At 68.5% G+C, this 57,671-nt stretch carries 46 protein-coding genes, 1 tRNA gene and 2 pseudogenes (1 of these 49 running past the window's edge); 29 read left to right on the top strand and 20 right to left on the bottom strand.

Annotation, left to right across the window (positions count from 1 at the left end; genetic code table 11):
• The 3 genes and pseudogenes from folE2 to EDC25_RS04920 form a co-directional block, all read left to right on the top strand.
• Nucleotides 1–702, top strand: partial view of a GTP cyclohydrolase FolE2 gene (folE2, locus tag EDC25_RS04930; protein WP_123521605.1) — the 3' portion only. Its footprint begins 246 nt before the window's first position; only the last 702 of its 948 coding nucleotides appear in the window; the start codon falls outside the window, past its left edge; its stop codon occupies nt 700–702.
• Between the two features lie 125 nt (nt 703–827).
• Nucleotides 828–1,232, top strand: a pseudogene (locus tag EDC25_RS04925) (MerC domain-containing protein); the annotation flags it as partial.
• Nucleotides 1,233–1,405: 173 nt separating this feature from the next.
• Nucleotides 1,406–2,110, top strand: coding sequence for an SDR family NAD(P)-dependent oxidoreductase (locus EDC25_RS04920; protein WP_123521606.1), 705 nt, complete (start codon nt 1,406–1,408; stop codon nt 2,108–2,110).
• Nucleotides 2,111–2,160: 50 nt separating this feature from the next.
• Here EDC25_RS04920 and EDC25_RS04915 read toward each other — a convergent pair whose 3' ends face one another.
• Nucleotides 2,161–4,821 carry a S8 family serine peptidase gene (locus tag EDC25_RS04915; protein WP_164483989.1) on the bottom strand — a complete coding sequence of 887 codons (2,661 nt, stop codon included), beginning with the start codon at nt 4,819–4,821 and terminating at the stop codon, nt 2,161–2,163.
• Between the two features lie 147 nt (nt 4,822–4,968).
• On the opposite strand from EDC25_RS04915, the gene EDC25_RS04910 reads away from it, so the two are divergent.
• From EDC25_RS04910 to EDC25_RS04895, 4 genes are all read left to right on the top strand, one after another.
• The gene (locus EDC25_RS04910) at nt 4,969–6,861 is read left to right on the top strand and encodes an ATP-binding cassette domain-containing protein (protein ID WP_123521608.1); all 1,893 of its coding nucleotides are present in this window, start codon (nt 4,969–4,971) and stop codon (nt 6,859–6,861) included.
• 44 nt (nt 6,862–6,905) lie between these two features.
• Nucleotides 6,906–7,205, top strand: a complete 300-nt coding sequence (locus tag EDC25_RS04905; protein ID WP_123521609.1) for a 7(1) septoil knot domain-containing protein — start codon at nt 6,906–6,908, stop codon at nt 7,203–7,205.
• A gap of 61 nt (nt 7,206–7,266) precedes the next feature.
• Nucleotides 7,267–7,833, top strand: coding sequence for an ECF-type sigma factor (locus EDC25_RS04900; RefSeq protein WP_123521610.1), 567 nt, complete (start codon nt 7,267–7,269; stop codon nt 7,831–7,833).
• Between the two features lie 36 nt (nt 7,834–7,869).
• On the top strand, nt 7,870–10,407 hold the full coding sequence (locus EDC25_RS04895; RefSeq protein WP_132577276.1) for a serine/threonine-protein kinase: 2,538 nt from the start codon (nt 7,870–7,872) through the stop codon (nt 10,405–10,407).
• Nucleotides 10,408–10,416: 9 nt separating this feature from the next.
• Here EDC25_RS04895 and mfd read toward each other — a convergent pair whose 3' ends face one another.
• The gene (gene mfd / locus EDC25_RS04890) at nt 10,417–13,899 is read right to left on the bottom strand and encodes a transcription-repair coupling factor (RefSeq protein WP_123521613.1); all 3,483 of its coding nucleotides are present in this window, start codon (nt 13,897–13,899) and stop codon (nt 10,417–10,419) included.
• 207 nt (nt 13,900–14,106) lie between these two features.
• Nucleotides 14,107–14,183: transfer RNA gene (locus EDC25_RS04885), tRNA-Pro, on the bottom strand.
• Nucleotides 14,184–14,308: 125 nt separating this feature from the next.
• Between EDC25_RS04885 and hisS the strand changes: the two genes are divergently transcribed.
• From hisS to EDC25_RS04870, 3 genes are all read left to right on the top strand, one after another.
• Nucleotides 14,309–15,694, top strand: a complete 1,386-nt coding sequence (hisS, locus tag EDC25_RS04880; RefSeq protein WP_123521650.1) for a histidine--tRNA ligase — start codon at nt 14,309–14,311, stop codon at nt 15,692–15,694.
• Nucleotides 15,691–17,583 carry an HAL/PAL/TAL family ammonia-lyase gene (locus tag EDC25_RS04875; RefSeq protein ID WP_123521614.1) on the top strand — a complete coding sequence of 631 codons (1,893 nt, stop codon included), beginning with the start codon at nt 15,691–15,693 and terminating at the stop codon, nt 17,581–17,583. Before hisS ends, EDC25_RS04875 begins: the two co-directional genes overlap by 4 nt.
• A gap of 198 nt (nt 17,584–17,781) precedes the next feature.
• Nucleotides 17,782–19,044: a DUF1444 domain-containing protein gene (locus EDC25_RS04870; RefSeq protein ID WP_132577275.1), complete on the top strand. Its 1,263-nt coding sequence runs from the start codon at nt 17,782–17,784 to the stop codon at nt 19,042–19,044.
• Between the two features lie 36 nt (nt 19,045–19,080).
• On the opposite strand, the gene thiD is transcribed toward EDC25_RS04870, so the two are convergent.
• Complete coding sequence (thiD, locus tag EDC25_RS04865) at nt 19,081–19,887, bottom strand: bifunctional hydroxymethylpyrimidine kinase/phosphomethylpyrimidine kinase (RefSeq protein WP_123521651.1); 807 nt, start codon at nt 19,885–19,887, stop codon at nt 19,081–19,083.
• A gap of 182 nt (nt 19,888–20,069) precedes the next feature.
• Between thiD and EDC25_RS04860 the strand changes: the two genes are divergently transcribed.
• Nucleotides 20,070–21,203 carry a hypothetical protein gene (locus EDC25_RS04860; protein ID WP_132577274.1) on the top strand — a complete coding sequence of 378 codons (1,134 nt, stop codon included), beginning with the start codon at nt 20,070–20,072 and terminating at the stop codon, nt 21,201–21,203.
• A gap of 223 nt (nt 21,204–21,426) precedes the next feature.
• Nucleotides 21,427–22,485 carry an amidohydrolase family protein gene (locus EDC25_RS04855; RefSeq protein WP_205984923.1) on the top strand — a complete coding sequence of 353 codons (1,059 nt, stop codon included), beginning with the start codon at nt 21,427–21,429 and terminating at the stop codon, nt 22,483–22,485.
• 97 nt (nt 22,486–22,582) lie between these two features.
• Here EDC25_RS04855 and aceA read toward each other — a convergent pair whose 3' ends face one another.
• A complete protein-coding gene (gene aceA, locus EDC25_RS04850; RefSeq protein WP_123521617.1) occupies nt 22,583–23,878 on the bottom strand; it encodes an isocitrate lyase in 1,296 nt (431 codons plus the stop codon).
• A gap of 51 nt (nt 23,879–23,929) precedes the next feature.
• Entirely contained in the window at nt 23,930–25,534 is a 1,605-nt protein-coding gene (gene aceB, locus EDC25_RS04845; RefSeq protein ID WP_123521618.1) for a malate synthase A, read from the bottom strand.
• Nucleotides 25,535–25,680: 146 nt separating this feature from the next.
• On the opposite strand from aceB, the gene EDC25_RS04840 reads away from it, so the two are divergent.
• A complete protein-coding gene (locus EDC25_RS04840; RefSeq protein ID WP_123521619.1) occupies nt 25,681–26,637 on the top strand; it encodes a LysR family transcriptional regulator in 957 nt (318 codons plus the stop codon).
• Nucleotides 26,638–26,761: 124 nt separating this feature from the next.
• Entirely contained in the window at nt 26,762–28,006 is a 1,245-nt protein-coding gene (locus EDC25_RS04835; protein WP_123521620.1) for a DUF819 family protein, read from the top strand.
• Between the two features lie 46 nt (nt 28,007–28,052).
• Here EDC25_RS04835 and EDC25_RS04830 read toward each other — a convergent pair whose 3' ends face one another.
• From EDC25_RS04830 to EDC25_RS04805, 6 genes are all read right to left on the bottom strand, one after another.
• Complete coding sequence (locus tag EDC25_RS04830) at nt 28,053–29,078, bottom strand: DUF11 domain-containing protein (protein ID WP_132577273.1); 1,026 nt, start codon at nt 29,076–29,078, stop codon at nt 28,053–28,055.
• A 110-nt stretch (nt 29,079–29,188) separates the two neighbouring features.
• Nucleotides 29,189–30,070: a polyprenyl synthetase family protein gene (locus tag EDC25_RS04825; protein WP_240639632.1), complete on the bottom strand. Its 882-nt coding sequence runs from the start codon at nt 30,068–30,070 to the stop codon at nt 29,189–29,191.
• A gap of 16 nt (nt 30,071–30,086) precedes the next feature.
• Nucleotides 30,087–30,350 (bottom strand): exodeoxyribonuclease VII small subunit, encoded by a 264-nt coding sequence (locus EDC25_RS04820; protein ID WP_123521623.1) that lies wholly within the window; start codon nt 30,348–30,350, stop codon nt 30,087–30,089.
• Nucleotides 30,351–30,382: 32 nt separating this feature from the next.
• The gene (gene tilS, locus EDC25_RS04815; RefSeq protein ID WP_123521624.1) at nt 30,383–31,690 is read right to left on the bottom strand and encodes a tRNA lysidine(34) synthetase TilS; all 1,308 of its coding nucleotides are present in this window, start codon (nt 31,688–31,690) and stop codon (nt 30,383–30,385) included.
• A gap of 31 nt (nt 31,691–31,721) precedes the next feature.
• Nucleotides 31,722–32,681 (bottom strand): acetyl-CoA carboxylase carboxyltransferase subunit alpha, encoded by a 960-nt coding sequence (locus EDC25_RS04810; protein WP_123521625.1) that lies wholly within the window; start codon nt 32,679–32,681, stop codon nt 31,722–31,724.
• A 147-nt stretch (nt 32,682–32,828) separates the two neighbouring features.
• Nucleotides 32,829–33,254, bottom strand: coding sequence for a ketosteroid isomerase-related protein (locus EDC25_RS04805; protein WP_123521626.1), 426 nt, complete (start codon nt 33,252–33,254; stop codon nt 32,829–32,831).
• A gap of 127 nt (nt 33,255–33,381) precedes the next feature.
• Between EDC25_RS04805 and EDC25_RS04800 the strand changes: the two genes are divergently transcribed.
• The 4 genes from EDC25_RS04800 (at nt 33,382) to zipA (ending at nt 39,224) form a co-directional block, all read left to right on the top strand.
• Nucleotides 33,382–33,681: a YciI family protein gene (locus EDC25_RS04800; protein ID WP_123521627.1), complete on the top strand. Its 300-nt coding sequence runs from the start codon at nt 33,382–33,384 to the stop codon at nt 33,679–33,681.
• Between the two features lie 91 nt (nt 33,682–33,772).
• A complete protein-coding gene (locus EDC25_RS04795) occupies nt 33,773–34,615 on the top strand; it encodes a peptidylprolyl isomerase (protein ID WP_123521628.1) in 843 nt (280 codons plus the stop codon).
• A 228-nt stretch (nt 34,616–34,843) separates the two neighbouring features.
• Entirely contained in the window at nt 34,844–38,344 is a 3,501-nt protein-coding gene (smc, locus tag EDC25_RS04790; RefSeq protein WP_123521629.1) for a chromosome segregation protein SMC, read from the top strand.
• An 82-nt stretch (nt 38,345–38,426) separates the two neighbouring features.
• The gene (gene zipA / locus EDC25_RS04785; RefSeq protein ID WP_123521630.1) at nt 38,427–39,224 is read left to right on the top strand and encodes a cell division protein ZipA; all 798 of its coding nucleotides are present in this window, start codon (nt 38,427–38,429) and stop codon (nt 39,222–39,224) included.
• Between the two features lie 56 nt (nt 39,225–39,280).
• Here zipA and EDC25_RS04780 read toward each other — a convergent pair whose 3' ends face one another.
• Nucleotides 39,281–39,985 (bottom strand): 2OG-Fe(II) oxygenase, encoded by a 705-nt coding sequence (locus tag EDC25_RS04780; protein ID WP_123521631.1) that lies wholly within the window; start codon nt 39,983–39,985, stop codon nt 39,281–39,283.
• Between the two features lie 14 nt (nt 39,986–39,999).
• A complete protein-coding gene (locus EDC25_RS04775; protein WP_123521632.1) occupies nt 40,000–40,803 on the bottom strand; it encodes an inositol monophosphatase family protein in 804 nt (267 codons plus the stop codon).
• A gap of 108 nt (nt 40,804–40,911) precedes the next feature.
• On the opposite strand from EDC25_RS04775, the gene EDC25_RS04770 reads away from it, so the two are divergent.
• Nucleotides 40,912–41,667, top strand: a complete 756-nt coding sequence (locus EDC25_RS04770) for an RNA methyltransferase (protein WP_123521633.1) — start codon at nt 40,912–40,914, stop codon at nt 41,665–41,667.
• Between the two features lie 4 nt (nt 41,668–41,671).
• Here EDC25_RS04770 and EDC25_RS04765 read toward each other — a convergent pair whose 3' ends face one another.
• Nucleotides 41,672–42,901, bottom strand: a complete 1,230-nt coding sequence (locus EDC25_RS04765) for a cation:proton antiporter (RefSeq protein ID WP_123521634.1) — start codon at nt 42,899–42,901, stop codon at nt 41,672–41,674.
• 178 nt (nt 42,902–43,079) lie between these two features.
• Here EDC25_RS04765 and EDC25_RS04760 point away from each other — a divergent pair, with 178 nt between their 5' ends.
• Nucleotides 43,080–44,672, top strand: a complete 1,593-nt coding sequence (locus EDC25_RS04760; protein ID WP_123521635.1) for a right-handed parallel beta-helix repeat-containing protein — start codon at nt 43,080–43,082, stop codon at nt 44,670–44,672.
• 19 nt (nt 44,673–44,691) lie between these two features.
• Here the strand turns inward: EDC25_RS04760 and EDC25_RS04755 are convergent, their stop codons facing one another.
• Genes EDC25_RS04755 through wrbA form a run of 3 tightly spaced genes read right to left on the bottom strand, consistent with a single transcriptional unit; the run spans nt 44,692 to nt 46,156 of the window.
• Nucleotides 44,692–45,177, bottom strand: a complete 486-nt coding sequence (locus EDC25_RS04755) for an asparaginase domain-containing protein (RefSeq protein WP_123521636.1) — start codon at nt 45,175–45,177, stop codon at nt 44,692–44,694.
• A gap of 26 nt (nt 45,178–45,203) precedes the next feature.
• Complete coding sequence (locus EDC25_RS04750; RefSeq protein WP_123521637.1) at nt 45,204–45,563, bottom strand: DUF2069 domain-containing protein; 360 nt, start codon at nt 45,561–45,563, stop codon at nt 45,204–45,206.
• Nucleotides 45,557–46,156, bottom strand: coding sequence for an NAD(P)H:quinone oxidoreductase (wrbA, locus tag EDC25_RS04745; protein WP_123521638.1), 600 nt, complete (start codon nt 46,154–46,156; stop codon nt 45,557–45,559). The genes EDC25_RS04750 and wrbA overlap by 7 nt, the downstream gene beginning before the upstream one ends.
• A gap of 77 nt (nt 46,157–46,233) precedes the next feature.
• Here wrbA and EDC25_RS04740 point away from each other — a divergent pair, with 77 nt between their 5' ends.
• Genes EDC25_RS04740 through EDC25_RS04725 form a run of 4 tightly spaced genes read left to right on the top strand, consistent with a single transcriptional unit; the run spans nt 46,234 to nt 48,972 of the window.
• Nucleotides 46,234–47,493: a virulence factor BrkB family protein gene (locus tag EDC25_RS04740; RefSeq protein WP_164483990.1), complete on the top strand. Its 1,260-nt coding sequence runs from the start codon at nt 46,234–46,236 to the stop codon at nt 47,491–47,493.
• The gene (locus tag EDC25_RS04735) at nt 47,490–48,017 is read left to right on the top strand and encodes a TlpA family protein disulfide reductase (RefSeq protein WP_123521640.1); all 528 of its coding nucleotides are present in this window, start codon (nt 47,490–47,492) and stop codon (nt 48,015–48,017) included. Before EDC25_RS04740 ends, EDC25_RS04735 begins: the two co-directional genes overlap by 4 nt.
• On the top strand, nt 48,014–48,295 hold the full coding sequence (locus tag EDC25_RS04730; protein WP_123521641.1) for an acylphosphatase: 282 nt from the start codon (nt 48,014–48,016) through the stop codon (nt 48,293–48,295). Before EDC25_RS04735 ends, EDC25_RS04730 begins: the two co-directional genes overlap by 4 nt.
• Before the next feature lie 11 nt (nt 48,296–48,306).
• Nucleotides 48,307–48,972: an HAD family hydrolase gene (locus EDC25_RS04725; RefSeq protein WP_123521642.1), complete on the top strand. Its 666-nt coding sequence runs from the start codon at nt 48,307–48,309 to the stop codon at nt 48,970–48,972.
• 349 nt (nt 48,973–49,321) lie between these two features.
• On the opposite strand, the gene moaB is transcribed toward EDC25_RS04725, so the two are convergent.
• A complete protein-coding gene (gene moaB / locus EDC25_RS04720; protein WP_123521643.1) occupies nt 49,322–49,843 on the bottom strand; it encodes a molybdenum cofactor biosynthesis protein B in 522 nt (173 codons plus the stop codon).
• Between the two features lie 22 nt (nt 49,844–49,865).
• Nucleotides 49,866–50,306: a group III truncated hemoglobin gene (locus tag EDC25_RS04715; RefSeq protein ID WP_205984924.1), complete on the bottom strand. Its 441-nt coding sequence runs from the start codon at nt 50,304–50,306 to the stop codon at nt 49,866–49,868.
• A gap of 132 nt (nt 50,307–50,438) precedes the next feature.
• Here EDC25_RS04715 and EDC25_RS04710 point away from each other — a divergent pair, with 132 nt between their 5' ends.
• The 5 genes and pseudogenes from EDC25_RS04710 to EDC25_RS14895 form a co-directional block, all read left to right on the top strand.
• Nucleotides 50,439–53,171, top strand: a complete 2,733-nt coding sequence (locus tag EDC25_RS04710) for a serine/threonine-protein kinase (RefSeq protein ID WP_123521644.1) — start codon at nt 50,439–50,441, stop codon at nt 53,169–53,171.
• A gap of 114 nt (nt 53,172–53,285) precedes the next feature.
• Nucleotides 53,286–54,662 carry an ATP-dependent RNA helicase DbpA gene (gene dbpA, locus EDC25_RS04705; RefSeq protein WP_123521645.1) on the top strand — a complete coding sequence of 459 codons (1,377 nt, stop codon included), beginning with the start codon at nt 53,286–53,288 and terminating at the stop codon, nt 54,660–54,662.
• Between the two features lie 180 nt (nt 54,663–54,842).
• The gene (locus EDC25_RS04700) at nt 54,843–55,553 is read left to right on the top strand and encodes a pseudouridine synthase (protein ID WP_123521646.1); all 711 of its coding nucleotides are present in this window, start codon (nt 54,843–54,845) and stop codon (nt 55,551–55,553) included.
• 408 nt (nt 55,554–55,961) lie between these two features.
• Complete coding sequence (locus EDC25_RS04695; protein WP_132577272.1) at nt 55,962–57,452, top strand: choice-of-anchor Q domain-containing protein; 1,491 nt, start codon at nt 55,962–55,964, stop codon at nt 57,450–57,452.
• A 102-nt stretch (nt 57,453–57,554) separates the two neighbouring features.
• Nucleotides 57,555–57,671: pseudogene (locus EDC25_RS14895) on the top strand (IS630 family transposase); the annotation flags it as partial.

Here is a 57,671-nt window from a genome sequence, read left to right as displayed (position 1 = left end):
GTCAAGCCGGCGCTGCTGCGCACGCTGCTCGACGGTTTCCTCGCCTCGCACCGCGACCTGTCCAGCCGGGCGCTGCTGCGCATCCGCTTCGATTACCTCGTTCGTCGCCGTGCGCTGGTGTCCGACAACGCCGGCTGGAAGTCGTATCCGGTCGTGCTGACCGCGAAGCTGGAAGGTGGCCGCTTCGATCTCGAACTGGGGCTGGAAGTCCTGTACTCCAGCACCTGCCCGGCATCCGCCGCGCTGGCACGGCAGCTCATCCAGCAGCGTTTCCGCGCCGATTTTTCCACCCAGGACCTGCTCGCGCGCGAACAGGTCGCCGAATGGCTGGGCAGCGAGCAGGGCATCTGCGCCACGCCGCACAGCCAGCGCTCCAGCGCCGAGGTGAAGGTGCGGCTGCGCGAAGACGTGGAAAGCCTGCCGTTCGTCGACCTCATCGATTGCATCGAATCGGCGCTGCAGACGCCGGTCCAGACCGCCGTGAAGCGCGAGGACGAGCAGGCCTTCGCCGGCCTCAACGGCGGCAACCTGATGTTCTGCGAGGACGCGGCGCGACGCATGCAGTCCGCCCTCGATCGCGACGCACGCATTACCGACTTCTGGCTGCGCGCCAGCCACTTCGAAAGCCTGCATCCGCACAACGCCGTCGCTGTCGCCAGCAAGGGCGTGCCCGGCGGTTATCTTGGCGGCTCCACGGTCTGAAGCCAGGACGCGGTCCAGGTCTTCATCGCCAGCGACCGGGTCGTCGGCTCCGCGCCATGGCCGGGACCCCGCCGCGGGCCGGTCAGTTTTGTTATAAACTAACGCCCTGTTTCGAGCGGATGCACATGGCCCTTTCTTCTTCGGTGTGGCAGCGCGGTGTGGATCGCCTGGGCGTCGGTGCCGCCTGGCTGTGTGCTGTGCATTGCGCGGCATGGCCGCTGCTGCTGGCATTGTTGCCCGCCCTGGGTGCATGGAGCCTCGCCGGCCTGGAAGAGGGTTTCGTGGTGTTCGCGGCCATTCTCGGCCTGGGCAGCCTGATCACCGGCTATCGCCGGCACCGTACGTTCCGCGCGTTCTGGTTCCTGATCCCCGGGCTGGTTCTGCTGGCCATCGGCGCCTTCAGCGAGCTGCACGACGACGTGGTCTGGCATGCGGTATTCATGACCGCAGGTGGCGTGCTGGTGGGCGCCGCGCATCTGGTCAACCTGCGCCTCAGCCACGGCCATGTCCACGACGCGTCGTGTGGACACCTGCCGGCGGCGCATTCGCTGGCGCCCCCCGGTGTGATGCCGATGCGCGCCGTCGAGCCGGAGCGCCGCGCCCTCTGACGCGGGCGCGGCCTGCACCGCAGGCGGGCGGATTGGGCAACGGCGGGCGGTCGCGCTATCGTCCCGCTCCTGTGCGATTTGAACCTGGTGAAGCCATGACATCCCGTTCCGTAATGATTACTGGCGCCGCGGGCGCGCTCGGACGTGCCGCCGTCGCCACCTTCCGCGCGGAAGGCGCACATCTGCTGCTCGTCGATCGCGAGCTGGCGTTGCTGTACGACGCTTTTCCCGACCTGGTCGGTGATGACCACCATGTCCTCAGCGCCGGCGACGTCACCGACATCGCGTCGATGCAGTCCGCGGCCATGTCCGCCGTCGACGCCTTCGGCCGCGTCGACGCGCTGGTGCATATCGCCGGCGGCTTCGAGATGGGCGAGAGCGTGCACCAGCTCAGCCGCGAATCCTGGCAGCGCATGATGGACCTCAACGCCTGGTCGTTCGCCGCCTGCACGCATGCGGTGGTGCCGCACATGCTGGCCGCGGGCCGCGGGGCCATCGTCGCGGTGTCTGCGCGTTCGGCGGCGCAGGGCGTCGCGCAGATGGGCGCCTATGTGGCGTCGAAGAGCGCGCTGCAGCGACTGGTCGAGACACTGTCGGCGGAAGTGCGCGAAAAGGGCATCGCGGTGAACAGTGTCGCGCCCAGCATCATCGATACTGCGGCCAATCGTGCCGCGATGCCCGGCGCCGATTCGGCGCGCTGGGTGTCACCGCATACGCTGGCGGAGTCACTGCGTTTCCTGTGTTCGGAAGCGGCGTCGGCCATCCATGGCCAGCATCTGGTGGTATCTGGCCTCTCCTGACGCCGACGGCAAGCCGGGGCCACCTTGCGGCAGGCCCGGCTTGCGTTTCCTCAGCAGCCGGGTCTGCCGGCGGCGCACTCGAAACCGTCCCTGAAGAGGATGTCGCCGCTGGGCAACACCTCCGTGGTTTCGCTGCGACTGTTGTTGCCGCCGTACGGATCGGGCGTGTCGCTCGATGCCGTTGCGGTGGCCTCGATCGGTCCCTCGGCGGTGACGGCGATCATCGCCTCCACGCTGAGCAGCGGGGCGATGACACCGGCGGGCAGATCGCCGTCGAGCTGGCATTCGACGTCGCTGCCGGATGCGGCGCAGGACCAGTCCAGCCCCGACGGACCCGGATCGACGTAGCGCGTGCTGTACACGGCTTCCGGCGGCAAGGCGAGCTGCACCCGGGTGTTGGTCGCCGCACCGGGTCCCATGTTGCTGACGCCGATCACCCAGGTGAGCGCGGTGCCGGCGGTGACCGGATCGGGAACGTCGGTGAGCACCAGGGCCAGGTCGGCACCAGCGGCCGGCATGACGCAGTTGTAGCAGGCCAGCGCGAAGTCCTGTGCATTGTCGGCACCCGCGTTCGGCAGTGCGTTGCCGGCGATGTTCGCAGCCAGCACCTCGATGTCGATATGCCCCTGGTGCTGGTCGGCGCGCAGGAAGGCGCCTTCGCTGTTGTTGCGCGTATCGGGCGTGCCGCCGGTGGCCGACCAGCCGGCGTTGAACACATTGCCCAGGTAAAGGCTGTCGTCCGCGGCGGTCACGCGCAGGTCGAGGTCGTTCACCCAGCCCGGCGTGGCGCCGCCAAGTCCGGGGCCAGGCGCATCCGTCCAGACCAGCATCACCTGCATCGGTGCATCCGGGTCGGCGGCGGCCAGGCGGACCTGCCAGGTTTCACCGCTTTCGGCGAAGACATGGGTCTGGTCGATGTGGACGACAGGGTGGTCCGGCGCCAGCACCTTGTGCGGTTGCATGCGTCCCCATCCCTGCGTACTGGCCGGACGCGGCGCGATCACGTTGCCGTCGGCGTCATTGTTGCCGGTGAGGTCACGCGTGATGGCGAGGAACGAGGCCTTCACCATGGCCGGGCTGGGATCGCTGCCATAAAGCTTGCGGTAGTACTGGAAAAACAGGCCGCTGGCGCCGGCGACATGCGGAGCGGCCTGGCTGGTGCCGCCCTGCATGGCGTAGCCGCTGGTCCCCGCGGATGATTCCGTATAGCGGCTGTTGGCGATCATGAAGGGTATGAAGCGCCCGTCCAGTGCCGGGCCATGCGCACTGTTCTCGGAAATGTCGTTGTTGCGCAGGTCCTGCGTTTCCGCGCTGACCTGCGCCCAGGCGGAACCGATGGTGAAGATGTTCTTCGCCTCGTCGGGCACACCCTGCGAGCTGGTGCCGCCATAGCCGTTGTCGATGGCAAGCACGTACAGCAAGGGCTGGTCGCCCGGCGCATCGGCATCGGCGTCGCGACTGCCGATATCGACCTGGCGTGCCGTGCTTTCGTATCCGGCGGGGCCACCACCACCCCAGCTGTTGTTGGAAAGCACCGCGTTGTTGCGTACCGAGTCGCGCATGCGATTGAGGTACTGCGGCGCCGTAATCGCGTTCGTGTAGCGCTGTTCGACCAGTCGGGCACCGGGCGCCATGCCCAGGCCGCGCAGGAAACCGCCGGTGTTGAGGGTGCCGGACGAGCCGTCCGCGACCATGATGCCGGCGACGTGGGTTCCGTGCGCACCCGACTGGGCGCCGGTGCCGCAGCTGGGGGCGCCATTGCAGGGCAACATGCGGTTGACCAGGTCCGGATGGTCCGCCTGGGTGCCGCTATCCACGCAGGCGAGGATCACGCCGCTGCCGTCGACGCCGATGTCGTCGAGGTAATCGCGATAACCGGGAAACGCGGCTCCACTGCCGTCGACATTGCCGCTGTTGATCTGCACGCTCATCTCGCTGCGGTTCTGCGGTACGGCGACCGGCTGCACGCTGTAGATGCCGGGCAGGGTGGCGATATCTTCCAGCTCGCCCGCATCGACGATGATCTCGATCACCTCGAAGTGACGATCCATGTGGCCGCGACTGATCACCTCGACGTTGCGCGCGGACAGCGCGTCGTCGATCGACGGCAGTCCCGGCCGTGCCAGCAGCTCGACGGTGACCGGGCCGGCGGCGCGCCCGCGGAAAGGTGGTGCATAGCGGTAGTCCGGCAGGAACTCGCCGACCCAGCGAACGCCTTCCAGTTGCGCGGCGCGGCGGCTGCTTTCCGCATCGGCCCAGACTACGTAGGTGTAGGGATGGATGTACTGCACCGGCTCCATGCCGGCTTCGGCCAGGCCCTTCAGCCAGGCGCTGCGCAGGGGACCCGTGAACTGGACCAGCCGCCAGTCGTCGCCCGGCTGCGGGGACCAGCTGCGCCGGATGCCCGGCGGCGGCGCGCCGTCGCGCAGCGGATCGAAGCGCACCCCACCGAGCGCCAGCTCGAAGGCGTCGTCGGCGGCATGCACCTCGATGCCCGCCGCTCGCAGCGCCGCCGCGTCGTCGGCGGGCAGTGCCAGCCAGCGGAAGTGCGAATAGTCCTCGCCGCCACGGAAGTGCGCTGCCGCGGCGGCGTCCGGACCTGCATGGACACGCCACCAGCTGCTTTCAGTGGCGCCGGCGTGGGCGCTGCCTGCGCCTGCCAGAGCTGCGGGGATGGCCAGCCGAAGCAGGTAGGTCGGAGTATTCCGCATCGTTTCGTCTCCCGTTTTTCGAGGCCGTCGCGGCCTGATGGGGCGCGAGGCAGTCGCCCGCGCCGGATGTCGCTCCCTGAACATGAATGTGGAGCGGACGCCGGAAACACGACATTGGCAGCGCCCGGCCGGCATTACAATGCCGCCATGGCCCTTCTGAACATGCACGGCGTTGACTTCAGCGTCGGCGGTCCCCTGTTGCTTGAACACGTCGACCTGGCGATCGAACCCGGCGAGCGCATCGCGCTGGTCGGGCGCAATGGCGCCGGCAAGTCCACGCTGCTGAAACTGCTGTCGGGCGAACTGAAACCGGACGACGGCGACATGCGCGTGCAGGGCGGCGTCCGCATCGCCCGCCTCGAACAGGAAGTGCCGGCAGGACAGGGTGGGGATGTCTTCGACGTCGTCGCCGGCGGCCTGGGCGAACTTGGCGACTGGCTGGCCCGCTACCACCATCTGCTCGACGCCGAAGACCTCGACACCGAGGCGCTGGCGCAGGTGCAGGCGCGCATCGAGGCCGCCCAGGGCTGGACGCTGGACAATCGCGTCACCGAAACACTGACGCGCCTGGGCCTGGACGGCCGCGCGCGGTTCGATGGCCTGTCCGGCGGCATGAAGCGCCGCGTCCTGCTGGCGCGGGCGCTGGCGTCGGCACCGGACATCCTGCTGCTCGACGAGCCAACCAACCACCTGGACATCGAGTCGATCGACTGGCTGGAAGGTTTCCTCAAGGGCTTCGCCGGCGCACTGGTGTTCGTCAGCCATGACCGCCGCTTCGTCCGCGCGCTGGCGACGCGCATCGTCGAGATCGACCGTGGCCAGGTCACCAGCTGGCCGGGCGACTGGGACAACTACCTGCGGCGTCGCGACGAACGCCTGCACGCGCAGGCGCTGGAGAACGCCCGCTTCGACAAGATGCTGGCGCAGGAGGAAGCGTGGATCCGGCAGGGCATCAAGGCGCGCCGGACCCGTGACGAAGGCCGTGTCCGACGGCTGAAGGCGATGCGCGCCGAGCGCGCGCAGCGCCGTGAGCTGCAGGGCAACGTCAGCCTCGGACTGGCGGAAGCCGGGCGGTCCGGGCGAAAGGTGGTCCAGGCACGGGGCCTGCACTTCGCCTACGGCGACCGCGTGCTGGTGCGCGATTTCGACACCACCATCCTGCGCGGTGACCGCATCGGCCTGATCGGCGCCAACGGCAGCGGCAAGACCACGCTGCTGCGCCTGCTGCTCGGCGAACTGAAGGCGCAGCGGGGCGAAGTGGAGCTGGGCACGCAGCTGCAGATCGCCTATTTCGACCAGCACCGTGCCAGCCTGCGCGAGGACTGGAACGCGCTGGACAACGTCAGCCAGGGCCAGGAATACGTCGAGGTGGGTGGCGTCCGCAAGCACGTGATGGGCTATCTGCAGGACTTCCTGTTCACGCCGGACCGCGCACGGGCGCCGATTACCCGCCTGTCCGGCGGCGAACGCAACCGCCTGCTGCTGGCGCGCCTGTTCGCGCAGCCGGCGAACCTGCTGGTGATGGACGAACCGACCAACGACCTGGATGTCGAGACGCTGGAGCTGCTCGAGGAACTGCTCGGCGAGTACCCGGGCACGCTGCTGCTGGTCAGCCATGATCGCGACTTCCTCGACAACGTCGTCACCTCGACGCTGGTGATGGAAGGCGATGGTCGCGTCGGCGAATACGTCGGCGGCTACAGCGACTGGTTGCGCCAGCGGCCGGCGCCGGCGGAACCCGCTTCGACGGCACCCCGGCAGGCAGCCGGCAGTGGCGCGCGCGAGCCCGGAAGCAACGCCGGACCTGCTGCGGGCGCGCCGGCGCGGCGCAAGCTCAGCTACAAGGATGCGCGCGAACTCGAACAGCTCCCCGGCCGCATCGAAGCACTGGAAAGCACCATCGCCGCGCTCACCGCGGAGATGACGGATCCGGCCTTCTACCGTCGCGACAGCGCCGCGATCATGGAACACAACGCGCGCCTCGGACAGCTGCAGGCCGAGCTGGAAGCGGCCTATGCGCGCTGGGCGGAACTGGAATAGAGTTGTTCACCGGTGCCGGCGGGTCCGGCCATGGAGGAGCTGCGATGAAGCGCGCACTGTTCTGGATGGTGTTGCCGGCCGTGGTCGGCATGCCGGTCCATGCCGCCGAGGTCGATCTCTCGCGTCTGTACGGCAAGGTCAGGATCGTCGAGCACTTCGCCGACTACAAGGTGAAGATCGTCGATCATTTCGCCGACCTGCACGTGCAATGGGTTGACCATTTCCCCGATTCGGCAGGGAAATGGAAGCGGGTGGACAACTTCCCGGATTTCACCATCCAGATCGTCGACCATTTCCCCGATTTCACGATCAAGCTCGTCGACCACTTCCCCGGCGTGCCCTGACGTCGTCGCCCACCAGGCCGCGGCGCTTTACCTGCGGCATCGGTGCCGCTACTTTCCGGCCATGGCTACGGCTTCCGACGGCGAGGTCACGCAACTGCTGCATCGCTGGCGCGACGGCGACCGGAGCGCGCTCGAGCGGCTGCTGCCGATGGTCTATGCCGAGCTGCGGAGGCTGGCCGCCGGCCAGCTGCGTGGCCACGCCGGCCACACCACGATGCAGGCTACGGCGCTGGTCCACGACGTGCTGCTAAAGCTGCTGGACCGGCCGGCAGCCGATTTCCACAACACCGCGCACCTGATCAATGCCGCCGCGCTGATGATGCGTCAGACCCTGGTCAGCCGCGCTCGGGCGGCGGCGACCGGCAAGCGCGGAGGCGGCTGGCGCCGCGATGCCTTCACGGCCGCACTCGACCTGCCGATTCCCGATGGCACCGATCTGGCCGAACTGGACCAGGCGCTGACGGTGCTGGAATCGATCGACGCCCGCATGAGCAAGGTCGTCGAACTGCATTACTTCGTCGGCCTGGACATGCAGCAGGTCGCCGACACGCTCGGCGTCGCGCGACGCACCGTACATCGCGACTGGGCGACCGCGCAGGCATGGTTGCGCTCGAGGCTGTCCACCTGAGCCGGGTCGATCCGGCTCCCCTCGTCGCCAACGATCATGGACCTCGACGATCCGCGTCTGCTGAAGCTGGTTCGCGCCGCGCTGGAACGGCAGCCCGGTGACCGCGGCGATTTCGTTTCCGCCCAGTGCGCTGGCGACGCGGCATTGCTTTCCGCCGCCGAAGCGCTGCTGCGCGACGCCGAAGCGATTGAAAGCGGCACCGCGACATGGGTGCATGGCGACGACGACCGCCCCCGTGGCGCCGCCACGGACGCCATGCTCGGCCAGCGCCTGGGGCCGTTCCGCATCCGGGAGCGCATCGGCCGCGGTGGCATGGGTGTTGTCTACCGCGGAGAACGCGAGGAGGGCGGCTTCGCGCAGACGGTGGCGATCAAGTTGATCCGCCGCGGTTTCGACTACGACGATGTGCAGCAGCGCTTCCTGCGCGAGCGCCGCATCCTCGCGCGGCTCAGCCATCCCAACCTGGCGCGACTGGTCGACGGCGGCGTCACCGCCGACCAGCGGCCCTGGTTCGCCATGGAGCTGGTGCAGGGGGAGTCCATCCGCAGCTGGTGCGACCAACGGCGGCTGGACGTGCGCGCCCGCGTGCGGCTGTTTCTCGATGTCTGCGCGGCCGTGCAGTACGCACACACGCAGCTGGTGGTCCACCGCGACCTGAAGCCCGGCAACGTGATGGTGGACGAGCAGGGCGTGGTGCGTCTGCTCGACTTCGGCATTTCGCGGTTGCTGCACGATGAAGCCGAAGCCGAGTTGACGATGACGGCGGCGGGACCGTTGATGGCATTCACACCGGAATACGCCGCGCCCGAACAGCTGGCGGGCGAGCCGGCCGGCGTCGCCGCCGATGTATATGCCCTGGGCGTGATCCTCTACGAACTGGTCAGCGGCGCGCTCCCGCATGACGTCGACCGGCATGACCTGCTGGCCGCGCAGCATCGCATGCGTACCCGGCCGGTGCCTTCGCTGGGCACGGCGATCCTTCGCGGCGCCGATGCCGGCGGCGGCGACGAAGACGAAACGGTGACGCAGCGCCTGGCGCGTCGCGGCCAGGCCATGCGCAGCTACCTGTCCGCCGTGCGCGGCGATCTCAACCGCATTCTCGGCAAGGCGCTGGCGGTCGAGGTGCCGCAGCGCTACGCCACGGTCGACGCCTTCGCCGACGACCTGCGCCGCTGGCTCGCCGGCGCACCGGTCAAGGTGTCCGGCCGCGGCTGGGCCTACCGCCTGCGCAAGTTCGTGACCCGGAATGCCGTCGCGGTATCGCTGGTGGTCGCGCTGCTGGTCGGTCTGCTGGTTTCGCTGGCCTGGGCGCTGGAGCGCGCGTACAGCGAGCGGCAACAACGCGAACTGGCGCAGACCGAACTGAAACGCAGCAACGCGGTGCGTGACTACATCGCACTGATGTTCCGTGTCGCCGCCGATCGCGAAGGCGAGGGCGACGTCAGTGCGCGCGAGATCCTGTCGCGCAGCAGCGCGCGGCTGTTCTCGCAGTTCCGCAACGACACGGGCACCGGCTACACCACGGCGCTGATGGTGGCCGAGCTGTACCTGGCGATGGGCGACACCGAAGGTGCGCGGCCCCTGCTGGAACGCATCCTTTCGGCATCCGGCCCACAGGCCGACGCCGACACGCTGGCGCGGGCGAACGCGTTGCAGGGCCAGCTCGAATACCGGCGTGGCCAGCCGGACCGCGCGCTGGAACATCTCGACCACGCCCAGGCGATCTGGCGCAGGGCGCCGGCGCGCAATGCGCTGGCGATCAACGACAGCCAGGGCATGCGTGCGCAGATCCTGCGCGGCATGGGCCAGCTCAACGAGGCGCTGGCCATCCAGCAGGCGGTGATCGAGGAGCGCCACAGGCTGCTGCCGACGCCGGACGAGGCGCTGGCCGACGCCTACAACAACCTCGCCATCACGCTGATGGCGGCTTTCCGTTTCGACCAGGCGGGCGAAGCGTCGGATCGCGCGCTGGCCATCCAGCAGGCGCTCGACATCGGACAGAGCGGCAGCAGCAACGCCATCGCGCTGCTCGGCACGCGCGCCAGCATCCTCACCGCGCAGGGACGCCATGCCGAGGCGGAGTCAACCTATCGCGAACTGATCGGCCTGCGCGACCAGCTCTATGGTGAGGCATCGCTGGATAGCGCACTGCTGCTCGGCAGCCTCGGCACCAGCATCCTCTACCAGCAGCGTTACGAGGAGGCGGCTGAAACCCTGCATCGCGCCGTGACCATGGCCAGCGGGCAGGGCGGAGGCGACAATCCTTCCATCCTGACGCTGCGCATCGCGCTGGCCGGCAGTTATGCGCGCATGGGCCGTGGCGACGACGCGCTGGCGGTGCTGGCTTCCGTGCAGGAACGCCTCGATGCGCAGGGGGGCAATCCGTCGTTGCAGGCGATGCTGCATGCCGGTCGAGCACGTGCGCTGCTGGCTTTGCGGCGGCTGCCGCACGCGCGCGCCGCGCTGGCCGACGCCGAGGCCAGCTACGCGGCGATGGGCGTGTCGGGCGACCAGTTCAACGCCTGGCTCAAGCCGCTGCGCACCGACATCGAGGAAGCCGGCCAGCGCCGCTGACCCGTCCGGTCAGGAGACCAGGTCGACGGCATCGCCCCCGTGCAACCGCCCCAGCAGCACCCGCGCCGCCGCGATGCGCTGCGCCGGCGCCGGCAGCGCCGCCTTGATGCGCAGCTTGTCCTGGCCGTCGAAGGCATAGGTCTTCGGTTCGGCCTGGACCATGCGGATCAGGTTCAGGGGATCGAAACCCGGCTGCGGATTGAAGATCACGCGGCCGCCGTTCTCGCCGAATTCCAGCTTGCGGACGCCGAGGATGGTCGCGCGCAGCTTCAGCGCCGTGACCGCGAACAGGTTCCTGACCTGGTCGGGCAGCAGTCCGAAACGGTCGATCATTTCCACCTGCATCGCGCGCAGGGCGTCGTTGTCGGCGCAGGTGGCGATGCGCTTGTACAGCATCAGCCGCGTGTGGACATCGGGCAGGTAGTCGTCAGGGATCAGCGCCGGCAGATGCAGCTCTACCTCGGCGCCGTGATGGCTGGTGTCGTCGAGGTCGGGCACCTTTCCGGACCTGATCGCGCGCACCGCGCGCTCTAGCAGTTCGGTGTAGAGGCTGAAGCCGATCGCTTCGATCTGGCCGCTCTGTTCCTCGCCGAGCAGCTCGCCGGCGCCGCGGATCTCCAGGTCGTGCGTGGCGAGCATGAAACCGGCGCCCAGTTCCTCTAGTGACGCGATCGCTTCCAGGCGCTTCTCGGCATCGGCGGTCATCGCCTTGCGCTCCGGTACCAGCAGGTAGGCAAAGGCGCGGTGGTGGCTGCGGCCGACACGCCCGCGCAACTGGTGCAGCTGCGACAGGCCGAAGGTGTCGGCGCGATTGATGAGGATGGTGTTGGCAGTGGGCACGTCGATGCCCGATTCGATGATGGTCGAGGCGACCAGCGTGTTGAAGCGCTGGCGGTAGAAGTCGGCCATCACCCGCTCCAGCTCGCGCTCCGGCATCTGGCCATGCGCGATCTGCACGCGCGCTTCGGGTACCAGTTCAGCCAGCTCGCGGGCCTGCTTTTCGATGGTCGAGACGTCGTTGTGCAGGAAGTACACCTGGCCGCCGCGACCCAGCTCGCGCGCGAAGGCTTCGCGGATCAGCGCCGGATCCCATTGCGTCACCAGCGTCTGCACCGCGACCCGGGCCTTCGGTGGCGTGGCGATGATGGACAGGTCGCGCAGGCCGGTCATCGCCATGTTCAAGGTGCGTGGAATGGGCGTGGCGGTCAGCGTGAGCAGATGAACTTCCGCGCGCAGCGCCTTCAGGCGTTCCTTCTGGCGGACGCCGAAGCGCTGTTCCTCGTCGACGATGACCAGGCCGAGGCGATCGAACTTCACGTCCGGCGACAGCAGGCGATGGGTGCCGATGACGATGTCGGTCTTGCCTTCGGCCACCGACTTCAACGCCGCGTTCACTTCCTTGGCGCTTCGGAAGCGCGACAGCAGCTCGATCTTCACCGGCCAGTCGGCAAAACGATCGCGGAAGTTGCGGTAGTGCTGTTCGGCCAGCAGTGTCGTCGGCACCAGCAGCGCGACCTGCTTGCCGGCGATGGCGGTGGCGAAGGCGGCACGCAGCGCGACCTCGGTCTTGCCGAAACCGACGTCGCCGCAGATCACCCGGTCCATTGGCCGCGGTTGCGCGAGGTCGTTGAGCACGGCGTTGATGGCGACGGCCTGGTCCGGCGTCGGTTCGAAGGGGAATCCGGCGGCGAACTGTTCGTACATCGTGCGGTCCGGCTGCACCGGTTCGCCGCTGCGGGCCGCCCGCCGCGCCTGGATTTCCAGCAGTTCGGCGGCGACGTCTCGGATCTTTTCCGCCGCCTTGCGCTTCGCCTTCGACCACTGCTCGCTGCCCAGCGTGTGCAGCGGCGCGGTCTCGCTGGAACCGCCGGTGTAGCGGCTGACCAGGTGCAGGCTGGCCACCGGCACGTAGAGCTTGTCGCCACCGGCGTATTCGATGGCGAGGTATTCGTTGGGCATGCCGCCCGCTTCCAGCGTCACCAGGCCCTGGTAGCGGCCGACGCCGTGGTCCTCGTGCACGACCGGGGCACCGATGGCCAGGTCGGTGAGGTCGCGCAGGATGGTTTCCGGATCGCGTGTCGTGCTGCCGCGGCGGCGCTGGCCGGGGCGCGCCCGTTCGCCGGCCAGCTCGGCATCGCTGAGCACGACCAGTGCCGGCGAGTGCAGCGTGAAGCCGCCGGACAGCGGCAGCGGCGCGATCATCGGCCGGCGCGCGCCACCCTCCGCCTGCGATACGCGGGCCACCACATCGGCCCAGTCGGCGGGCGCATCGCAGTCGATGCCGTGTTCGCGCAGCTGTTCGGCGAGCGCTTCCTTGCGGCCGGTGGAATCGACGGCCAGCAGCACCGGCTGGTCGGCATGGCTGCGCAGGAACGACGCGAGCGGGCCGCCTGGCGCCTCGCCGCGCGTGGCGGCCGGCAGCGGCGGCGCCGTCGAGACCGCCAGCGTGCTGCGATGAGGACGATCTTCCGCGGCCAGCTCGACGCGCGCGTGGCGGTTGAGCTGCTGGCGCAGCGCTTCTTCGCCCAGCAGCAGCTCGTCAGGACGCAGGATCGGCCGCACCAGGTCGTGGGCGCGGTTGTCGTAGCGCACCTGAGCCTGGTGGACGACCCGCGCCGCCGCTGTCGGGATGTCGCCCGCCAGCACCAGCAGCGTGTCGTCGGGCAGGTAGTCGAACAGCGTTTCGGTGCTGTCGAAGAACAGCGGCAGCCACGATTCCAGCCCGGCCGGCGTCAGTCCATCCTTGAGATCGACCAGCAGTTCCACGCGGCGTGGATCGGCTTCCGGGAAACGGTCGAAGAAGGCATCGCGGAAATCCTTTCGCGCCTGTTCGTCCAGCGGGTACTCGCGGCCCGGCAGCAGTTCCAGGCGCTCGATGCGATCGGTCGAGCGCTGCGTTTCCGGATCGAAGCCGCGGATCGAATCGACGGTGTCGTCGAACAGTTCGATCCGCACCGGCGTCGCCTGGCCCATCGCGAAGATGTCGAGCAGGGCGCCGCGGACGGCAAATTCGCCGGGTTCCGTCACCTGCGGCACATGCCGGTAACCGGCGTGGACCAGGCGCTCCTGTTCGGCAGCCAGGTCGAGGCGGTCGCCGGTCTGCACCTGCAGTGTGCGGCCATGGACATACCGGCGTGGCGGCAGGCGCTGGATCAGCGTCGATACCGGCACTACCACGATGCCGTGGCGCAGGCGCGGCAGCGCGTTCATCGCCGCGATACGACGCGAGACGATGTCCGGATGTGGCGCGAACAGGTCGTAGGGCAGGATTTCCCAATCCGGGAACTGCGTCACCGGCAGGTCGCCGGCAAATACCGCCAGGTCAGCTTCCAGGGCATGCGCGGCCGGCGTGTCGGCGGTGATCGCCAGCACGGGTGCCGACAGCGAACGTGCCGCCTCGGCCAGCGCAAGTGCTAGTGCCGCGCCCGGCGGCGGAGCCACCCAGGCGACCTGCTGGCCGGCCTTGGGAGTGGGAAGGGAAATCGGACTCATGCGGAACCTGTTCGGTGTGAAGCGGGAAAACGCCGCCGCCCGCAACGCGGTGGCGGGCACCGTGCGGGAAACGTCAGCGCCGGGATGACCCGGCCGCGGGGATTCTAGCCTGCTGCCCCGGCCGCCATCGCCGGACCGAGGGCGGTGCGTGTCCGCCGGAAACAACAAGACCGGCGCGGGGCCGGTCTGTCGGATGCCTGAACTGGATGGTCGGGGAGACAGGATTTGAACCTGCGACTTCTACGTCCCGAACGTAGCGCTCTACCAGGCTGAGCTACACCCCGACGTTCGGCGAGCCCGGAATAATAGTGGCACCCGAACGCGCTTGCAACGGGGGCGGCGACAGAAGTCCGGGGGAGGGGCCGGATTTGCTAATCTTGTCGCGATTCCCTCGAGGTCGCCCATGAGCCTGGTCCAGCCGCGTACCCTACCGGGTGCGCTTGAACTGTTGCCGCGCGAGCAGATCGCCTTCCAGCGCCTGCTCGATACCATCCGCGCCACCTATGAGCGCTTCGGCTTCCTGCCGATCGAGACGCCGGTGATGGAGCTGACCGAGGTGCTGCTGACCAAGGAGGGCGGCGAGACCGAGCGGCAGGTGTACTTCGCGCAATCCACCGGCGACCGCGAGGCGGGACGCGAGCCGGAGCTGGCCCTGCGCTTCGACCTGACCGTGCCGCTGGCGCGTTACGTGGCGCAGTACGAGCACCAGCTGGCGTTCCCGTTCCGGCGCTACCAGATCCAGCGCGTCTACCGCGGCGAGCGCGCGCAGCGCGGGCGCTTCCGCGAGTTCTACCAGTGCGACATCGACATCGTCGGCAAGGACGAGTTGCCGGTGCGTTTCGATGCCGAGCTGCCGGCGGTGATCTACAGCCTGTTCACCGAGCTGGGCTTCGGCGGTTTTCGCATCCAGATCAACAACCGCAAGCTGCTGCGTGGCGTGCTGGCGGCGCTGGGCATCGCCGAGGGCGAACCGCAGACGCTGGTGCTGCGCGAGGTCGACAAGCTGGACAAGCGCGGCCCGGAGTATCTGCGCGATACCCTGCGCGAACGCTTCAGCCTGGGCGACGACATCATCGGGCGCCTGCTGGCGTTCGTCGGCACCCGCTCGACCAGCTATGCCCATGCGCGCGGATTGCTGGCCGATCTGGAGCGCGATCTGGCGCATCCGCTGCTGGCACAGGGCGCCGCTGAGCTGCGCGAAGTGCTGGACCGGCTGGTCGACTTCGGCGTGCCCGATTCGCACGTGTGCCTGAACTTCGCCATCGCGCGCGGCCTGGACTACTACACCGGTACGGTCTACGAGACGATCCTCACCGATCACCCCGAGATCGGCAGCGTGTGTTCGGGCGGCCGCTACGACGACCTGGCCTCGCACTACACCAAGTCGCGTCTGCCGGGCGTGGGGCTGTCCATCGGTGCCACGCGCCTGTTCTGGCAACTGCGCGAGTTGGGCCTGTACAAGGACGCCGAGTCCACCGTGCAGGTGCTGGTCGCACTGATGGACGAAAGCCTGCTCGGCCCGGCGCTGCAACTGGCCACGCGCCTGCGCGCCGCCGGCATCGCGGTGGAAGCGCAGCTGGAAGCGGCCAAGCTCGCCAAGCAGCTCAAGTATGCCGATCGCGCCGGCATCCGCTTCGTCGCCCTGCTGGGCAGCGACGAGCTGGCCAAGGGCGTGGTTTCGGTCAAGGACATGCAGAGGGGAACCCAATTCGAGGTGGCGGCGGACGAGCTGGCGGCCACGCTGGAAGTGGAGATCGCCCAGGCGCGGGCGATGGCCGGAGTGCCGCGCGCATGAGCACGATCCGTCTGGATGGCCGCGATCTCGGCCGTGGGCATGTGGTGTCGATCGCGCGCGCCGACGCGCGCGTGGAACTGGATGTCGCCGCCCTCGACCGCGTGCGCGCGACCGCGGATTTCCTGGCCGAACAGCTGGCCCGCGGGGAACCGCTGTATGGCGTCACCACCGGCTTCGGCAGCAATGCCGACAAGCTGCTCGGCGAGCGTCGCCAGCGGCCGGCGCACCTGTCCGGCGCCGATGCCGACGAATCCCTGGTCGCCGAGTTGCAGCGCAAGCTGATCGAGAGCCATGCCGTGTGCGTGGGCGAACCGCTGCCGCGCGACGTCGTGCGCGCGATGATGGCCATCCGCGTCAACACGCTGCTGCAAGGACACTCGGGTGTGCGTGCCGAGACGCTAGAACAACTGGTGGCCTGCCTCAACGCCGATCTGCTGCCGGTGATTCCGGCGCAGGGCTCGGTCGGCGCCAGTGGCGACCTGGCGCCGCTGTCGCACCAGGCACTGATGCTGCTGGGTCGCGGCGAAGCCTTCCTGCGCGGCGAACGCATGCCGGCCGGCGAGGGCCTGGCCGCCATCGGCCTGCGGCCGCTGGTGCTGTCGTTCAAGGAAGGCCTGGCGCTGAACAACGGCACCACGCTGATGCTGGCCATCGGCGTGCTGGCGCTGGACGACATGGAGCGCCTGATCAAGACCGCCGACATCACCGCGGCGCTGTCGATGGAAGCCTTCTGCGCGCGCAGCGCGGCGCTGGATGCGCGCGTGCACGCGGCGCGGCCGCATCCCGGGCAGATCGCCACCGCCGACAACCTGCGCCGCCTGCTCGACGGCAGCGGCCTGATCGACCAGCCCTATCACCAGGCGCCGCGCTTCCATCCCTGGTCCGCCGAAAGCTGGCCCGACGGCGCGGCCTCGCGCGAGAACTTCGACCTGCGCTGGCGCTGGGTGCCGCTGGGCGAGCGCGCCGGGCGCGAAGCGTTCTTCCAGCGCAACCTGCCGTTCCGCGGCGGCAAGAAGGCGCAGCCGCAGGACAGCTATTCACTGCGCTGCGTACCGCAGGTGCACGGCGCCGTGAAGGACGCCCGCGCACACGCCGCGCGCGTGTTCGAGATCGAACTCAACGCGGTGACCGACAACCCGCTGGTGTTCCCGGAAGACGGCAGCGTGGTCTCCGCCGGCAACTTCCACGGCATGCCGCTGGCGCTGGCGCTGGCGCACCTGAAGAGCGCCTTGCCGGTGCTGGCCTCGATCGCCGAGCGGCGCATCGCCAAGCTCACCGACCCGGCCACCAGCGACGGCCTGCCGCCGTTCCTGATCGCCAATCCCGAAGGCACAGACTCCGGCCTGATGATCGTCCAGTACACCGCCGCCGCGCTGGTCAACGCGCTGGCCACGCGCGCGCATCCGGCCGCCGTCTATTCGGTGCCGACCAGCGCCAACGCCGAGGACCACGTGTCCATGGGCGCGACCGACGCGCTGGATCTGCTGGCCATGCTGCGTGATGTCGAGCAGGTGCTGGCGATCGAACTGTTCACCGCCACGCAGGCGCTGGAGCTGCGCCAGCGCATGCTCGATGCCGCCAGCGCGCTGGCCGCCGATCCGCAGCGCCTCGCGGCGAAGATCGACCGGCCGCTGGCGCTGGCGCCGGAAGCCGAAGCACGTTTCGGGCAGGAGCTGGCGGCCTTCGCCGGCGACCTGCGCGAGCGCGGACCGGCGCAGGGTGGCGCCGCCGCCGAAGCAGTGCTCGCGGCGGTCCGCCGGTCCGGCATCAGCTTCCTCGACTACGACCGTGTCCTCACCGGCGACCTGGCCACCGCCGCCGATCTGGTGCGGCGAGGCGTCCCGGTGCGCGAAGCCGAAGCCGCACTGTCCGCACCGCTTTCCGTGTAGACGGGCTGCGCGCCCTCCCGGCGGTTCCGTTCGCGACGACCTGTCGCGAACGGGGTCAGTTTTCGCGCGAAACAACAAGCTGCCCGCGACTGGCGCGCCGCCAAGGGCATGAAGCCGGTCGTCACGGTGTGGTCTTGTTTCAACTTCGCGCTAGTATCCTGCCGGCAGGGCGGGCGTCCGCCGTAAGGGAGCGTGAGCATGTTCCACTGGCGCGGCTGTGCGCGATTGCGGATGCCGATTCACCAATTCGCGGCGTTGCTGCAACGTGAACTGTCCCGCGTTGGTGCGGGCGCCTGGGCCTACGACCCTCACGCGCAGACACTGCAGGGCCCGGACGGTGACGGGCTGCAACTCTACAATGTCTGGCGCGCGTACCAGGTATCACCACGCGGCGGCCGTCGCCAGGTCGTACAGGATGTCGTGAGCATGATGGCTTCCGCTCCGGCCACGCGTCGCGCACCGCAGCTGTGGACGATGGCCCGCAACCGGGTGTTTCCGGTCATCCGCGTCCTGTCCGATGACAGCTTCTTCGCGCTCGATGCGCAACTGCGCGGGCACGAGAGGAACGAGCGGCCACCGGCGATTCCGCTGGCAGGTGACCTTGGCATCCGACTGGTCTTGGACTACGAGTACGACGTCCAGCACGTGACCCTTGAAAATATCCAGACCTGGGGCGTGGACGTCGACACCGTCATGGTCGAGGCGATGGCCAATCTTCGAGGATTGCCTGCGCCGCACTGGGTGCGCGACGCCGCCGGGTTCTGCGAACTCCACGGCGAGCCCGGCTACCAGGCATCCTTCCTGCTGCTGGACAAGGTGCGACAGCAACTCCCGTTCGCGGCCGATGCGGTCTATGTAGTCAGTAACCGTGGCCTCCTGTTCGCGGCCGACGGCACGCACGAGCGTGCCTGCAAGGCCATGATGGACCATGTCGCGAAGTGCCATGAGGAGCAGCCCTGGCCCATGTCGGCGGCGGTACTTCGGCAAGACGCGCAGCAGGCCTGGCAGGTTGCGGTCCTGACGGGCGAGGCGGAAGTCGCCGCACACAATTGCCGGATCATGCGGCTGGCCATGGATTACGCGGAACAGGCACAACTGCTGCGGTGGCTCCACGAGAGCGAAGATCGGGACGTCTTCGTCGCGACGACGGGCGTCATGGAACTTCCTGGAGATCAGGGCCGCTTGCGGACCTGGTGCACCTGGCCTTCGGGCTGCGAGGCCGAGCTGCCGCAGAGCGATCTGGTGGCGGTCGCCGACGTTCCCGCAGGCAGGCCCGACGCGACCGGAGATGGCGTCCTGGTTACATGGAACGACTTCGCCGACATCTGCGCCGGACTCCTGCAGGCACCAGTCCATGCACCACCGCGGTATCCAGTCGCTGGCGCGGTCGATGCGGCGCAGTGGCAGCACCTGCGCGAGCGCGCGATCACCGTGATGGAAGGGGCCATGGCCGAGACCTGACGCCGGCCACCGGTCGCCGCGTGGCGAGGGCGCAGCTCACGCCATCGCACGCAGCGCGTCGGGGACGTGGAGTGGGCCGGCGCCGGGGCGGTAGGCGGCGCCGAGCGCGCGCTGCAGGAAGGCGATGGCGTGGCCGGCCGCTTCGAGTTGTGAATCACCCCGGGCCAGGCGGGCGGCAATGGCCGACGCCAGCGTACAGCCCGTGCCGTGGCCTTCGATCGGCAGGCGCCGGTGCTGCCAGGTATGGCATTGGCCATCGCGTTGCAGGAACAGGTCGGTCAGGGTGTCGCCGGGCAGGTGGCCGCCCTTGAGCAGTACGCCGCCACGGACCTGTGAAAGCAGCGCCAAGGCGGCTTCGCTCTGCGCATCCTCGTTGTTGATCTGCCGTCCGAGCAGGGCTTCGGCTTCCGGAAGGTTCGGCGTCAGCACATCGGCCAGCGGCAGCAGCCGACGGCGCAAGGCATCGAGGGCGCGGCGTTCGGACAGGCGGGCGCCGGAACTGGCGATCATGACCGGGTCGAGGACGATGTTGACTGCCGCGCGTTCGGCAAGCACCTCGGCGACGGTTTCGATGACCGGCACCGTGCCGAGCATGCCGATCTTGACGGCCTGGATCGGGAAATCGTCGAACAGCGCGTCGAGCTGGGCGCGCAGGAAGCGTCGCGGCGGGCGATGGATCGCCGTCACGCCGCGCGTGTTCTGGGCGGTGAGGGCGGCGATCGCGCTCAGGCCGTGGCAGCCCAGGGCCATGAAGGCCTTGAGGTCGGCCTGGATGCCGGCACCGCCGCCGGAATCGGAGCCGGCGATGGTCAGGACGACGGGACGAGGGCGGTTTGGCAGCATGTTGTTTTTTTCAGACATCTCTCGGCTCAAAAAATGCGGATTCCCTGCAACATCGGGCTTGACAGCGTGTTGCGCGCACGCCATTCTGTGGCCCGTACACCACAGCGCTCATTTTCAACTCCGAATCTCCTAGGGGTATGCCGGTAGCAACAGCAAACCATTTCAAGGGAGTCGCCGGCCTCGTGCTCGCGCTCCCTTTTTCCTTTTCTGCCCTGGCGCAGAACGGGGAGACGGGTGGTTATGCCTTGCTGCAGCAGGCGATGGTGGCTGAACACACACAGGCGAGCTGGCAGGAATACGCCCGTTCGCGCATCGTACCCGAGTTCGACTGGGCTGAACGGCCCGCCACGCAAGCGCCCGATCTGATGAGCCTGGCCTTTGCCGGCACCTCGCGTTCGCGCTTCGGCAATGGTCGTCTCGGCATGAGTCTTGAATCCTCGCGGTCCTCCTTCACGGAACTGGGCCGCGGTGGCAATGGCGCCTTCGCACCGCTCAAGTTGAGCGAGATCGGCGCACTTGGCCTGCGCCAGGAAATCTTCAGTCCCGGCGTGGTCGCACAGACCCGCTTCGGCCAGGTTGAACTGGGCGCCGTCTTCGCCTACCAGCGTTATGCCTCGTGGGACTTCGGCTCCTTTAGTGGCAGTGAAGTGGGCCTGGGCGTTCTCGGCGACACTCACGGCCGTACGGAATCCTCGTTCGGCCAGGGCGTTCGCATCGGCATGGCCGGCCAGCTGGGCCAGCAATGGGGTTACCGCTTCGGCTACCGGTCGAAGATCGACATGGACGCGTTCCACACCTACCTCGGTGTGTATTCGGAGCCGGGCCGGTTCGACCTGCCGGCGACCGTGTCGGCGGCGCTCGATTACCGCATCGCGCCGCGCACGACGCTGTCCTTCGGTATCGAGCAGGTGCAGTACAGCGATGTACAGCCCTTCCTGAGCCCGAACCTGCCGAACAGCTTCCTTGCGCTGCTGGGCGATGGTTCCAGCCCGGATTTCCGCTGGCGTGACCTGACCATCTACAGCGCCGAGTGGCGCTGGCAGCCGAGCGGCAAGGACACCTTTGCCCTGCGCTATTCCACGCGCCAGCAGCCGACGCCGACTTCGCCGGCGCTGCGTCGCGCGCTGGCCGATGATTTCACCCACCACAACTACGCCGTCGGCTACATCCGCCGGCTGACCTCGAACCTGCAGCTTGGCCTGTCGGCCAGCTACGCACCGGCCAGTTATTTCCTGGGCCAGATCGATCCGTTCCTGCGGCCGTACCGCAGCGGCGAACAGATCGAAACCGAACTGCTGCTCACCGCGCTGTTCTGAACCGGCGCCCGCATGCCGGGCGAACCGTGATCGGCCCGATGGCTTCCGGGCGCTGCGCTGCCGGCGATACCGATTTCGACTGGCTTGATTTCGCCGTCCCGACCCTGCGGACGTTCGTCTGCCTGCCTGGAAGTTCCTTGCTCCGGCTGGCTTCGCCAGACGGCTTCCCGGCGTTGGTCGTCGTTCCTTCCGTTTTCAGGCTGGGGCGGCGATGATCAGCGGCATGCGTATGGCCTGCCGTTTTCTCCTGCTCGTTTCGATCGCCGCGTCTGGTTCAGGACCCATCCGGGCCGATGACACCGCGCGCAAGACATACCGTTTCGCCGACGCGCACCTGCACTATGTGGATTTCTTCCAGGACAGCGAAGGCATGGCATCGCTGTTCCGTGCGATGGACGCGGCGAACGTCCGTGACGTCGCCCTCATGGGCATGCCGCTGACCAAGAAATGGCACGAGAACGAGCCGCGCCGTCCGCGCTACTACCTCGGCGATGACGCACCGCTGTACTGGTACAGCGCGACCGATGCCATCCTCGCCGAAGCGGTCCGGTCGCTGCCGGCATCGAAGCGCCGCCGCATCCATCCTTTCCTCAGCGGCATCAATCCCGACGACAAGAACGCGACCCTGCATATCGAGCACATGATCCGCCTGTACCCGGATTTCTGGGAAGGCATCGGCGAGGTCATGACGCGTCACGACCACCTGACCGCGCTGGTGCAGGGTGACGTGCCCAGGGCGGACAGTGAGGCGATGATGCGCATCTACCGCATGGCGGCGCGACATGACCTGCCGGTGCTCCTGCACAGCAATGTCACGTCGTTGCGCGAACGCGACCTGATCTATCTCGACGAACTGCGCAATGCGCTCGAGCGCAATCCGCGTACGCGCATCATCTGGGCGCATGCCGGTACCAGCGGAACGGTCAACCGCTGGCAGGAACGCATGCCCGGCCTGGTCGAGGCCATCGACGCGCTGCTCAGTGAACACGCCAACCTCTGGATCGACCTGTCCTGGTCGGTGCTGGAGCCGCACATCCTGGATGGCGACGACGATCCCCGGCGTGCGTGGCTGGCGCTGGTGCGGAAGCATCCCGACCGTTTCATGCTCGGCAGCGATCTGGTCGGCCGCTTCGATAGCCTGGAACGCACGATGCATCGGTTTGTCGCACTGCTCGACGCGCTGCCGCCAGATGTTGCCCGCAAGGTCGCGCATGACAACTTCATGTCGGTTCTGCCTTCGCGCCCGGCGCGGCTGGGCGAAGCGGAAGGACGCGACGAATAGCCGACGCCCGCGACCTCGCCGCGCTGGCCTGGCGGTTGCGACGGGAACAGCGAAGCGGCCATCGGGCCGCTTCGCGATCGGTTCAAGGGACCAGCGCTCAGGCCGCTTCGGAAGGATGGAACTGTTCCTCTTCGGTGGAGCCCGACAGGGCCGACAGCGAGGACAGGCCGCCGGCGACCACCTGGTTGAGCTGGTCGAAGTAACCGGTGCCGACTTCGCGCTGGTGCTTGGCAGCGGTATAGCCCACCGACTCGGCGGCAAACTCCGCTTCCTGCAGCTCCACGTAGGCGGCCATCTGGCGCTCCCTGTAGCCGCGTGCCAGCGTGAACATCGAATAGTTGAGCGCATGGAAGCCGGCCAGCGTGATGAACTGGAACCGGTAACCCATGGCGGCGATTTCCTTCTGGAAGCGCGCGATGGTGTCCTCGTCGAGGTTCTTCTTCCAGTTGAAGCTCGGCGAGCAGTTGTAGGCCAGCATCTTGCCAGGGAACTTCGCATGGATCGCTTCGGCGAACCGGCGCGCCTGCTCCAGGTCGGGCGTCGAGGTCTCGCACCAGATCAGGTCCGCGTAGGGGGCGTAGGCCAGCCCGCGGCTGATCGCCTGGTCGATGCCCTGGCGGGTTTCGAAGAAGCCTTCGACGGTGCGGCCGCCGGTCAGGAAGGGCTTGTCGTTCCCGTCGATGTCGCTGGTGATCAGCCCGGCGCCCATGGCATCGGTGCGCGCGACAATCAGCGTCGGCACGCCGGCGACGTCGGCGGCGAGGCGGGCGGCGACCAGCTTTTGCACGGCCTCCTGCGTCGGCACCAGCACCTTGCCGCCCATGTGGCCGCACTTCTTGGCGCTGGCCAGCTGGTCCTCGAAGTGCACGCCGGCGGCGCCTGCCTCGATCATGTGCGCCATCAGCTCATAGGCATTGAGCACGCCACCGAAACCGGCTTCGGCGTCGGCGACGATCGGCACCAGCCAGTCGATGTCGTCCTTGCCTTCGGCGTGGTGGATCTGGTCGGCGCGCAGCAGCGTCTTGTTGATCCGGCGCACGACACTGGGTACGGAGTCGACCGGATACAGAGACTGGTCCGGGTACATGGAACCGGATGTGTTGGCGTCGGCGGCGACCTGCCAGCCGCTCAGGTAGATCGCCTGCAGGCCGGCCTTGACCTGTTGCATGGCCTGGTTGCCGGTGAGGGCACCGAGGGCGTTCACGAACGGCTGATCGTGCAGCGAGCGCCACAGGCGTTCGGCGCCGCGGCGGGCCAGCGAATGCTCGACGCTGACCGTGCCGCGCAGGCGCACGACGTCTTCGGCGGAGTAGGGACGGGTGATCCCGTTCCAGCGCGGGTTGTTGCGCCATTCGAGCTGCAGCTGCTGGGAGGTCGGCAGGGTCGTCGTCATGATCTTGTCCTTGGTTCCTGGGAAGGGCGTGGTCGAGGCGGGTGGGCGGGTTCAGGGCAGCCGGTCGTAGGCCGGCAGCGTGAGGAAATCGACGAGGGTGTCGGCGTTGACCGACCGGGCGAGAAGTCCGGCCGCCTCGACCAGGCGTGGATAGCCCGGCGTCGAAGGCGCCAGGTCGCGCTGCAGCTCGGCGAGCACTTCGCCCGACACGGCCGCGTACATTTCCGCGGTGATCCGCGTGCCGTCGTCGAGGCGGGCACCGTGGTGCTGCCACTGCCAAAGCTGGCTGCGCGAGATCTCGGCGGTGGCGGCGTCTTCCATCAGGTGATGGATGGGTACGCAGCCCAGGCCGTCCAGCCAGGCCGCGAGGTAGCGCACGGCGATCTCGATGTTGGCGCGATAGCCGGCCGCCGTGATCGTGCCGGCCGGCACGGCGAGCAGGTCGTCACGGCCGACAATGACGTCGTCGCGGCTGACCTCGAGCTGGTTGGCGTCCGGCATGCAGCGGTCGAATTCGGCCAGCGCGACCGGGATCAGGCCGGGATGCGCGACCCAGGTGCCGTCGTGGCCGGCTTCGGCTTCACGCTTCTTGTCGGCCCGCACCTTCGCCATCGCCGCCTCGTTGGCGACCGGATCGCTGTTGATGGGGATTTGTGCCGCCATGCCGCCCATCGCCAGCGCGCCGCGGCGATGGCATGTCTTGATCAGCAGCTCGGAATAGGCCTTGAGGAAGGGTGCGGTCATGCCGACCTGGCCGCGCTCGGGCAGGACGCGATCGGCGTGCGCGCGCGAAGTCTTGATGGTGGAGAAGATGTAGTCCCAACGCCCGCAGTTCAGGCCGACGATGCGGGTGCGCAGCGCGTGCAGGATCTCGTGCATCTGGAACGCCGCCGGCAGCGTCTCGATCAGCACGGTGACCTTCATCGTGCCCGTCGGCAGCGCCAGCTCGGCCTCGATGTCGTCGAGCACGTCGTTCCACAGCGCCGCTTCGCAGGCATGCTCCAGCTTGGGCAGGTAGAAGAAAGGGCCGAGGCCGCGCGACTGCAGTGCCTGGGCGTTGTGGAAGGCGAACAGGGCGAGGTCGAACAGGCTGGCGCTGACCGGGTGGCCGTCGAGCAGCGCGTGCTTCTCCTCCAGGTGCCAGCCGCGCGGACGCACCATCAGCACGGTGTTGCCGCCACGGAGCTGGTAGTGGCGACCGTCCGGCGCGGTGTATTCGATGCGACCGTCGACGGCGTCCCGCAGGTTGATCTGGCCCTGGATCAGCGCATCCCAGGTCGGCGAGCAGGAATCCTCGAAGTCGGCCATGAATACGCGCGCGCCGGAGTTCAGCGCGTTGATGACCATCTTGCGGTCGACCGGGCCGGTGATTTCGACGCGGCGGTCGCGCAGCACCTCCGGAATCGGCGCGACCTGCCAGTCGCCCTCGCGGATGGACCGGGTGTCGGGATCGAAGTCGGGGAGGTCGCCGGCATCCCAGGCGGCCTGGCGGGCCTGCCGCGCTTCCAGCAACGCGCAGCGGCGGGATTCATAGCGGCGGCCAAGGCGTGCCACAAAGGCTTTCGCCGCCGGGGTCAGAATGCAGTCCTGGCCGGCCGTACCGGCCGGAACGGTGATGCGCAGGGCATCCGAAGGGGTCGAGGCATCCGCTGCCATGGTCGGGATCCAGAAATCGTCGCCGGTGTTGGCGGAAGCCCGACTGTAGGTTTGACGGAACGGCTTTCACAAACCGTTTGTTTCAAACAAACAGTTTGACGATGTTAAAGTAATGGCCAGAATTGGTCCGCAGATCCGGAAACGGCATGCCCGCACAACCCGCCCGTTACTACTACAAAGGCAACCGGCTCAAGCAGTTGCGTGCATTCTGCGCGCTGGTGAAATTCGGCACCCTTTCACGGGCCGCCGACGCGCTCTATCTGGGCCAGTCGGCGGTCAGCCTGCAGTTGAGTGCGCTGGAGGAGGAAATGGCGGTGCCGCTGCTGGAGCGGCAGGGCCGCAACCTGCGCGTCACCCGCGAAGGCATGGCCCTCTACGAGTTGGCACGGCCGCTTATCGAGGGCATCGACGGCATCGACGAATCCCTCCGCCAGACCCTCAGCGGCATGGACACCGGGGAACTGAACATCGCCGCCGGCGAGTCCACCATCCTGCACCTGCTACCCACGCTGGTGCGGCGTAACCGCGAACGCCATCCCGGCGTCCACGTCCACCTGCACAACGTCACCGGCCGCGATGGCCTGGCCCTGATCCGGAACGACCAGGTGGACCTGGCGATCGGCTCGATGCTGGAAGTGCCCCCCGATATCGCCTACGAGCCGGTGTACCACTTCGATCCGATGCTGATCGCGCCGCTGGACCATCCGCTGGCGCAGATCGCCGAGCCGACGCTCGAGGACATCTCGCCGCACGGGCTGATCCTGCCGCCGCGGCGCCTGTCGACATGGCGGCTGGTCGACCTGGTGTTCCAGCAGCGCCGCGTGCCCTACAAACTGGCGCTGGAAGTGGGCGGCTGGGAAGTCATCAAGCAGTACGTCGCGATGGGCCTGGGCATCTCGATCGTCACCGGCTTCTGCCTGACTGCCTCGGACCGCGAGCGCCTGCTGGTGCGCAACCTTCGCGCCTATTTCCCGCAGCGCAGCTACGGCGTCGTCGTCCGCAAGGGCCGCGTCCTGACGCCGCACGCGCGGCGCTTCGTCGACCTCGTCAAGCCGGGCCTGTTCACCCGCGGCCATTCCGATCCTGGCCATTCCGAACGCTGACGGTGCACCTGTCTCGGGGGCAGGGACCTTCCATCCGGCAACGAAACACCGAACACAGTCGATGTGACGCTGGCGGCGCATCCGCCTACACTGTCCGGCCGATTTACAGCCCACGGACAGCCCGATGCCGGCCAGCAGCCCACTCATCAGCAACGACATCGTCGTCTTCGGACTCATCGCCGCGACGCTCGGCCTGATCTTCTGGACGGCGACCGGACCGACATCCTGGCTTAAGCGCTTCTACACCTACGTGCCGGCCCTGCTGCTGTGCTACTTCATCCCGGCCATCTACAACACCACCGGCCTGATCGATGGTCTCAACAGCAGCATTTACAAGCCGCTGTCCCGTGACGTGTTCCTGCCGGCGGCGCTGGTGCTGCTGACGCTGTCGATCGACCTCAAGGGGATCATCCGCCTGGGGCCGAAGCTGCTGCTGGTGTTTCTCGCAGGCACCCTGGGTATTTTCCTGGGCGGTCCGATCGCCTTCATCGTCATGGGCTGGATCCATCCGGAAACCGTCGCTGGCGACACCTGGGCCGGCATGGCGGCACTGGCCGGCAGCTGGATCGGTGGCGGCGCCAACATGGTCGCCATGCGCGAGGTGTTCAACGTCGACGCGACGACGTTCGGACAGTTCGCGGTCGTGGACGTCGCCGTGGCAAGCACCTGGATGGCGGTGCTGCTCTATCTGGCCGGACAGTCAGAGCGCATCGACCGCCGCACCGGTGCCGACACCCGCGCGCTCGACGAGATGCGTGAGCGCGTCGCGCGCTACCAGGCGGAGAACGCGCGCATCCCGACACTGGCCGACCTGATGGTGATTGTCGGCGTTGCCTTCGGGCTCGTTGCGCTGGCCCATCTCATCGCCGAACCGCTGGCGGGCTGGTTCGGTCGCAACGTCGCCTGGGCCGCGCGTTTCAGCCTTGATTCCGCCTTCGTCTGGGTGGTGGTGCTCGCGACGACGTTCGGGCTGTGCCTGAGCTTCACGCGTGCGCGCGCCCTGGAAAGTGCCGGTGCCTCGAAGATCGGTTCCATCCTGCTGTATTTCCTGATCGCCTCGATCGGCATGCAGATGGACCTGGCGGCGCTGCTCGACAAGCCCTGGCTGTTCCTGCTCGGCGCCATCTGGATGCTGGTGCACATCCTGCTGATCTGGCTGGTGGCGCGCTGGCTGCGCGTGCCGCTGTTCTATTTCGCCATCGGTTCGCAGGGCAACATCGGTGCCGCGGCGTCGGCGCCGGTGGTGGCCGCCGCTTTCCATCCGAGCCTGGCGCCGGTCGGCGTGCTCCTCGGTACGGTCGGCTATGCGACCGGCACCTACCTGGCCTACCTGCTCGGCCAGATCCTGCGCTGGCTGGCCGGAGCCTGACCGCGCCCGACTCGCCGGGCGTGGCTGCGGCGGGATCGGGGAGGACTCAGCCGTCCTCGAATCCGTTGGCGAAAACGGTGTCGTCGTCCAGCAGCTCCTCGAGTTCCAGCGTCACCGTGTTGTTCGACGGCTCCGGATCGATGATGCCGCCGACCACGGCGGAAAAGCTGTTGCTCAGCGTGCCGCTGGCGCTGGCTGATACGGTGCCCGTGATCTCGTAGGTCGCCGAACCGCCGGCAGGCAGGCTGATGACGTGCGTGATGTTGCCGCTGCCGCTGGCCGGACAGGTCGCGCCACCGCTCGGGGTGCAGGTCCAGGCCGGGCTGGTGAACGCCGCCGGGAAGACGTCGACGATGGTGGTGCTGGTGGCCGCGGCCGGACCGGCATTGTCGACCACCACGGTATAGGTCAAGGGCTGACCGGGCGTGTAGCCTTCGGCGTCCGCGGTCATGTCGACGGCGACATCGGCTTCCGGATCGACGACGGGGCAGTCGATCACCGCACGGATCACCCAGTCGCCGGCCACGCCCAGGGAGGCCGAGTTGAACCACATGTACGTGCCCGGGGCGAGCATTGCATATAGGCCGTTCCGGTTCGGCTGCACGCCGTCGGAATCCCGGACGACGCTGGGCGCGACGAGCTGCTCCGGCTCATGGTCGAAGGTGAAGCTGACGACCAAGGTTTCGTTTTCGGCGACGTCCACTGCCAGCGGCACGAGGTTGTTCTCGTCGACGTAGCGCCACTCGTTGAGGGCACCGTCCGCGAGCACGGGACCGGCGATGGTTTCCACCAGCGCCCCGGGCGTCGGGAAGGTGCCGCTGCGGAAGATCTCGATGGAATCGTGGATGCTCTGGCCGCTGGTGCCGCTTGGCGAGCGCCAGAAGATCTGTACCGCCCGCAGCGTGCCGTTGCAGGGCGAAGTCAGCCAGGACGCGGCCTTCTCGCCTTCGACGAATCCCCAGACGATGGCGGCGGTACCGAAATCGGTGAGCGAATCGTTCTTGACCGTCACCTCCGCCGCACCCGCATATGCGCTGGCCAAGGCCAGCATTCCCGCAGCAACGATTCTCATGACCCCTCCCAAGGCTGATCCGGTGCATTGGCTGCTGCCAGCCTAGGGCCGTTGCCGACCTGTGACCGTGATGCAGCGCACGTCCGGTCCTGACGACGGGGGGACGGGCTTCAGTGCTGGCGATTGACCAACTGCAGGGCGACGGCGCGCAGCAGCGTGCTGTCACCGGGCAGGCCTTCCAGCGCCTTCAGGGCGCGTGCCAGCAGTTCCTGCGCGCGCGCCTGCGCGGCTTCGACGCCGAGCAGCGCCGTGTAGGTCGGCTTGCCGCGTTCGCGGTCGGCGCCAACCGCCTTGCCGGTGACGGCGACGTCGCCGATCTCGTCAAGCACGTCGTCCTGGATCTGGAATGCCAGGCCGATATCGGCGCCGTAGCGGTCGAGTCGTGCCTGCTGCGTCGGCCCTGCGTCGCCGGCGAGCGCACCGAGGCGGACCGCGGCCTGGATCAGCGCGCCGGTCTTGAGGCTGTGCATGTGGCTGAGCGAGTCGAGGTCCGGCGACTGGTCGACCATGGCCAGATCCAGTGCCTGGCCGCCGGCCATGCCGGCCGCACCGGCGGCACGGGCAAGTTCGCGGCACTGCGCCAGCACCACGTCGGCGCTGGCGCCGGCGTCCACGCCCCGCGTGATGACTTCAAAGGCCAGCGCCTGCAAGGCATCGCCGGCGAGGATCGCGGTGGCTTCGTCGTAGGCCTTGTGGACCGTCGGCTGTCCCCGGCGCAGGTCATCGTCGTCCATGGCGGGAAGATCGTCATGGACCAGCGAGTAGGCATGCACCAGCTCGATGGCGACAGCGGCCGCGTCGAGATGGTCGAGGGGCGCGCCACAGGCCTGGCCGGCGCCATACACCAGCAACGGGCGAAGGCGCTTGCCGCCGGCCATCACGCCGTGGCCCATGGCGTCGAGCAGTCGGGGTGGCACGCCGCTGCCGGCATGCAGGACGCGGCTGAGGTGTTCGTCGCAGCGCTGGCGCAGCGACTGGATCGGATTGCTCACGGGCGCAGGCGCAGGGTCAGGCGTCGGGATCGAAGGCGACCGCGCTGTCTGGATCGGCGGCATCGAGCAGTTGCCGCACCTTGAGGTCGGCCTGGTCGAGCGCGCGCTGGCATTGCCGGTACAGCGCGATGCCGCGCTCGAAATTGCCCAGCGAGTCGTCGAGGCTGAGCTCACCGGTTTCCATCCGTGCCACCAGGCCTTCGAGTTCGCCCAGGGCATTCTCGAATTCGGCAACCGGCAAGGCGTCCTGCGCGGGAGTGGCGGTCGGGGTCTTGGACATGCGGGGAAAGGTAAACGTGCGCCCGGCGGCGGTCAACGGGGGGCGCCCGCGGGCGTGAAGCGCAGGGTCATGCCCTGTGCTTCGAGCTGGCGCGCAAACGCGCCCGCGAGGACGACATCGGCGAAGGCGACCGCTTCACCGGCCTGCCATATCACCGGCCAGCGTGCACGCTCCCAGGTCGGCACGCGGAGTTCCTGGAACAGCAGCCGCAGTTCGCGTCGCGGGCCTTGCTCATGCACGCGCAGGCGTTCGCCGCCGCGACGCGACGACACCCTCAGCGGAAGCGGCTGCACAGGTGGCGGATCCAGTGCCAGCCGTGAACCGTCTGGCAGCGCCAGCACACCGCGGCCATCCCAGTCGATGCGGTACTCCAGCGGCGAATCCGCGCCCGCCTGCAACAGATGTAGATGGCCCTGGAAGCGGCGCAGCACATGCGTGCCCAGCAGCAGTCGGGGATCGGCGTCGATGGCCGCGCCGATCACTTCGCGGTCGATCTGCGCCAGGCGCGCGGCGCCGGTGTCGGGCACGCCGAGCCGTTGCAGCCACAGGCGCAAGGTCGCCCAGCGCTGTGGCCGCGGCGCATCGCTCAGGGGGGCAAGCGCCAGCACTTCGGGGCGCAGCGTAGTCGCCCGGGCCAGCCATTGTCCGGCGACAGCGAGTTCCAGCGCCTGCGCGTCGGCCATGCGCTCGGCCGCCTGAGCGAGCACGGCATCGACCTGCGGCCAGCGCGGGCGAAGCGCGGGAAGGATGTCGTGGCGAAGGTGGTTGCGGTCATATTCGCCGGTCGCGTTGCCCGGATCGTCGAGCCATGCCAGTCCGGCGTGTCGTGCATGGCGTTCCAGGCCCGCGCGTGGAGTCGCGAGCAGCGGCCGCCATACGCGCAGTCCGTCGTCGCGTTCGCTCCACATCCGCATCGCCGCCAGGCCGGTCGGCCCGGCGCCGCGCAACAGCCGCAGCAGGACGGTTTCCGCCTGGTCGTCGCGATGATGGGCCAGCACGATAATGTCGTCGTGGCCAGCCTGCTCGCGGAAGGCCTGCCAGCGTGCGCGGCGCGCGGCGCCTTCCGGGCCCTCGCCTTCAACGGTCACCTGCACGCGTTGCACGAGGATCGGGATGCCCAGGCCGGCGCAGACGCCGGCGCAGTGCTCCGCCCAGCGGCGGCTGTCGGGTTGAAGGCCATGATCGACGTGGATCGCGCGCAGGTCGCGGGCACGGGCTTCAGGCAGCGCGGCGAGCGCATGCAGCAGCACGGTCGAATCCATGCCGCCGCTGAAGCCGACCAGCAGGCGACCGGCCGGCAGGCCGGCCAGTGCGTGGGCGATGTCGCGGAGGATGTCCATGCCGGGCCGTTGTCCCGCCCGCGGCAAGCGGTCAGCCGCCGTGGTAGGCGCCGTAGCCGCGCAGGCGCGCGTAGCGGCGTTCACCCCGCTCCTGCACGGTCAGGCGGTCGAGCTGCTCGAGTTCGTCCAGCAGCGCGCCCTTCAATGTCTGCGCCATCGCTTCGGGATCGCGATGGGCGCCGCCCAGTGGCTCCGGCAGGATGCGGTCCACCAGCCCCAGTTCGTGCAGGCGCTGCGAGGTGATGCCGAGGGCCTCGGCGGCGTCCTTGGCCTTCTCCGCGGTCTTCCAGAGGATCGAGGCGCACCCTTCCGGCGATATCACCGAATAGGTCGAGTACTGCAGCATCAGCGTGCGGTCGCCGACGCCGATCGCCAGCGCGCCGCCGGAGCCGCCTTCGCCGATCACGGTGCAGACCACCGGCACCTTCAGCTGCGCCATCACCATCAGGTTGCGCGCGATGGCTTCGGACTGGCCGCGTTCCTCGGCGCCGACACCGGGGTAGGCGCCAGGGGTGTCGATCAGGGTCAAGATGGGCAGGCCGAAGCGGTCGGCCATCTCCATCAGGCGCAGCGCCTTGCGGTAGCCCTCCGGACGCGGCATGCCGAAGTTGCGGCGGATCTTTGACTTGGTGTCACGGCCCTTCTGGTGGCCGATGACCATCACGCTGCGGCCGTCGATGCGCCCAAGGCCGCCGACGATCGCCGGGTCGTCCGCATAGGCGCGGTCGCCTGCCAGTTCCTGGAACTCGTCGCAGATGCGCTCGATGTAGTCCAGGGTGTATGGACGGCCCGGGTGGCGCGCCAGCTGCGCGACCTGCCAGGGCGTCAGGTTGGCGAAGATCTGCTCCGTGCGCGCCGTGAGCTTGGCGCGCAGCTTCGCGACCTCGTCCTCGATATTCATCGCGCTGCCATGGCTGGTCTGGCGAAGATCGGCGATCTTCGCCTCCAGTTCGGCGATGGGCTGCTCGAAATCGAGGACGTTCGGATTCATCGAGATGTCGGGCGTGGGACAGCTTGGCAGTATAGCAGCGGCTTCCTGGCCGGCCGGCAGGACGGTGTCGCTGCCGTCACCCGGGTAGGGCAGCTCCCTTGCCACGACGGAAGCCTTGCGCCGCAGGTGCGAGGGCCAGCGGCCGGATCAGCCGGCGCCGGCTGCGCCGACCTGGCGCAGCCAGTCCTGCAGGTTGTAGTAGTTGCTGACGCGGGTGATGCGGCCGTCGCGAAGGTCGAAGAACGCGCCGCCGGGCAGCACGTAGGCCTGACCCTGGGCCTCGGGCAGCCCGTCGTCGGTGGCCAGGTAGCGGCCGTGCACCGTGTATTCCGCGGCGGCCCGGCTGCCGTCGGCGCTGGCGAGGACCACGATGTCCTCCAGGCGTTCGCGGTAGCTGCGCTGCATGCGCGCCAGGAATTCGCGGAAGGCCTGGCGGCCGGTCTCGCGCGGGCCCTGGTTGAGGTCATGGACGACGTCTTCATCGAGCAGGGCAAGCATGGCTTCCCAGTCGCCCCCGTTGAAGGCGTTGTAATAGCGCTCGACCAGCTGGCGGGCGGCGTCGGCGTCGATCATGGCGGACCGGTCCTCGTACGGATATTGCGAGGCGGCAAGTCTAGCCGCAGCGGATCGCGTCCGCCGGGGCCCGGAAGGCGCGCGCGGTCGCAGCGGTTACAATCCGGCGCAAGACACAGGAGTGGCCATGTGGTACCTGATCCTCGGTTGTGACGCGCCCGACACCCTGCCGCAGCGCCTGGCGGCGCGCGGCGAACACCTGGCGCGCCTGCAGGCCCTGCGCGATGCCGGGCGCCTGCTGCTGGCGGGACCGCTGCCAGCCGTCGACGCCGAGGACCCGGGGCCGGCCGGATTCACCGGCAGCCTCATCGTCGCCGAGTTCGAGGACCTGGCCGCGGCACAGGCCTTTGCCGAGGCCGATCCCTATGTGAAGGCCGGCGTGTACGCGTCGGTCGAGGTCAGGCCGTTCCGCCAGGTCCTGCCCTGAGTTCCGCGTCCCGTCCCGGGTCAGCCGTCGCGCCAGCGCGCCGGGTGCCGCGGTCCGGGAACTGTCCGCCCCGAATCTGGTCGATGCCGCCGTGAACAAGATCGCCCGTCTCATCCTGCTCGCCCTTCCCCTGACCGTTCCGCTGGCTGCGTGCAATCGCGATGCCGGACCTCGCGCCGACGCAAGTACCGTGACGGCACCGCTGCCGCTGGCCGACGCCGACAAGGTCGTGGCACGCGTCGATGGCCTGGCCATCACCCAGCCGCTGCTCGAGGCGCTCGCGCGCGGACGCGGCCTGGACCTTGCCGATCCGGCGCAGCGCACGCGTGCCTTGGACGAACTGGTCGAGTACGCGGTGCTGGTCGCCGCGGCCCGCCGCGATGAAAGCGTCGCCGACGCCGCCGCCCGGGCCGATGTCGAACTCAACGCCCTGGCCGGCCGGGCCAATGTGGTCATGGGTCGCCTCGGCGCGCGCCATGAGCCGGACGAAGCCGATCTGCGGGCGGAATACGACCAGCAGATGCAGGTCAACGGGGATCGCGAATACCAGGTCGCGCACCTGCTGTTCGCCGAGGAAGGACCGGCCCTGTCGGCCGCCGGCGCGGTGCTGACCGGCACGCCGTTCGAGGACGTGCGCACGCAGTTCGGCAGCCAGGCCCGGCAGGCGGTGGACCTGGGCTGGATCAAGCTCGGCCAGGTGCCGGAGGAATTCGCCGCCGCGCTGCGCGAGATGGAGCCGGGCCAGACCACGCCGGTTCCGGTGCAGACGCCCTACGGCTGGCATGTCATCCACCTGATGGACCGGCGTCCATTCTCGCCGCCGCCGTTCGAGCAGGTGCGCGAAGGCATCCGCCGCATGCTGGTGTCGCGTGACACCCGCGCCGAAGTGGACGCGCTCAAGGCGCGGGCACGGATCGACATCTCCGTTCCCTGATCCTCACGCCTGCTTCCGGAAGCAGGCGTAAGCTCCTGATCGGAAACAGGTTGCGGCCGCGGGGCGCGTCGGGGAAGTGTGTCCGCCCGCACGCCTGGCGGCGGCAGCGTCGGATGGCGCTGATATACTCGCGCGCCCGTCGTGGCGCTTTGCAACCGGCCACGAACCCCGATCGCATGGCCTCTGCGGTCGCCGCGCGCGGCCCGGTCCCAGGATGTTCCCAAACGCATGCGTCTGAGCACGATCAAACTGTCCGGGTTCAAGTCCTTTGTCGATCCGACAACCCTGCACCTGCCCACCAACCTGACCGGCATCGTCGGTCCGAACGGTTGCGGCAAGTCGAACATCATCGACGCCATCCGCTGGGTCATGGGCGAAAGCGCGGCCAGCCGCCTGCGCGGCGATTCGCTCACCGACGTGATCTTCTCCGGTTCGAACGCACGCAAGCCGGTCGGTACCGCGACCGTGGAACTGGTGTTCGACAACTCCGACGGCAGCATCGTCGGCGAGTACGCCAATTTCGCCGAGATCTCCGTCAAGCGCAGCGTTTCCCGCGACGGCAGCTCCAGCTATTTCCTCAACGGAACGCGCTGCCGCCGCCGCGACATCACCGACCTGTTCCTCGGCACCGGCCTGGGCCCGCGCAGCTACGCGATCATCGAGCAGGGCATGATCTCGGAGATCGTCGAGGCGGCGCCGGAACAGCTGCGCGTGCACCTTGAAGAGGCGGCCGGCATTTCCAAGTACAAGGAACGCCGCCGCGAGACCGAGAACCGCATCCGCCACACGCGCGAGAACCTCGAACGCCTCAGCGACCTGCGCGAGGAAATCGGCAAGCAGATCGAACACCTGCGCCGCCAGGCGCGCGCCGCCGAGCGCTGGCAGGAACTCAAGGCCGAGCACGCGCGCAAGGAAGCGGAACTGAAACTGCTGGAACTGCGCCGGCATGAAAACGAGCTCGGCACCGAAGGTGGCAGCCTGGGCGAGCAGGAAACCGAACTGGAACGCCTGGTCGCCGAGCAGCGGGAAGTCGAAGCGGCGATGGAAACGCTGCGCGAGCAGCAGGCCGAGGCCGCCGAGCGCTTCAACGCCGTGCAGGCCGAAAGCTACCGCGTCGCCGGCGAGATCGCCCGCATCGAGCAGACACTCAACCACCAGCGCGACCTGGCCGAGCGCCTGCAGCGACAGCAGGCCGAGACGGCGCAGACGCTGTCGGAAATCGAAGGCCACATCCAGGCCGACGAGGGCCAGATCGAAGACCTGGTGCTCGCCATCGAGGAAGCCGAGCCGCGCCTGTCAGGCGCCCGCGAACAGGCCGAACAGGCCGGCGAAGCCCTGCGCAACGCCGAGGCGGCGCTGGCCGACTGGCAGTCGCGCCAGGATGGTTACGCGCGCTCGGCGCACGAAGCCTCGCGCGCCGCCGAAGTCGAGCGCGCGCGCATCGACCTGCTCGACAAGCAGCTGCTCGATGCCGGACGACGCCTGGCTGCGCTGTCCGACGAGCGCACGCGCAACGACGCCGACGCGCTGAATGCCGCGCTGGCGGAACTGGAAAACAGCGAAGCGGAGCTGCGCGAGCGCCTGGAACAGGCGACCGCGGACCTGGAAACGCGTCGCCAGGCCTTCGCCGATGCCGAACGCGCCGAACAGCAGGCGCAGGCGCAACTGTCTGAACTGCGCAAGCGCGACCAGGGCCTGCGCGGTCGCCTCTCGGCACTGGAGGCCCTTCAGCACGCGGCGCTGGGCGACGACCAGCCGGAGCGCAAGGCGCTGCTGCAGCGACTGGGCCTGGGTGGTGGCCGCCGACTCGGTGCGGCGCTCAAGGTCGATGCCGGCTGGGAGCGCGCTGTTGAAACCGTGCTGGCAGGCTGGCTGGACGCTGCTCTGCAGGATGACCCGGACGCCTTCGTGCAGGCCATCGCCGGCGAGGCCGACCAGGCCTTCAGCATCGTCGCCGACCGCGAAGGCGCGCGCGGCGCCGCAGGCAGCCTGGCCGCGCATGTCGTCGGACCTGCGGCCGCGCTTCGACTGCTGGCACGGGTGCGCGCCGTCGAGGACATCGATGCCGCACGCCGGCTGCTGCCCTCGCTGCCCGAGGATGAATCGGCGATCACGCCGGACGGCGTCTGGTTGGGCCGCGATTTCGTACGCACGGTGCGTGGCAACGGCGGCCAGGCCGGCATGCTCGCGCGCGAGAACGAGATCGCCGCCGTGCGTGCCGAGCTGGACGCGCTGGCGGCGCAGGCCGAAGAACTGGAACAGCAGCTGGCCGAACTGAAGGACGGCAAGCGCGCCTCCGAAATCGAACGCGACGACGCGCAGCGTGCGCTCTACCAGGCGCATCGCGCGCTGAGCGAGATGGCCGGTTCCCTGAGCAGCCAGCGCGGCCGCCTGGAAACCGCCGAACGCCGCCTGACGCAGATCGACGACGAAGTGGTGGCGCTTCAGGCGCAGCTGGAGCAGGGCCAGATCGAGGTCAGCGAAGGGCGCGCGCGCCTGGAAGAAGCGCTCACGCGCATGGGCGACCTGGAGTCCGAACGCACGCAGCTGGAAGGCGAGCGGCGCAGCCTGCTGGACGCGCGTGAGCAGGCCCGCCACGCCGCCGATCGCGCCCGCGGCGAGTTGCATGCCGTCGACCGCGAGCTGGAAGCGCGGCGTTCCGCGCTGGGCTCGCTGCGCCAGGCGCTGGCGCGCATGCAATCGCAGCAGCAGCAACTGACGACGCGCGCGCAGCAGATCGCCGAACAGCTGGCACAGACGCAGTCGCCGCAGGACGAACTGCAGCGCAGCCGGCAGTTGCTGCTCGACCAGCGCGTGCTGGTCGACAAGGATCTGGCCGCGGCACGGCAGGCGATGGAAAGTGGCGAAGCGGAGTTCCGCCGCTACGAACAGAGCCGCCACCGCCTCGAACGCCAGGTCGCCGAACTGCGCGAAGGCATCACCCAGGCGCGCATGCGCGTGCAGGCCGCGCAATTGCGCGCCGAGGCGCTGGCGCAGGACGTCGCCGAAGCCGGCTTCGACCGCAACGAACTGCTCAACACGCTGCCCGACGATGCCGATCCGAAAGTCTGGTCGGCGGCGCTGGAGGACCTCGACGGCAAGATCCGCCGCCTCGAACCGGTCAACCTCGCGGCCATCCAGGAATTCGAGGAGCAGGGCAAGCGCAAGGAGTACCTCGACAGCCAGAACGCCGACCTCACGGCGGCGCTGGAGACGCTCGAGAATGCGATCCGCAAGATCGACCGTGAGACGCGCAGCCGTTTCAAGGACACCTTCGACCGCGTCAACGCCGGCATGCAGCAACTGTTTCCGCGCCTGTTCGGTGGCGGCCACGCCTACCTTGAACTGACCGGCGACGACCTGCTGACCACCGGCGTGGCGATCATGGCGCGACCACCCGGCAAGCGCGTGTCGAACATCTCGCTGCTTTCCGGCGGCGAAAAGGCGTTGACCGCGGCGTCGCTGGTGTTCTCGATCTTCCGCCTCAACCCGGCGCCGTTCTGCCTGCTCGACGAGGTGGACGCACCGCTCGACGAGGCCAATGTCGGCCGCTTCTGCGACATGGTCCGCGAGATGAGCGAGAACGTGCAGTTCCTCTGCGTCACCCACAACAAGGTGACGATGGAGGCGGCGCGCCAGCTGTGCGGCGTCACCATGCGCGAGCCGGGCGTGTCGCGCCTGGTCACGGTCGATCTCGCCGAAGCATCGGAACTGGCTGGCGTCGCCTGAACGTATCCGGCGCACGTCCGACCGGAAGCGTGCAGCAGCGCAACAATCCTGCAATCATCCACACGTCCCAGCGGATGTCGTCATGAGCAACCAGTTGACCTTGACCCTGATCATCCTGGCCGTCGGATTCGCGGTCGTGCTGCCGGCCGTGTACTGGTGGAGCACGCGGTCCTCGGTCCCTGTGGATCGTCCCCGCGAAACCCGCCGCGGGTTCGCATCGAGCCGCGTCGAACCCGGCTTCGGCGATGCCGTGGACGACGAGGTCGAGGGCGTCGGCATCGATCCGGACCTGCGCTCCCAGCTCGACGAGCTGGGCCAGCTGCTGGCCGAGGACGAGCGCGAGCCCGGACAGGAATCGCTGTTCGACGACGACGAGGCGGCGCCGGCACCGGTGCGTCATGACGGGCCGCAGCCGGGCGCGCGGCCGAACAAGCAGTTCGACCGCATCATCACGCTGTTCGTGCTGGCCAGGCCGGACCAGGTCCTGCGCGGCACCGACCTGGTTGTCGTCGCCGAGAAGGTCGGCCTGGTCTATGGCGACATGGGGATCTACCACCGCCTGATCGACGGCCGCGAGAAGGAAGGCCCGATCTTCAGCATGGCGAACATCGCCAAGCCCGGCAGTTTCGACCTCAGTGACCTGTCGGCGCTGGAAACGCCGGGCCTGACCCTGTTCATGACCCTGCCGGGCCCGCTTCCGGCGCTGGATGCCTGGAACTCGATGCTGCCGGTGGCGCAGCGCGTCGCCGACCTGCTCGACGCCGACCTGCTCGACGAGTCGCGCAATCCGCTGGTCGAACAGACCGTCGCCTACCTGCGCAACGAGATGCGTACCTACGATCGCGAGCAGGAACGCAACCACATCCGCGACGCCTGGTAGGCCGGAAGAATCCAACGGGGACAGTGGCGGCCGGGCATCGATCCGGCCGTTGCTTTTCAGCCGCCGAACAGCTGTTCGGCGCGGCGGAACAGGATCCAGCCGGTGGCGATGTACTTGTCACCGCGGGCCGGCGTGTTGCCGCGATGGGTGTGCGTGAACGCCGTCGGCGCCAGCAATGCGCTGCCGGTGCGCGGCTCGACCAGCCGCTGCTGATACAGGAACTCGGTCTCGCCGGCACCGAAGCCGTCGTTGAGGTACAGCGTCCACAGCAGGTGGCGGTGCAGCGTCTCGGCGTCGGTGCCGCGCGGATACAGTTCGCAGTGCCAGTACGGGTAGCCGCCGCGTCCGGCGCTGTAGCGCTGAAGGTTCACCGGACCGGGCCGGAAGACGTGCTGGACCACCGGGCCGAGGGCGTCGTCGTCGAGGCGGTCGAACAATCCGGCATCCAGGCGCCGTGGTTCGCCAGTCGCCGGGTCGATGACCTCGAGCATCAATGGCGCGATCAGCGCATGGCGGTATTTGCGCAGGTATTGCAGCAACGCCGAGAACACCGCGGTATTGATCGCCGCCTCGACGTCGTTCCAGCCGGGCAGGCCGGAGATGGAGAGGTCGCGGCTGTCCTTCAGTTCGGTGAATACGCCGCCGCCGACGCGGCCGGGCTGGACGGCGTCGCTGGCGTCGAAGCGTTCGATCACCTGCCGGCAGAAGCCGGCATCGAGGGCGTCGGGGTACACCTCGATGAAGTCCGCCGCCCCGGTCATGGCCGGCGGTCCGCTCAGCGAAGCTCGAGGGTCAGGTGCGGCTTGATGGCCGCCACCATCGCTTCAAGGACGCGCAGGTTGCCGGCCACGATGTGCCCGTTGTTCATGTAGCGGTCGCCGCCGGTGAAATCGGTGCAGCGGCCACCGGCCTCGCGCACCATCAGCTGGCCGGCTGCCATGTCCCATGGCTTCAGCCCGATCTCGAAGAACGCATCGGTGCGGCCGGCGGCGACATAGGCCAGGTCCAGCGCCGCCGATCCGGTGCGTCGCACGTCCTCGGCCTGCTGCGTGTCCAGCAGCTCGCGCAACATGGCCAGCTGCGCATCCAGGTGCTTGCGCTGGCGGAACGGCAGGCCGGTGGTGATCAGCGCACCTTCCAGCGACTTGCGGTCGCTGACGCGCATGCGGCGGTCGTTGAGGAACGCGCCACCGCCGGCGCTGGCGGTGAACAGCTCGTTGCGGATCGGATCGAAGATCACCCCCAGCTCGGCCTGGCCGCGCACCATCTGCGCGATCGAGATGCAGAAGTGCGGGAAGCCGCGCAGGTAGTTGTGCGTGCCGTCCAGCGGGTCGATGACCCAGACGGTGTCGCCCTTGCCGCGGGCGCCGCTTTCTTCGGCGAGGATGGCGTGGCGCGGATAGGCGCGCGTCAGTTCCTTTATGATTTCCGCCTCGGCCTGGCGATCCACTTCGCTGGCGAAATCGAATCGGTCCTTTTCGGCGACAGGGATCGCGTCAAGGCGCGCCATGCGACGGAGGATGACGTTGCCGGCGGCGCGGGCGGCCTTTACCGCCACCGTGAGTGCGGGTTTGATCATGACGGAACTGGAAAAGATCGTAGGGACAGGACGGCGGATGCCGGGCATCGGCCTGCGGTCGCGAAGTGTACCCGAGGCGGGCGGCCGCTGTCCTGAAGGAACGCCCCTATGAGCCTGCTCGACCGCGTCCGTGTCGTCCTCATCGAGACCACGCAGCCGGGCAACATCGGCTCCTCGGCCCGGGCCATGAAGACCATGGGCCTGGACCGCCTGCACCTGGTCGCGCCGCGCCTGTTCCCGCACGACGAAGCCACTGCCCTGGCCGCCGGCGCGACGGACGTGCTGGACCGGGCCGTGCTGCACGGGGCCCTTGACCCGGCCATCGCCGATTGCCAGCTGCTGGTCGGCGCCAGCGCCCGGCGGCGGGGCGTGGCGCTGCCGGAACTGTCGCCGCGGGAAGCGGCCGCGGCGCTGCTCGACGCCGCGCGCGGCGGCGTCGAGGTCGGCCTGCTGTTCGGCACCGAGCGCACCGGCCTGAGCAACGAGGAACTGCAGCGCTGCCATGCCTGCGTGCGCATTCCGGCCAATCCGGCGTACTCGTCGCTGAACCTATCGCAGGCGGTGCAGGTGCTGTCCTACGAGCTTCGCATCGCCGCGCTGGACTCGGGAGAGGTCGTCGATCCCGATCCCGAAGCCGGCCCGCGCGAGCGGCCCGCCACCAGCGCCGAGATGGAAGGCTTCTTCCGCCATCTGGACGAAGCGCTGCACGCCATCGATTTCCACAAGGGAAAGGATGGTACGACCATCACGCGCCGCCTGCGCCGCCTGTTCCTGCGCGCGCAGATGAGCGAGCGCGAAGTGGCGATCCTGCACGGCGTCCTCGCCGACACCGAACGCATGGCCAGGCTGGCCGGCCGCGGCTGAACGCTCAGGACACGGCATTTTCCGGCGTTCCGGTCCCGACCACCCGGTCGCGCTGGCGCGCCAGCAGCGGCGCCACGCGCGGAATGGTGATCATGGTGCTGGCCACGGCCATCAGCAGCATCGCCGTGAAAGTCGCCGAGGTGATGATCGACTTGTCGAGCAGCACGTTGACGAAAATGATCAGGATCAGCGCCTTGGTCTGCAGCAGCCAGCCGACCAGCGTGGCGTCACCGCGTGGCCAGTGCAGGATGCGGGCGGCGAGGTGCACGCCGGCCAGCTTGCCGGCCACCGAGACCAGCAGCAGCAGGCCGGCGACCAGGAACACCGCGGCACCGCCGGTTTCCCAGGTCGTGCGCAGGCCGGTGCTCAGGAAGAACACCGGCATCAGCACCAGCAGCACATGGTTGCGCAACTGGTCCATGTGGTCCTGGCGGAACCAGTGGCCGTCGATCACCACGCCGGCCAGGAAGGCGCCGACCATGAAGTGCAGCCCGGCCCAGTCGGCCCCGAAGGCGCAGATGCACAGCCAGATCGGCAGCACGTACCAGCGGTCGCGTTCGGGAATCGCCCGCATCACGCGCCGGAAGCCGATGCAGGCGACCGCGAATACGGCGAGGAACGCGCCCTGGCGGCCGATGCGTTCCCAGTCCATCAGGATGAAGGCGAGCACCGCCCAGATCGCGATGTCGTCCAGGCTGGCGTAGCGCAGCATGCGCTGGCCCAGAGGCTGTCGCAGGATCTGCAGTTTCTCCATCAACAGGATCAGGATCGGCAGCGCCGTCACCGCGCAGGACATGCCGATGCCGACGACGAACTGCCAGGGCTGCGCAGCGCTGCCGACCCATCCGGGCCAGCGCATCAACAGCAACGCCAGCAGCGAGCCCGCCAGCAGCGGCACGAACAGGGCGAGGCCGGCGGTGATGCCGGTTTCGCGCCGGTTGCGCCAGGTCTTGACCAGGTCCAGCTCGATGCCGGCGATGCAGACGAACAGCATCACCGCCCACCAGGCCAGGCCGTTGAGGGCGGTGATCACTTCGGGCCGGAATATGAAAGTGTAATAGTCCGGAAAAGCCGCGCCGAGCACGCCGGGGCCGAGCAGGATACCGGCGACGATCTGCACCACCACCAGCGGCGCCCAGTAGTCCGTGCGGGCCAGCCGCCAGATCAGGTAGGGCACGGTGAAGATGATCGCCATCGCGATCAGGAAAAGCTCCGTGGTCGTGATCGTGTGCATGGGGCCTCCGTCGGTGCGCGCAGCCTAGCTGGAAAGCGCGCACCACGTCTCGCCGCCGCCCGGTTCGCGGGCGGCCGCCGGCAACGGCGGCTGGCCCTTCGGCAGCGGCTTTGCCGTTGAACCCGGCGGACAGGTCTTGCTGTACCGTGTGGTTGTCCGTTGACAGGGGGAAACTGGCATGAATGGACGGACGAATCGCTGTCGTGCGCTGCGGCAGGTGCTCGCGGGCTGTGCGCTCACGTTGCTGGCGGAGGCGGGTGCGGTCGCCAGCCCGGCGCTGTCGGCGCTGCAGGGTCTCCGCGGTGACAACGGGCAGATACATGCGTGTACCGGCGCGCAGGCCGGCCTCGCCGTGTGGTGCGTGCGTGCCGGCGCACCGCCGGGCGGCAATGGAACGGCCGCATCACCGCTGGCGACGATTTCAGCCGCGACCAGCGCCGCCAAGGCCGGCGATATCGTGCAGGTCGCCGCCGGCATCTACGCCGAAAACGTCGCGCTGGGCAGCTACGGTAATCCGGTCGGCAAGCACCTTACGCTGCTCGGCGGATTCGACAGCGGCTTCACCGGTCGTGACTCGGATGCGAACGCCACCATCATCAATGGCGGCATGGTCGCGCCGTGCGTGCAACTTCACGTCAACAGCAGCCAGACCACGACGCTGGACGGCTTCGTGCTCACCAACGGCCGCGGACTGGGTACGGACTGGCAGACCGGGGGCGGTGCCGGCGGTGGCGTGCACGTCGAGCAGCAGGGTGCCGGCACCACGGTGATCTCGCACAACCGCATCCATGGCAACCGCACTTACAACCACGCCAGCGCCGATACGCGCGGTGGCGGCATCCACGCGGCGACGCCGAGCTGGGGCGGTTTCACCGGCAAGGTGCACATTCAGGACAACTGGATCCACGACAATGAAGCCGGCAAGGGCGCCGCGATCAACGTGGTCGGACGTCATGCGCTGATCGAACGCAACCTGGTGGAAGGCAACACCGGCCACCACGACCATGGTGGCGGTATCTACATCTCCACCGCCGACACCCAGGTGCGTGACAACGTCGTGCGCGGCAACGTCATCGGCGCGACCGCAGGCTATGGCTGGGGTGGCGGCATCATTGTCGCCGCCGCCGGTGCCGACCTCCAGGGCAACACCATCACCGACAATTACACGCCGACAGCCGGCTCGGGTGTGTACTGGGACGAAGGTGCGACAGGCACGATGCGCAACGACATCCTCAGCCGCAACCGTTGTCCGCAGGGTGCACGTTCGGCGGCGGCGATCTATGTCGATGGCGGCCCGGGCGGGCCTTCGATGGTGCAGATTGAAAACGTCACCATCGCCGACCACCACTGTCCCGGTACCGAGCCTGATGGCGCGGCGGTGGTGGTCGAAGGCGGCTCGGCGATCACCGTGCGCAACGCGATCTTCCGCGGCAACTCGCGCGATTTCGCGACGCTGTCCGGCGGCACGGTCACGGTGTCGTACTCGATCACCACGCAGGCGGGTACCGGCAACTTCAGCGCCGATCCGCTGTTCGCCAATGCCGCCGCAGGCGATTACCACCTGCGTTCGGCGGGCGGCCGCTACACGCCGTCGGGCTGGGTCGTCGATGCCGTCACCAGTCCGGCCATCGACGCCGGTGATCCGGCGTCAGACTACGCGCAGGAGAGCCAGCCGAACGGCGGTCGCGTCAACCTCGGTGCCTGGGGCAACACCGCACAGGCCAGCCGCACGCCCGGCGGCGACCTGATCTTCGCGAACGGCTTCCAGTAGCAGCCGCGGCGCCACGTGGTCAGACGGCTTCGAAGCGGTTGGCGTCGCGGTTCTTGCGCACGTCGCGCGGGTGCCAGATGCGACCGTTCATGGCGATGTACACGCCCGGCGGCAGCGACTGCACGGCGCCGACCGCGCAGCCGATGTTGAACACCGCATCGGAGCCGCGGAACAGCGCCGGATTGAGCGCGCCGGTCAGCACGATGGTCTTGCCGGGAATGCCGTCCAGCACCTGCGCGGTCTCGACCATGGTGTCGGTGCCGTGGGTGACCAGTACATGCGAGTGCGGTTGTGCCTCGATGGTGCGGCGGACCAGGTCGCGGTCCTCGTCGGTGACGTGCAGGCTGTCCTTGCGCAGCAGCGGGATCACGTCGAAGCGGAAGGCGACACCGAGATCGCGCAGGATCTGGCCGATCTGCGGATCGCCGATCTGGAAGTCCGACTTGTCGTCGAAGTAGATCTTGTCGATGGTGCCACCCGTGGTGACGATGCAGAGTTGCTCCATGGCGATCGGTTCCGGAAGCGAATGGATCAGGAGGAAGTGGAAGGTGCCTGCGCGCGCGCCAGGCGTCGCGACTTCAGGCCGAAGGCGCCGTAGGCGGCAATGACCACGACGCTCAGCAGCATTTCGGCCAGGGCGGGCAGGCGCATCTCCGGCGTGATCCAGGCTTCGCTGACACCATGGCAGAAGAACAGCAGCGCCATGATATTGGCCCAGAACAGCGGCATCGGTCGGGCCTTCCATGCACCGGGCAGTGCGGCGGCGAGCGGCACAACGGTGATCGCCAGTGCCGTCCAGCCCATGGCCGAACGCGGTGGCGGCATGAAACCGTGCCACCAGGCCTGCAACATCAGCAGCGCCAGCAGGCCGACGCGGATCAAGTTCAACATGGCGGCGCCAGCTTCTTCGCGGTGAGGGCGACGCGCTGGCCGAGCTGCCGGCACAGGGCGTCCTCGTCGTCGCTCAGCGTGTGCTCCCCGCGCACGCCGGCCCAGTGGCTGGCGCCGTAGGGCGTGCCGCCGGTGCGGGTGGTATTCAGCGCGGTGCCATGGAAGGGCAGGCCGACGATCAGCGCGCCATGGTGCATCAGCGGCAGCATCATGCTCAGCAGTGTTGATTCCTGGCCGCCATGAAGTGTGCCGGTGCTGGTGAACACCGCCGCCGGCTTGCCGACCAGCGTGCCGGCCAGCCACTGGCCGCCGGTGCCGTCGAGGAAATGCTTGAGCGCGCTGGCCATGTTGCCGAAGCGCGTCGGGCTGCCCAGGATCAGGCCGGCGCATTCCTCCAGGTCGACCGCCTGGACGTAGGGAGCGCCTTCGTCCGGTTCAGGCGGCGCCGCGACCTGGGTCACCGGTGCGACGGGCGGCACCGTGCGCAGGCGCGCGCGCATGCCTTCGACTTCATCGACGCCGCGCGCGATCCGGCGGGCCATGGTCGCGGTGTGGCCGCTGCGGCTAAAGTAGAGGATCAGGATATCGCCCATGCCGCCTATTGTGCCTGAGTCCATACGCCCGTCGGGCGATCACAGCCGCCGCACCGGGCGCCAGCGGAGCCGGGCGCGTGCCTGATCGCCTGCGCGCGCGCTGGGACCGCTTCGAGCGGGAACGCTGGAAGGCCTTCTTCGGCTACCTCTGGCACCGCTTCTGGGCGGACAACTGCTTCCAGTACGCCGGTGCGCTGTCCTATACGACCGTCTTCGCGCTGGTGCCGCTGACGGTTTCGGTGTTCGGCATCCTGTCGGCGTTCCCGGTTTTCGAGGAATGGTCCCAGCGCCTGCGCAGCTACGTCTTCACGAATTTTGTGCCGGCGACCGGCGACACCATCGAGGGCTACATCACCAGTTTCGCCGCGAACGCCTCCAGCCTGACCGGCGTCGGCATCATCTTCCTGATCGTCAGCGCCCTGCTGATGATGTATTCCATCGAAGACGCCTTCAATCGCATCTTCCGCGTCACCCGGCCGCGGAGGCCGGTGTCGCGGTTCGTCATGTACTGGACGGTGCTGTCGCTCGGGCCGATGCTGGTCGTGGCCGGCCTTGCGATGTCCACCTACTTCTTCGCGCTGCCCATGTTCGCCGAACTGGACCGCGAGCTGCGCTTCGCCGACCGCCTGCTCGTGCTGCTGCCGGGACTGGTGACCTGGCTGGCGCTGACGCTCAGCTACGCGGTGGTGCCGAACACCGAAGTGCGCTGGCGCCACGCGGCGATGGGTGCGCTGGTCGCGACCATCCTGTTCGAACTGGGCAAGCGTGGTTTCGCCTTCTACCTGACCAGTTTCCCCTCCTACCAGCGCATCTACGGCGCGTTCGCCGTGGTGCCGATCTTCCTGTTCTGGGTGTACCTGTCCTGGAACATCGTGCTGCTCGGTGCGTCGCTGGCGGCGGTGCTCAGTTCGTTCCGCTACCACCCGGAAGAACGCAAGCTGCCGACAGGCCATGAATTCGCAGCCGTGCTGCGCCTGCTGGAGGCACTGTCCGAAGCGCACGGAGAAGGCCGCGGCATGACGCTGGAAGCCATGCACGACCGTGTCGGCGGCCTCAGTGACGAGCAGCTGCTGCGGATCCTCAGCGACCTGGCCGGCCTGCGCGTCGTCGAACGCACCAGCCTCGGACTCTGGCGCGTGACGCGCGACCTGGAGCAGGTAATGCTTTCGGACATCTATGAAGCGGGCGCCTACCGCATTCCGCTGACGCGCCGTGGCAACGTCGTCCCCGATGCCGCCGACCTCACGTTGGGCGCAGGGACCGACAGCCTGTTGCTCGTGCTCAATCGCAGCGTCGCCGATTACGTGCGCGGGCAGCGCACCAAGGAACCACGATGAAATTCCACCCCGTCCTGTCCGCCGTCCTGCTGGCCGCCGCCATTGCCCTGCCGCCTGCGGCGCAGGCGCAATCCGGTGCGCAGTCGCTGGTCGGCACTTCGCCGACGCTCGGGATCGCCACGCTGGATGGCAAGGGTTTCGACCTGGCTGCGCTGCGTGGCAAGTGGGTCGTGCTCAACTGGTGGGCGACCTGGTGCACGCCCTGCATCAAGGAAATTCCCGACCTCAACGCACTGTCGCGCCGCGATGACGTCGAAGTCCTGGGCCTTGACTTCGAGGAAATCGAACGCGGTGACCTCGACGCCTTCCTGGCCGAGCATCCGATCGAGTACCCGGTGGCGCCCGTCGACGTATTCGAGCCGCCCGCCGGTTTTCCAGTCCCGCGCGGCCTGCCGCTGACCTATGTCGTCGCACCGGACGGTGTCGTCGCCAAGGCCTTCCTCGGGCCGGTCACGCGCGCCGAGCTGGAACGCGTCATCGATGCCGCGGTCGCTGGCGACGGCGGCGGGGCGGACCGGCCATGAGCGACGTCATCGCCGTGCGCTTCCTGGTGTCCGGTCGCGTGCAGGGCGTGTTCTATCGCGCCTCGACGGTGGAACGGGCGCAGGCGCTGTCGCTGCACGGCTATGCGCGCAACCTGCCTGACGGCCGGGTCGAGGTGCTGGCGCGCGGTGCGTTGGACCATGTCGATGCGCTGGAACGCTGGCTGCACACCGGTCCGCCGCTGGCGCGCGTCGAAGCCGTGCTGCGCGAGGCTGCCGGCGGGCACGAGTTTCCCGATCCCTTCACGGTCCGGCGCTGAGGAACGTCTCCATGGACGCTTTGATCTTCGACCTCGACGGCACCCTGATCGATACGGTTTACGCGCACGTCTTCGCGTGGCAGAAGGCCTTTGCCGAAGCGGGGCTGGCGCTGGACGGATGGCGGATCCACCGCCGCATCGGCATGAGCGGCGGACTGTTCACGCGGGCCGCAGGTCGCGAACTGGGACGCGATCTCACTGTCGCCGAGGTTGGCCACATCCAGGCACGGCATGGCGAGATCTTCCGGGAGATCCTGCCGGAGCGGCGGCCGCTGCCGGGCGCGATCGAACTGCTGCGCGGAATGCGCGAACGCGGCATCGTGCACGGCATCGCCACGTCGGGCAGGCGACCGGAGATCGACGCCTCGCTGGAAGCGCTGGGCGTGCCCGGGGACATGGTGGTCGTGCAGCGTGGCGATGTCGCGCGCGCGAAACCCGATCCGGCATTGTTCCTGCGCTGTGCCGAGCGCCTCGGTTGCGAGCCGGCGCGCTGTTATGTCGTCGGCGATGCGGTCTGGGACCTGCTGGCCGCGCGCCGCGCCGGCATGCTCGGCATCGGCGTGCTCAGCGGTGGCTACGGCGAGGACGAACTGCTGCGCGCCGGCGCCTATCGCGTCTATCGCGATGCCGCGGCGCTGGACAGCTCGCTGTACGAACTGGGATTCGACGCGGAATAACCGTCCGCATCCCCCGCGCCGGCCCGAGGAGTGGCGCGATGCGCACGACTGCGCACGCATCGCGTCACGCAGCGCTGATCGAATCGGATCCGCCGTCGCGGATCCGGCATCGCGAATTGGAAGCCGCCGATCAAGTCCCGGAGAAGTCCCGGATCGGAAGTCCCGGATCGGAAGTCCCGGATCGGAAGTCCCGGATCGGAAGTCGCGGATGGGAAGTCGCGGATGGGAAGTCGCGGATCAGCTTCCGACGGTCGGCCGGAGCAAGAACAAACGTCCTGCCACCCGCGGCCGGCGTCCATGCCGGGGAATGTTGCCAGCGTGTCGCATGCGTCGGCCCACGATTGCCGCATCACTCCCGCAGCCGCGGCCGCAGGCCGGCGAGGTTGCAGGGCCGCGTCCGGCTGTCCAGCTGCGCGGCGATGATCTTCTCCCAGCCGGTGCGGCAGGCCGAGGTCGAGCCGGGCAGGCAGAACACGAAGGTGGCATTGGCGATGCCGGCCAGTGCACGGGACTGCAGCGACGAAGTGCCGATCTCGTCCCAGGACAGCATGCGGAACACTTCGCCGAACCCGGGCATCTCGCGGTCCAGCAGCGGTGCGATCGCTTCCGGTGTCGAATCGCGGCCCGTGAAGCCGGTGCCACCCGTGATGAGCACCGCATCGACGGCCGGATCGGCGATCCACGCCGATACCACGGCGCGCAGACGGTAACGGTCGTCGGGCAGCAGTTCGCGCGCGGCCAGTCTATGGCCCGCGCCGGCCAGCGCTTCGACGAGGTAATCGCCGCTGGTGTCGGTCTCCAGCGTCCGCGAGTCGGAGACGGTGAGGACGGCGATGGTGAGTGGCGAGAAGGCGGGCGTGGCATTGCTCATGCTGCGATTATGCCTGCGCCTGTCACCCGTCGCGCCCGGATTCCGCGTTTTCACGGTAGCGCTGCCACAGCCGTGTCGCGATCAGGCGCGCCTGCGCGTCAGCCTCCGCCTTCAGCAGCGGATGACCGAGCGACGTCGTGGTTGCATCGAAGAGCGCCAGCCAGCGTTCGAACAGCGCCGCGTCCAGGCCTGGCAGGGCGTTGTGGCGGGTCACGGGCGCGCCGCGAAACCGGCGCGTACCGCGCAGCAGCGCCGACCAGAAATCCACCAGCAACGCAAGGTGGGCGTCCCAGTCGTCGACATGGCGGGTGAAGATCGGGCCGAGCACGGCGTCCTCGCGTACATTCGCGTAGAAACGGTGTACCAGGGCGACGATGTCGTCTTCGCTGATCGCGCCGCTGGCGGCCGCACAGGCAGGCGCCGGTACGGGAACTGCGTTGGCCGTGCGGGTCGGATTCTTCACGGCGGACAGTATCGCGCCGCCGCCATCCGGCCGCGTTGACCTGGATCAGCGGCGGATCGCCGCCGGCTGCACGGGATGGCTTGGGCGCCGGTCGTCGAACGGCTATGCTCGCCGCAACAAGGAGGGTGATGCGTGGACAGCGAGCGCTGGCGGCAAGTCCGTGACCTGTTCGAGCGTGCGCTCGACCTGGATCCGGATGCGCGCGGCCCGTTCCTGGACGAGGCCTGCGCCGGCGATGCCGGGCTGCGCGACCAGGTCGAGGGGCTGATCGCCGCCGAGGCCGAGGCACCGGACACGCTCGCCATCGACGTGCCGACTGCGATGCTGCGCGAAGCGCTGGAAGCCGCGCCGGCGGAATCACAGGGCGACCAGTGGGCCGGACTGCGCCTGGGTGCATGGCGCCTGGACCGCGAGATCGGTCGTGGCGGCATGGGCGCGGTCTATCTCGCGCAGCGTGCCGATGGCCAGTACCTGCAGCGCGCGGCCGTCAAACTCGTGCGGTCCGGCTGGGATGTCGAATCGCTGGGCAGGCGCTTCCGCGCCGAGCGGCAGATCCTCGCACAGCTGGAACATCCCAACATCGCGCGCCTGCTCGATGGGGGCGTCAGCGAGGACGGCAAGCCCTACCTTGTCCTGGAATACGTCAATGGCCTCGACCTGATCGCCTACTGCGACCACGCGCGCCTGGACATCCGTGCGCGCCTGGAACTGTTCCTCACCGTCTGTGAAGCGGTGGAACATGCGCACCGGAAACTGATCGTGCATCGCGACCTGAAGCCGTCGAACATCATGGTCGATACCACCGGGCAGGTGAAGCTGCTCGATTTCGGCATCGCCAAGCTGCTGCAGGACGGCGTCGAGGACCGCTCGGAAACGCGCATCTTCACCCCTGAATACGCGGCGCCGGAGCAGCTGCGCGGCGATCCGGTGACCACCAGCATCGATGTGCACGCACTGGGCGTGATCCTCTTCGAACTGCTGACCGGCGCCCATCCGTATCCGGTCGATACGCCGACGCCGGCCGCCTACAGCCAGGCGGTCCTGACCGGCGAGCCGACACTGCCGTCGCGCGCCGCAGGCGACACCAGTCGGCAGGGACGGCTGCTGGCGCGGCGCCGACGCAGCAGCCCGGCGCTGCTCAGCGGCCGCCTTCGCGGCGACCTCGATGCCATCGTACTCAAGGCGCTGCGGAAGGATCCGGTGCAGCGTTACCTGTCGGTGGCGGCGCTGGCGGGAGACGTGCGCGCCTATCTTTCGCATCGGCCGGTGTCGGCGCGGCGCGGCCGGCTGCGTTACCGCGCGGGACGTTTCCTGCGCCGCAACGCATTGGCCAGCGCACTCGGCGCGACCGTCGTCCTGCTCCTGGTCGGCGGGCTGCTGCTGTCGTTATGGCAGGCCGGACAGACACGCCGGCAGCGTGACATGGCACGGCTGGAAGCGGCCAACGCGCAGGCCGTGTCGTCGTTCCTCTCCGGCGTCTTCGAACAGGCCAATCCCGAAGTGACGGACGGCAGCGAGCCCGGCGTGCGCGACCTGCTCGATCGCGCCGTCGAACGCATCGACGCGCAGCCGGGCATGCAGCCGGACGTGCGCGGTCGCCTGCTGGCGACGATGGGTCACGCCTACCAGGGCCTGGGCGAACATCCGCGCGCGACCGAACTGCTGAAGCGCGCGCTGCGCGATGCCGAAGCGGCCGGCGATCCGGCCTTGCAGGTCACGGTGCATCGTCGCCTGGGCGACAGCAGCCTGTATGCCGGCAAGTACGAACGGGCGCTCGACCATGCGCGGGCCCAGCTGCGGATCCTCGAAGCGGCCGGCATCACCGATCCGGAACTGCTGACCACGGCGCGCCTGAAGGTCGGCACCAGCCTCAACCACCTCGGCCGGCACGAGGACGCCGCGCAGGTGCTGCTGCCGCTGTTCGATGAAGTGCGTTCGCAGCATGGGCCGGCGTCGGCGCAGATGGCGGAAATGCTGCCTGCGCTGGCCGCGGCCATGGCGAGGCTGGGACGCGCCGCTGAAGTCGTGCCGCTGACGCGCGTCGCGTACGAAGCGGTGCAGGCTTCGCCAGAACTGCCGCTGCTTACCTCGTCGCTGCTGCTCAATGCGCACGGCCTCGCGCTGGGACGCGCCGGCCTCAGCGAGGAAGCCGAGCCCATCGAGCGCGAATACCTTGCGCAGGTCACGCGCCTGTACGGCGAGGACGACACGCGCACCAGCGTGGCGATGAACAATGTCGCGCAGTCGCTGAGCCGCCTCGGCCGCGTCGAGGAGGCCGTGGCGATGATGGAGCAGGTGGTGGCCATCCGTCGGCGCAACCTCGCGCCCGACCATGAACGCCTAGCCGCGGCGCTGGTCAACCAGGGCGTCATCCTGCGCAAGGCCGGCAAGCCCGACGACGCGCTCGCTGCGCTGGAAGAAGCGTTCACGATTTTCGAAGGCAAGGGGCAGGGCACCAGCCGGCCCGCCGTGCAGGCGCTGATGGTCAAGGCGCAGATCCACGAGGACCAGGGACGCTGGCCGGAAGCGCTGGACCTGATCGGCCGGGTGCGTCCTTTTGTCGACGCCGAGCCCAGCTACTACCCGGGCGCCGAAGCCGCCACGCCGCTGCTGGTCCAGGCACGACTGCAGTACCGCCTGCAGCAGCTCCCGCCCGACTGCGATCCGCTGCCGAGGACTGTCGCGCTGGCGGACCTGCCCGCTCACCAGGCACAGGAAGCGCGAATCCTGGCGGCCGTCTGCGCGCAACAGCACGGCAGGGACGGCGAAGCCGAGACGCTGCTTGCCGGCCTCACGGAGGCGCCGCTGGCGCCAGGCGTTTCGGCCCTGGCGCGCGAGCTGTTGCCGGCGCTTTCACCGCGCTGATCCGCGCTCCGCCGGGCGGCCGGCGCTGCGGACCGGACCCCGCATCGCCATCACGGCACGTCTCTGGTTCAGGCGCGGATTGGCCTGTGGCGGCAGCACCTGCGATCATGGCGGATGCAAACGTTTTCCGAACTCGACCTGATCGAGCCGCTGCGCCGTGTCCTCGACGACCTCGGCTTCAACCGGCCGACCCCCATTCAGGCCACCTCGCTGCCGCCGATCCTCGCCGGCCGCGATGTCATCGCGCAGGCACCGACCGGCAGCGGCAAGACCGCCGCCTTCGGCATCGGCATCCTCAGTCATCTCGACCCAGCACAGATCCGCTGCCAGGCGCTGGTGCTGGCGCCCACGCGCGAACTGGCCGACCAGGTCGGCAAGGCCATCCGCCGCCTCGCTGCCGGCATTGCCAACGTCAAGGTCAGTGTCTTTGCCGGCGGCGTGTCGCTGTCGCCGCACCTGGCCTCCCTGCAGCATCCGCCGCATATCGTCGTCGGCACGCCCGGGCGCATCCTTGAACTGATGCAGCGCGGCGCGCTCGATGTATCGGGCCTGCGCACGCTGGTGCTCGACGAAGGCGACCGCATGCTCGACATGGGCTTCGATGAATCCATCGCCGCCATCGTCAAGCGCCTGCCTGCGCGCCGGCAGAGCCTGCTGTTCTCCGCGACCTGGCCGGACGAAATCCGCGAGCTGGCGAAGCGCAGCCTGCGTGCACCGGAAGAAATCGCCATCGGTGACGAACTCGGCGCGCCGCAGATCGCCGAGCATTTCCATGAAGTCGACACCGCCGCGAAACCGGCTGCACTCGCCGGGCTGCTGGTGCTGCATTCGCCGGAATCGACCGTGGTGTTCTGCAACACGCGCCGCGATGTCGCCGATGTGGCCGACTGGCTGGCGCGCTGCGGCTTCGCCGTCGGCGCACTGCACGGCGACCTGGAGCAGCGTGACCGCGACGAAGTGCTGCTGCGCTTCGCCAACCGCAGCCTCACCGTTCTGGTCGCCAGCGACGTCGCCGCGCGCGGCCTTGACATCCGCGAGCTGGCCTGCGTGGTGAACTACGAACTGCCGCACGATGCCGACACGTACCGGCACCGCATCGGCCGCACCGCGCGGGCGGGACAGACCGGCATGGCGCTGAATCTGGTGGCGCCGGCGCAGATGCACCGCGCAAGCCAGATCGCCGAACAGCTGGGCATGACCCCACGCTGGTCGCGGCCGCCATCCTTCAGTGGGGGTGATCGCAGCCGCGTGCCGCCCGCCGCCATGGCGACGCTGCGCATCGACGCCGGCCGCACCGACAAGCTGCGCCCGGGCGATATCGTCGGCGCGCTCACCGGCGCTGGCGGCCTGCAGGCCAGCGACCTCGGCAAGATCGATGTCTTCCCGACGCGCAGCTATGTCGCCGTGCGACACAAGCTCGCCAGGGCGGCGCTGGCCAGCCTGCAGGCCGGGAAGATCAAGGGCCGATCGTTCCGGGTGCGGCTGCTTTGACCCCGGCGGCGCGTCCGCGGGGTGGCCGCAGTTCCGCGCCGCCGCCGCTTCATGCCACCATTCGGCCACACCACCTCGCGTCCATGCGCTGACGCCGACCAGGCACGCATGGCCACGCCAGCGGCGACCTGCCACGCCGCCGCGGTGGGCGCGTAGCGACCTTCCACCGGAACCTGATCCATGCGCCTCAACAAGTACATCGCCGGCACCGGCTTCTGCTCGCGTCGCGAAGCCGACCGGCTGATCGCCGCACGCCGCGTTACAGTCAACGGGGAACCCGGCAGCAACGGGCGCGAAGTGACCGATGGCGACGAGGTGCTGCTCGACGGCCGGCCTTTGCCGGTGCTTGGCAGCAAAGGCGGCCGCAGGCACGTCTACATCATGCTCAACAAGCCGGTCGGCATCACCTGCACCACCGAGAGCGGCGTCGCCGGCAACATCATCGACTTCGTCGGCCACGAGCAGCGCATCTTTCCCATCGGCCGCCTCGACAAGGATTCGGAAGGGCTGATCCTGCTCACCAGCAACGGCGACATCGTCAACGAGCTGCTGCGCGTCGAGAACGGCCACGAAAAGGAGTACCTTGTTGCCGTCAACAAGCCGGTGACGCCGGAATTCCTTACCGGCATGTCGCGCGGCGTGCGCATCCACGGCCAGCTGACGCGACCCTGCCGCACCAGCCGCATCGCCAAGTACGGATTCCGCATCGTCCTCACCCAGGGACTGAACCGGCAGATCCGCCTGATGTCCGCCGCCTTCGGCTATCGCGTCACCCAGCTGCGCCGCGTGCGCATCAACGACCTCAGGCTCGGCCACCTCAAGCCCGGCCAGTGGCGCAACCTCACTGATGCCGAACTGCGCGCGCTGCTGCCGCAGCGGACGGAGTGGTGAGGGTTGCCGCGGTCCATAAACGCGGGTCCCTGCGCGGTAGTGGAGCGTCTGGCGGCAGAGTGGGGAGTTGGGTCCATGATCGCCTGCGGGTGGCCATGGAGCGTGCGAGGCGGTTCCCTCTCAAGCATCCGGCGATACGGGGTTCGAGTTCAGAATCCGACCCACAGGCGGCGGCAACGGCGGCCCTGACTGCATTTCCGCGCCTGCGCCCGTAACCCTGTTGCTTTCTCTCCGGCATCGAGCGGCGCCGGAGACGGGCGCTGGCGGCGACTTGCCCGCTGGCCGCAATCTCATCAGGCGTTCCGCCAGCGCCCCTGCTGGCCGGTCGAGGCCCCGGTTTGCGTTACAGCTGGGCAGAGGCCGGGATGGCAGTGCCGACCGGCGGGAATTTCGACGAATGGAGACATAATGCGCGCCGCTGCCAGAACGCTTTCCTGCCTTGCATTCGGGCTGCTGGCCCAATCCTCGATGGCCGCCCAGTTCTGGGTGGTCAACCACAATGATTCCGGCCCCGGGTCACTACGCCAGGCGTTGGTCGACATGAATGCCGCCGCTGGAGACAACCACCAGATCTGGTTCGACCTCACGCAGCCGAACCAGGCCATCGTCCTGCAGTCGTCGCTGCCGTCGATCGCCAAGCCCGTCGTGCTGATCACAGGCTTGAAGTCGTCACAGCCGGTGGTTATCGATGGCAACAACGCACATCAGCTGATCACCGCGTACAACGGCAGCAGCAACCGCGAGTTGTCGATTTCCTGGCTGGAACTGCGTAACGCGGCCACGGATTTCTCCGAAGCGGCCTGCGTGGTCGCAGCGGTGCCTCCGGCTGGGGTGGTTGGCAAGCTCGACATCCGCGGCGTGACCCTGCGGAATTGCGTCGCCCGCTCGTCCAGCCAGAACGCCACTGGAGGCGCCATCCGGGCCGACCGGCGCCACGTTGAAATCGTCAACAGCCATTTCGAGGCAAACGTGGCTCAGGGCATGGGTGGCGTGCTCCTGCAGCGTGGTGTCGACATGAGAACCCGCTTGTTCATCAGCGGTTCGACTTTTCTCGACAATGGTGCTGAAGGCTCCAGCCTGGGACGGGGCGGTGTGCTGAGTCTGAGCGATGTCGACCTCACCATCACGCGTAGCCGCTTTCTGGGCAACTGGAGCCAGGCGAAAGACGACCAGCCCGGGGCCGGCGTGGGTTCGGTCATTCACGCCACGGGTACGCAGGCCGAGATCACTGACAGCCTCTTCTTTGGAAACCATGCCCGCCGCTCGACCGTATACGTGGACAACGCCACCGGTTACACCGAGACCCGGATCCATAATGTTAATTTTGTAGGCAACGAGGTCGGCATCGGAAGCAATCTGGAGTTGGGCACTCGGCGGGTCATCGCCCGGCACCTGACGGTATTGGGCACCACGACGGCCGGGTACGCCATGCCCACCGCGATCTATCACGGTCGGGGCTCGTATGCCGGTGACGCCGGTATGACGGTGTACAACAGCGTGATCGCCCCCAGCGGGGCAAGTGGGGACAGCGCATGCGGCTACGTGTTACCTCAAGCACCACTGAATGCGAGCGGATTCAACATCATGCTTGCATCCGGTTGTGGCTTGGACGCCAACGCCACCTTCGCCGACCTGCGCATCGAGGCGCTGAAGGACAATGGCGGGCCCGTGGAAACGGTATCGCTGTTCGCAGGCAGCTTTGCCGTGGATGGCGGAAACCCGGCGGCGCCGAACGTCGCCGACGCGACCGCCTGCCTGCAAACGGACGCTCGCGGCGTGACGCGCCCGCAGCCCGGCGGTGACGGGGCCGCGCCGAGGTGCGATGCCGGCGCGTGGGAATCGCAAGGCGAACCACCGCTCTTCCGCCACGATTTCGAGGAGGCCCTCTGGCGGCTGTGATAGTCCCTGCCCATCCCCACATGGCAGCCAGCCGTGCGTCGTCGCGGCAGGGGAGTCCCGCCAACACCGTAGTTACTCATAAGTCAGTAAATTAGGGAACCAATGTCCGCCAGTGCTGTCCAATCCGACATGAAGAGAGACGGACGCAAGGTATCGCGAGCGGCGCTGGAAGAGATGCGTCTCATGGCACTGGATCGCATGCGCGAAGGCGAGTCGCCG

This window comes from Pseudofulvimonas gallinarii, assembly GCF_004343305.1.
Lineage (GTDB): Bacteria > Pseudomonadota > Gammaproteobacteria > Xanthomonadales > UBA2363 > Pseudofulvimonas > Pseudofulvimonas gallinarii.
This window is presented reverse-complemented; position numbering and strand designations above follow the sequence as displayed.

Excerpts from the sequence above, each read along its gene's own strand:
- aceB (WP_123521618.1), bottom strand. The coding sequence starts at position 25,534 with ATGGCAGCGGATGCCTCGACCCCTTCGGATGCCCTGCGCATCACCGTT.
- EDC25_RS04915 (WP_164483989.1), bottom strand. The coding sequence starts at position 4,821 with ATGCGGAATACTCCGACCTACCTGCTTCGGCTGGCCATCCCCGCAGCT.
- EDC25_RS04760 (WP_123521635.1), top strand. The coding sequence starts at position 43,080 with ATGAATGGACGGACGAATCGCTGTCGTGCGCTGCGGCAGGTGCTCGCG.
- EDC25_RS04695 (WP_132577272.1), top strand. The coding sequence starts at position 55,962 with ATGCGCGCCGCTGCCAGAACGCTTTCCTGCCTTGCATTCGGGCTGCTG.
- EDC25_RS04835 (WP_123521620.1), top strand. The coding sequence starts at position 26,762 with ATGCCGGCCAGCAGCCCACTCATCAGCAACGACATCGTCGTCTTCGGA.
- EDC25_RS04735 (WP_123521640.1), top strand. The coding sequence starts at position 47,490 with ATGAAATTCCACCCCGTCCTGTCCGCCGTCCTGCTGGCCGCCGCCATT.
- EDC25_RS04780 (WP_123521631.1), bottom strand. The coding sequence starts at position 39,985 with ATGACCGGGGCGGCGGACTTCATCGAGGTGTACCCCGACGCCCTCGAT.
- mfd (WP_123521613.1), bottom strand. The coding sequence starts at position 13,899 with ATGAGTCCGATTTCCCTTCCCACTCCCAAGGCCGGCCAGCAGGTCGCC.
- thiD (WP_123521651.1), bottom strand. The coding sequence starts at position 19,887 with ATGCTGCCAAACCGCCCTCGTCCCGTCGTCCTGACCATCGCCGGCTCC.
- tilS (WP_123521624.1), bottom strand. The coding sequence starts at position 31,690 with ATGGACATCCTCCGCGACATCGCCCACGCACTGGCCGGCCTGCCGGCC.
- EDC25_RS04905 (WP_123521609.1), top strand. The coding sequence starts at position 6,906 with ATGAAGCGCGCACTGTTCTGGATGGTGTTGCCGGCCGTGGTCGGCATG.
- EDC25_RS04820 (WP_123521623.1), bottom strand. The coding sequence starts at position 30,350 with ATGTCCAAGACCCCGACCGCCACTCCCGCGCAGGACGCCTTGCCGGTT.
- EDC25_RS04910 (WP_123521608.1), top strand. The coding sequence starts at position 4,969 with ATGGCCCTTCTGAACATGCACGGCGTTGACTTCAGCGTCGGCGGTCCC.
- EDC25_RS04805 (WP_123521626.1), bottom strand. The coding sequence starts at position 33,254 with ATGATCGACGCCGACGCCGCCCGCCAGCTGGTCGAGCGCTATTACAAC.
- dbpA (WP_123521645.1), top strand. The coding sequence starts at position 53,286 with ATGCAAACGTTTTCCGAACTCGACCTGATCGAGCCGCTGCGCCGTGTC.
- EDC25_RS04755 (WP_123521636.1), bottom strand. The coding sequence starts at position 45,177 with ATGGAGCAACTCTGCATCGTCACCACGGGTGGCACCATCGACAAGATC.
- smc (WP_123521629.1), top strand. The coding sequence starts at position 34,844 with ATGCGTCTGAGCACGATCAAACTGTCCGGGTTCAAGTCCTTTGTCGAT.
- EDC25_RS04870 (WP_132577275.1), top strand. The coding sequence starts at position 17,782 with ATGTTCCACTGGCGCGGCTGTGCGCGATTGCGGATGCCGATTCACCAA.
- EDC25_RS04800 (WP_123521627.1), top strand. The coding sequence starts at position 33,382 with ATGTGGTACCTGATCCTCGGTTGTGACGCGCCCGACACCCTGCCGCAG.
- wrbA (WP_123521638.1), bottom strand. The coding sequence starts at position 46,156 with ATGGGCGATATCCTGATCCTCTACTTTAGCCGCAGCGGCCACACCGCG.
- moaB (WP_123521643.1), bottom strand. The coding sequence starts at position 49,843 with ATGAGCAATGCCACGCCCGCCTTCTCGCCACTCACCATCGCCGTCCTC.
- EDC25_RS04700 (WP_123521646.1), top strand. The coding sequence starts at position 54,843 with ATGCGCCTCAACAAGTACATCGCCGGCACCGGCTTCTGCTCGCGTCGC.
- zipA (WP_123521630.1), top strand. The coding sequence starts at position 38,427 with ATGAGCAACCAGTTGACCTTGACCCTGATCATCCTGGCCGTCGGATTC.
- EDC25_RS04900 (WP_123521610.1), top strand. The coding sequence starts at position 7,267 with ATGGCTACGGCTTCCGACGGCGAGGTCACGCAACTGCTGCATCGCTGG.
- EDC25_RS04810 (WP_123521625.1), bottom strand. The coding sequence starts at position 32,681 with ATGAATCCGAACGTCCTCGATTTCGAGCAGCCCATCGCCGAACTGGAG.
- EDC25_RS04830 (WP_132577273.1), bottom strand. The coding sequence starts at position 29,078 with ATGAGAATCGTTGCTGCGGGAATGCTGGCCTTGGCCAGCGCATATGCG.
- EDC25_RS04875 (WP_123521614.1), top strand. The coding sequence starts at position 15,691 with ATGAGCACGATCCGTCTGGATGGCCGCGATCTCGGCCGTGGGCATGTG.
- EDC25_RS04725 (WP_123521642.1), top strand. The coding sequence starts at position 48,307 with ATGGACGCTTTGATCTTCGACCTCGACGGCACCCTGATCGATACGGTT.
- EDC25_RS04750 (WP_123521637.1), bottom strand. The coding sequence starts at position 45,563 with ATGTTGAACTTGATCCGCGTCGGCCTGCTGGCGCTGCTGATGTTGCAG.
- EDC25_RS04775 (WP_123521632.1), bottom strand. The coding sequence starts at position 40,803 with ATGATCAAACCCGCACTCACGGTGGCGGTAAAGGCCGCCCGCGCCGCC.
- EDC25_RS04770 (WP_123521633.1), top strand. The coding sequence starts at position 40,912 with ATGAGCCTGCTCGACCGCGTCCGTGTCGTCCTCATCGAGACCACGCAG.
- EDC25_RS04895 (WP_132577276.1), top strand. The coding sequence starts at position 7,870 with ATGGACCTCGACGATCCGCGTCTGCTGAAGCTGGTTCGCGCCGCGCTG.
- EDC25_RS04920 (WP_123521606.1), top strand. The coding sequence starts at position 1,406 with ATGACATCCCGTTCCGTAATGATTACTGGCGCCGCGGGCGCGCTCGGA.
- EDC25_RS04840 (WP_123521619.1), top strand. The coding sequence starts at position 25,681 with ATGCCCGCACAACCCGCCCGTTACTACTACAAAGGCAACCGGCTCAAG.
- aceA (WP_123521617.1), bottom strand. The coding sequence starts at position 23,878 with ATGACGACGACCCTGCCGACCTCCCAGCAGCTGCAGCTCGAATGGCGC.
- EDC25_RS04730 (WP_123521641.1), top strand. The coding sequence starts at position 48,014 with ATGAGCGACGTCATCGCCGTGCGCTTCCTGGTGTCCGGTCGCGTGCAG.
- EDC25_RS04855 (WP_205984923.1), top strand. The coding sequence starts at position 21,427 with ATGCGTATGGCCTGCCGTTTTCTCCTGCTCGTTTCGATCGCCGCGTCT.
- EDC25_RS04765 (WP_123521634.1), bottom strand. The coding sequence starts at position 42,901 with ATGCACACGATCACGACCACGGAGCTTTTCCTGATCGCGATGGCGATC.